The organism is Ideonella aquatica (genome assembly GCF_018069755.1).
Classification (GTDB): Bacteria; Pseudomonadota; Gammaproteobacteria; order Burkholderiales; family Burkholderiaceae_C; genus Ideonella; species Ideonella aquatica.
Genome location: NZ_JAGQDE010000017.1, coordinates 1 through 57,671, shown reverse-complemented (window position 1 = coordinate 57,671; position 57,671 = coordinate 1). Strand labels below are relative to the sequence as shown.

The 57,671-nt window shown below is 69.3% G+C and carries 47 protein-coding genes and 2 pseudogenes (1 of these 49 running past the window's edge); 32 read left to right on the top strand and 17 right to left on the bottom strand.

All coding sequences use genetic code 11. The features are described 5' to 3' along the window. The 3 genes in view from KAK06_RS17465 to KAK06_RS17455 are tightly spaced (at most 11 nt apart) and all read left to right on the top strand, a layout consistent with a single transcriptional unit that may run on beyond the window. Positions 1-1,360, top strand: the 3' portion of a protein-coding gene (locus KAK06_RS17465; RefSeq protein ID WP_210803456.1) for a gamma-glutamyltransferase family protein. Its footprint begins 212 nt before the window's first position; the window shows 1,360 of its 1,572 coding nt (coding positions 213-1,572); its start codon lies off the left edge, out of view; it ends in the stop codon at positions 1,358-1,360. Next, positions 1,361-2,281 (top strand): DMT family transporter, encoded by a 921-nt coding sequence (locus KAK06_RS17460; protein ID WP_210803425.1) that lies wholly within the window; start codon positions 1,361-1,363, stop codon positions 2,279-2,281. It begins immediately after the preceding gene. 11 nt (positions 2,282-2,292) lie between these two features. Next, positions 2,293-3,081 carry an SDR family oxidoreductase gene (locus tag KAK06_RS17455; protein ID WP_210803424.1) on the top strand — a complete coding sequence of 263 codons (789 nt, stop codon included), beginning with the start codon at positions 2,293-2,295 and terminating at the stop codon, positions 3,079-3,081. On the opposite strand, the gene KAK06_RS17450 is transcribed toward KAK06_RS17455, so the two are convergent. The 5 genes from KAK06_RS17450 to KAK06_RS17430 form a co-directional block, all read right to left on the bottom strand. Beyond that, positions 3,078-3,413 (bottom strand): YkgJ family cysteine cluster protein, encoded by a 336-nt coding sequence (locus KAK06_RS17450; protein ID WP_210803423.1) that lies wholly within the window; start codon positions 3,411-3,413, stop codon positions 3,078-3,080. The two genes, KAK06_RS17455 and KAK06_RS17450, sit on opposite strands and share 4 nt — an antisense overlap. Positions 3,414-3,416: 3 nt before the next feature. After that, positions 3,417-4,928 (bottom strand): bifunctional serine/threonine-protein kinase/universal stress protein, encoded by a 1,512-nt coding sequence (locus KAK06_RS17445; protein ID WP_210803422.1) that lies wholly within the window; start codon positions 4,926-4,928, stop codon positions 3,417-3,419. Continuing rightward, entirely contained in the window at positions 4,918-5,661 is a 744-nt protein-coding gene (locus KAK06_RS17440; RefSeq protein ID WP_210803421.1) for a metallophosphoesterase family protein, read from the bottom strand. The genes KAK06_RS17445 and KAK06_RS17440 overlap by 11 nt, the downstream gene beginning before the upstream one ends. A 244-nt stretch (positions 5,662-5,905) precedes the next feature. Then, on the bottom strand, positions 5,906-6,868 hold the full coding sequence (gene argF, locus KAK06_RS17435; RefSeq protein WP_210803420.1) for an ornithine carbamoyltransferase: 963 nt from the start codon (positions 6,866-6,868) through the stop codon (positions 5,906-5,908). After that, entirely contained in the window at positions 6,865-8,043 is a 1,179-nt protein-coding gene (locus tag KAK06_RS17430) for an aspartate aminotransferase family protein (RefSeq protein ID WP_375140900.1), read from the bottom strand. Before KAK06_RS17430 ends, argF begins: the two co-directional genes overlap by 4 nt. Positions 8,044-8,328: 285 nt before the next feature. Between KAK06_RS17430 and KAK06_RS17425 the strand changes: the two genes are divergently transcribed. Further along, the gene (locus KAK06_RS17425) at positions 8,329-8,652 is read left to right on the top strand and encodes a DUF3579 domain-containing protein (RefSeq protein WP_210803418.1); all 324 of its coding nucleotides are present in this window, start codon (positions 8,329-8,331) and stop codon (positions 8,650-8,652) included. A 105-nt stretch (positions 8,653-8,757) separates the two neighbouring features. Here KAK06_RS17425 and rpsT read toward each other — a convergent pair whose 3' ends face one another. After that, a complete protein-coding gene (rpsT, locus tag KAK06_RS17420) occupies positions 8,758-9,054 on the bottom strand; it encodes a 30S ribosomal protein S20 (protein ID WP_210803417.1) in 297 nt (98 codons plus the stop codon). Between the two features lie 142 nt (positions 9,055-9,196). On the opposite strand from rpsT, the gene murJ reads away from it, so the two are divergent. The 10 genes from murJ (at position 9,197) to KAK06_RS17370 (ending at position 18,383) form a co-directional block, all read left to right on the top strand. After that, positions 9,197-10,753: a murein biosynthesis integral membrane protein MurJ gene (gene murJ, locus KAK06_RS17415; protein WP_210803416.1), complete on the top strand. Its 1,557-nt coding sequence runs from the start codon at positions 9,197-9,199 to the stop codon at positions 10,751-10,753. A 5-nt stretch (positions 10,754-10,758) separates the two neighbouring features. Further along, positions 10,759-11,619, top strand: coding sequence for a SirB1 family protein (locus KAK06_RS17410; protein ID WP_210803415.1), 861 nt, complete (start codon positions 10,759-10,761; stop codon positions 11,617-11,619). Positions 11,620-11,770: 151 nt separating this feature from the next. Next, positions 11,771-12,832 carry an AI-2E family transporter gene (locus KAK06_RS17405; RefSeq protein WP_210803414.1) on the top strand — a complete coding sequence of 354 codons (1,062 nt, stop codon included), beginning with the start codon at positions 11,771-11,773 and terminating at the stop codon, positions 12,830-12,832. Further along, complete coding sequence (hda, locus tag KAK06_RS17400) at positions 12,829-13,503, top strand: DnaA regulatory inactivator Hda (protein WP_210803413.1); 675 nt, start codon at positions 12,829-12,831, stop codon at positions 13,501-13,503. The genes KAK06_RS17405 and hda overlap by 4 nt, the downstream gene beginning before the upstream one ends. Then, positions 13,500-14,174, top strand: a complete 675-nt coding sequence (locus tag KAK06_RS17395) for a histidinol-phosphatase (RefSeq protein WP_210803412.1) — start codon at positions 13,500-13,502, stop codon at positions 14,172-14,174. Before hda ends, KAK06_RS17395 begins: the two co-directional genes overlap by 4 nt. Further along, on the top strand, positions 14,171-15,757 hold the full coding sequence (gene pcnB, locus KAK06_RS17390; RefSeq protein ID WP_210803411.1) for a polynucleotide adenylyltransferase PcnB: 1,587 nt from the start codon (positions 14,171-14,173) through the stop codon (positions 15,755-15,757). Before KAK06_RS17395 ends, pcnB begins: the two co-directional genes overlap by 4 nt. A gap of 5 nt (positions 15,758-15,762) precedes the next feature. Beyond that, on the top strand, positions 15,763-16,236 hold the full coding sequence (gene folK, locus KAK06_RS17385) for a 2-amino-4-hydroxy-6-hydroxymethyldihydropteridine diphosphokinase (protein ID WP_210803410.1): 474 nt from the start codon (positions 15,763-15,765) through the stop codon (positions 16,234-16,236). Between the two features lie 10 nt (positions 16,237-16,246). Continuing rightward, positions 16,247-16,609, top strand: a complete 363-nt coding sequence (locus KAK06_RS17380; RefSeq protein ID WP_210803409.1) for a DMT family protein — start codon at positions 16,247-16,249, stop codon at positions 16,607-16,609. Between the two features lie 93 nt (positions 16,610-16,702). Beyond that, positions 16,703-17,350, top strand: a complete 648-nt coding sequence (locus tag KAK06_RS17375) for a DUF47 domain-containing protein (RefSeq protein ID WP_210803408.1) — start codon at positions 16,703-16,705, stop codon at positions 17,348-17,350. A gap of 22 nt (positions 17,351-17,372) precedes the next feature. Beyond that, positions 17,373-18,383, top strand: a complete 1,011-nt coding sequence (locus tag KAK06_RS17370) for an inorganic phosphate transporter (RefSeq protein WP_210803407.1) — start codon at positions 17,373-17,375, stop codon at positions 18,381-18,383. Positions 18,384-18,431: 48 nt separating this feature from the next. On the opposite strand, the gene KAK06_RS17365 is transcribed toward KAK06_RS17370, so the two are convergent. Continuing rightward, complete coding sequence (locus tag KAK06_RS17365) at positions 18,432-18,965, bottom strand: GNAT family N-acetyltransferase (RefSeq protein ID WP_210803406.1); 534 nt, start codon at positions 18,963-18,965, stop codon at positions 18,432-18,434. Positions 18,966-19,190: 225 nt separating this feature from the next. Between KAK06_RS17365 and rpsP the strand changes: the two genes are divergently transcribed. The 10 genes from rpsP (at position 19,191) to KAK06_RS17315 (ending at position 27,896) form a co-directional block, all read left to right on the top strand. After that, positions 19,191-19,451 (top strand): 30S ribosomal protein S16, encoded by a 261-nt coding sequence (gene rpsP, locus KAK06_RS17360; protein ID WP_210803405.1) that lies wholly within the window; start codon positions 19,191-19,193, stop codon positions 19,449-19,451. A 28-nt stretch (positions 19,452-19,479) separates the two neighbouring features. Further along, on the top strand, positions 19,480-20,085 hold the full coding sequence (gene rimM / locus KAK06_RS17355) for a ribosome maturation factor RimM (protein WP_210803404.1): 606 nt from the start codon (positions 19,480-19,482) through the stop codon (positions 20,083-20,085). Between the two features lie 15 nt (positions 20,086-20,100). Further along, positions 20,101-20,877 carry a tRNA (guanosine(37)-N1)-methyltransferase TrmD gene (gene trmD / locus KAK06_RS17350; RefSeq protein WP_210803403.1) on the top strand — a complete coding sequence of 259 codons (777 nt, stop codon included), beginning with the start codon at positions 20,101-20,103 and terminating at the stop codon, positions 20,875-20,877. Between the two features lie 99 nt (positions 20,878-20,976). Continuing rightward, on the top strand, positions 20,977-21,330 hold the full coding sequence (rplS, locus tag KAK06_RS17345) for a 50S ribosomal protein L19 (protein ID WP_210803402.1): 354 nt from the start codon (positions 20,977-20,979) through the stop codon (positions 21,328-21,330). 127 nt (positions 21,331-21,457) lie between these two features. Beyond that, the gene (locus KAK06_RS17340; RefSeq protein WP_210803401.1) at positions 21,458-22,705 is read left to right on the top strand and encodes an ammonium transporter; all 1,248 of its coding nucleotides are present in this window, start codon (positions 21,458-21,460) and stop codon (positions 22,703-22,705) included. A gap of 18 nt (positions 22,706-22,723) precedes the next feature. After that, complete coding sequence (locus KAK06_RS17335) at positions 22,724-23,011, top strand: hypothetical protein (protein WP_210803400.1); 288 nt, start codon at positions 22,724-22,726, stop codon at positions 23,009-23,011. A 28-nt stretch (positions 23,012-23,039) separates the two neighbouring features. Further along, positions 23,040-23,765, top strand: a complete 726-nt coding sequence (locus KAK06_RS17330; protein ID WP_210803399.1) for a CoA pyrophosphatase — start codon at positions 23,040-23,042, stop codon at positions 23,763-23,765. Positions 23,766-23,793: 28 nt separating this feature from the next. Beyond that, positions 23,794-24,783 (top strand): CobD/CbiB family protein, encoded by a 990-nt coding sequence (locus KAK06_RS17325; RefSeq protein ID WP_210803398.1) that lies wholly within the window; start codon positions 23,794-23,796, stop codon positions 24,781-24,783. Between the two features lie 46 nt (positions 24,784-24,829). Then, complete coding sequence (locus tag KAK06_RS17320; protein WP_310741115.1) at positions 24,830-27,523, top strand: cation-translocating P-type ATPase; 2,694 nt, start codon at positions 24,830-24,832, stop codon at positions 27,521-27,523. Positions 27,524-27,575: 52 nt separating this feature from the next. Then, complete coding sequence (locus KAK06_RS17315) at positions 27,576-27,896, top strand: hypothetical protein (RefSeq protein ID WP_210803396.1); 321 nt, start codon at positions 27,576-27,578, stop codon at positions 27,894-27,896. On the opposite strand, the gene rsgA is transcribed toward KAK06_RS17315, so the two are convergent. Both rsgA and KAK06_RS17305 read right to left on the bottom strand, forming a co-directional pair. Further along, positions 27,839-28,765, bottom strand: a complete 927-nt coding sequence (gene rsgA, locus KAK06_RS17310) for a ribosome small subunit-dependent GTPase A (RefSeq protein ID WP_210803395.1) — start codon at positions 28,763-28,765, stop codon at positions 27,839-27,841. The genes KAK06_RS17315 and rsgA overlap by 58 nt on opposite strands. After that, entirely contained in the window at positions 28,765-30,045 is a 1,281-nt protein-coding gene (locus KAK06_RS17305) for a M48 family metallopeptidase (RefSeq protein ID WP_210803394.1), read from the bottom strand. Before KAK06_RS17305 ends, rsgA begins: the two co-directional genes overlap by 1 nt. Positions 30,046-30,098: 53 nt before the next feature. On the opposite strand from KAK06_RS17305, the gene orn reads away from it, so the two are divergent. The 3 genes from orn to KAK06_RS17290 all read left to right on the top strand — a co-directional run bounded on the left by orn (position 30,099) and on the right by KAK06_RS17290 (position 34,236). Then, complete coding sequence (orn, locus tag KAK06_RS17300) at positions 30,099-30,665, top strand: oligoribonuclease (protein WP_210803393.1); 567 nt, start codon at positions 30,099-30,101, stop codon at positions 30,663-30,665. 73 nt (positions 30,666-30,738) lie between these two features. Beyond that, a complete protein-coding gene (locus KAK06_RS17295) occupies positions 30,739-31,806 on the top strand; it encodes a S1C family serine protease (RefSeq protein WP_210803392.1) in 1,068 nt (355 codons plus the stop codon). Positions 31,807-31,875: 69 nt separating this feature from the next. Beyond that, the gene (locus KAK06_RS17290; protein ID WP_210803391.1) at positions 31,876-34,236 is read left to right on the top strand and encodes a YncE family protein; all 2,361 of its coding nucleotides are present in this window, start codon (positions 31,876-31,878) and stop codon (positions 34,234-34,236) included. 112 nt (positions 34,237-34,348) lie between these two features. Here the strand turns inward: KAK06_RS17290 and KAK06_RS24265 are convergent, their stop codons facing one another. The 4 genes and pseudogenes from KAK06_RS24265 to KAK06_RS17275 form a co-directional block, all read right to left on the bottom strand. Then, positions 34,349-34,678, bottom strand: coding sequence for an FKBP-type peptidyl-prolyl cis-trans isomerase (locus KAK06_RS24265; RefSeq protein ID WP_247652951.1), 330 nt, complete (start codon positions 34,676-34,678; stop codon positions 34,349-34,351). 27 nt (positions 34,679-34,705) lie between these two features. Continuing rightward, positions 34,706-35,059, bottom strand: a pseudogene (locus KAK06_RS24260) (FKBP-type peptidyl-prolyl cis-trans isomerase); the annotation flags it as partial. 29 nt (positions 35,060-35,088) lie between these two features. Then, entirely contained in the window at positions 35,089-35,976 is an 888-nt protein-coding gene (gene gluQRS, locus KAK06_RS17280; RefSeq protein WP_210803389.1) for a tRNA glutamyl-Q(34) synthetase GluQRS, read from the bottom strand. After that, on the bottom strand, positions 35,973-36,962 hold the full coding sequence (locus KAK06_RS17275) for a LysR family transcriptional regulator (protein WP_210803388.1): 990 nt from the start codon (positions 36,960-36,962) through the stop codon (positions 35,973-35,975). The genes gluQRS and KAK06_RS17275 overlap by 4 nt, the downstream gene beginning before the upstream one ends. 97 nt (positions 36,963-37,059) lie before the next feature. Here KAK06_RS17275 and KAK06_RS17270 point away from each other — a divergent pair, with 97 nt between their 5' ends. The 5 genes from KAK06_RS17270 (at position 37,060) to KAK06_RS17250 (ending at position 52,240) form a co-directional block, all read left to right on the top strand. Next, positions 37,060-37,761 (top strand): pirin family protein, encoded by a 702-nt coding sequence (locus KAK06_RS17270; protein ID WP_210803387.1) that lies wholly within the window; start codon positions 37,060-37,062, stop codon positions 37,759-37,761. A 27-nt stretch (positions 37,762-37,788) separates the two neighbouring features. Next, complete coding sequence (locus KAK06_RS17265; protein ID WP_210803386.1) at positions 37,789-38,499, top strand: DUF599 domain-containing protein; 711 nt, start codon at positions 37,789-37,791, stop codon at positions 38,497-38,499. Positions 38,500-38,723: 224 nt separating this feature from the next. Further along, positions 38,724-49,760 carry a beta strand repeat-containing protein gene (locus tag KAK06_RS17260; protein WP_210803385.1) on the top strand — a complete coding sequence of 3,679 codons (11,037 nt, stop codon included), beginning with the start codon at positions 38,724-38,726 and terminating at the stop codon, positions 49,758-49,760. A gap of 100 nt (positions 49,761-49,860) precedes the next feature. Continuing rightward, positions 49,861-50,847 carry a hypothetical protein gene (locus KAK06_RS17255; RefSeq protein ID WP_210803384.1) on the top strand — a complete coding sequence of 329 codons (987 nt, stop codon included), beginning with the start codon at positions 49,861-49,863 and terminating at the stop codon, positions 50,845-50,847. 13 nt (positions 50,848-50,860) lie between these two features. After that, entirely contained in the window at positions 50,861-52,240 is a 1,380-nt protein-coding gene (locus KAK06_RS17250) for a hypothetical protein (protein WP_210803383.1), read from the top strand. A gap of 140 nt (positions 52,241-52,380) precedes the next feature. On the opposite strand, the gene KAK06_RS17245 is transcribed toward KAK06_RS17250, so the two are convergent. The 4 genes and pseudogenes from KAK06_RS17245 to KAK06_RS17230 all read right to left on the bottom strand — a co-directional run bounded on the left by KAK06_RS17245 (position 52,381) and on the right by KAK06_RS17230 (position 57,466). Continuing rightward, on the bottom strand, positions 52,381-52,863 hold the full coding sequence (locus KAK06_RS17245) for a hypothetical protein (protein ID WP_210803382.1): 483 nt from the start codon (positions 52,861-52,863) through the stop codon (positions 52,381-52,383). Between the two features lie 213 nt (positions 52,864-53,076). Continuing rightward, positions 53,077-54,039, bottom strand: a complete 963-nt coding sequence (locus KAK06_RS17240) for an IS5 family transposase (protein WP_210803381.1) — start codon at positions 54,037-54,039, stop codon at positions 53,077-53,079. A gap of 58 nt (positions 54,040-54,097) precedes the next feature. Further along, entirely contained in the window at positions 54,098-55,849 is a 1,752-nt protein-coding gene (locus KAK06_RS17235) for a hypothetical protein (RefSeq protein WP_210803380.1), read from the bottom strand. Positions 55,850-56,493: 644 nt separating this feature from the next. Next, positions 56,494-57,466 (bottom strand): annotated as a pseudogene (locus KAK06_RS17230) (IS5 family transposase). Positions 57,467-57,671: the final 205 nt, after the last annotated feature.

Sequence of the window (57,671 nt, the reverse complement as noted above, 5' to 3'; positions counted from 1 at the left end):
GACGCCGGCCTATTTCCGGCAGCGCCACGGCGAGGCGGTGGCGCCCCCAGCCCGTGGCTGGGACGCGGTGACCGTGCCCGGCATGGTGGCCGGCTGGATGGCGCTGCATCAGCGGCTGGGCCGGTTGCCGTTTGAGCGGCTGATGGCTCCGGCCATCGACATCGCCGAGCGCGGCTATGCGGTGCCGGTGGTGGTGCAGCAGAAATGGGCGGCGGCGGCGCAGGTCGAGTCGTTGGTGCGCCAGCCGGGCTTTGCCGACCTGTTCCTGCCCCGCGGACGCGCGCCGGACGTGGGCGAGCGCTTTGCGATGCCGGGCGCTGCGCGAACGCTGCGCGCGATCGCCCGCAGTGGTGGCGAGGCCTTCTACCGCGGCGAGGTGGCTGCCGCGCTGGCTGCCGCCTCGGCGGCGCAGGGCGGCTCGATGAGTACCGCCGACCTGGCCGGCATGGCGGCGCAGTGGGTCGAGCCGATCGCGGTCGACGCGCTGGGCCACCGCCTGCACGAGATCCCGCCCAACGGCCAGGGCATCACCGCGCTGATCGCGCTGGGCATCCTGCGCCGCTTTGACCTGGGCGCGCTGGACCCCGACGGCCCCGAGGCCGCGCACCTGCAGATCGAGGCGATCAAGCTGGCCTTTGCCGATGTCTACCGCTTCGTCGCCGAGCCCTCGGCCATGACGGTGGGTGTGCAGGACCTGCTGGACGAGGACTACCTGGCTGCGCGCGCGCGCCTGATCGACCCGCGCCGTGCGCAGGTCTTCCAGGCCGGCACGCCGGGCGACGTGCACCGCCGTGGCGGCACGATCTACCTCTGCGCGGCCGACGAGCAGGGCAGGATGGTCAGCTGGATCCAGAGCAACTACATGGGCTTCGGCTCGGGCGTGTGCCTGCCGGACTGGGGCATCAGCTTGCAGAACCGCGGCCATGGCTTCAGCCTGGTCGATGGCCATCCCAACCAGGTGGCGCCGGGCCACCGGCCCTTCCACACCATCATCCCCGGCTTCCTCACCGATGCCGATGGCGCGCCACGCATGGCCTTCGGCGTGATGGGCGCCAACATGCAGCCGCAGGGCCATGTGCAGACCCTGGTGCGCATGCTGGCGCACCGCCAGCAACCGCAGGCCGCCTGTGATGCGCCGCGCTGGCGCTTCAACCAGGGCCTGTCCATCAACACCGAGGCGCACTGGCCGGTGGCTACCGTGGCCGGCCTGGCCGAGCGCGGCCACCAGGTCGAGCCGATCAGCGACAGCTACCAGGACTTCGGCGCCGGCCAGTTCATCTGGCGCCTGGGCGATGCGGCGGTGGACGGCTACGTGGCGGCCAGCGACCCGCGACGCGACGGCGCCGCGGTGGGCTTCTGAATGAGCGGCAGCGCACGCATTTCGGCCTTTGCCTCGGCCCGCGGCGAGCAGCTGTGGCCGGGCATTGTGCTGGCGGCGGCGGGCGCGGTGGCCTTCTCGGGCAAGGCCATCCTGGCCAAGCTGATGTACCGCCATGGCGTGGATGCGGTGACCGTGGTGGCCTGGCGCATGGCGTTGGCGCTGCCGATGTTCCTGGCGCTGGCCTGGTGGGCCAGCCGGGGCCGCGCTGCGCTGACACGGCGTGATTGGGTGGCGGTGTGGGGCCTGGGCTTCTCGGGCTACTACGCCGCCAGCATGCTGGACTTCGCCGGTCTGCAGTACATCAGCGCCAGCCTGGAGCGGCTGATCCTGTACCTGGGCCCGACGATCGTGATGGTGATCTCGGTGCTGTGGTTCAAGCGGCATGTCAGCACGCGCCAGTGGCTGGCGGCCGCCATCAGCTACTCGGGCGCACTGGTGGTCTTCGGCCATGAGCTGACGCTGCAGGGTGGCGCGGTGGCGCTGGGTGCGGCGCTGGTCTTCGGCAGCGCGGTCAGCTACTCGGTCTACCTGGTGGCCAGCGGCGAGGTGGTGGGACGCCTGGGCTCGATGCGCCTGACCGGTCTGGCCAGCAGCGCCGCCTGCGTGCTGTGTCTGCTGCACTTCGCGCTGTTCAAGCCCTGGAGCGCCGCAGCGGTGCCCGCGCCGGTGATGGCCTTGTCGGCGCTGAACGCGGTGGCCTGCACCTTTGCGCCGGTGCTGATGGTGATGATGGCGATCGAGCGCATCGGCTCGGCCATGACCGCCCAGGTGGGCATGATCGGCCCGCTGTCGACGATCGCGATGGGCGTGCTGCTGCTGGACGAGCCCTTCACGCCCTGGCTGCTGGCCGGCACGGTGCTGGTGATGAGCGGGGTGTGGTTGCTCGCCCGTTGGCGATAGGAGAAACCGACATGGACATGGGACTTGCGGGCCGCTGGGCCCTGGTGTGTGCGGCCAGCAAGGGCCTGGGCAAGGGTTGCGCGCAGGCCCTGGCGGCTGAGGGTGTGCGTCTGGTGATCACCGCGCGTGGCACCCAGGCGCTGGAAGCCACCGCGGCCGAGCTGCGCGCCGCCCATCCGGCGATCGAGGTGCGCACGGTGGCCGGCGACATCACCACGCCGGAGGGCCGCGCCGCCGCGCTGGCCGCCTGCCCGCAGATCGACATCCTGGTCAACAACGCCGGCGGACCGCCGCCGGGCGATTTCCGCGACTGGGACCGCGCCGCCTGGATCGCCGCGCTGGACGCCAACATGCTCACGCCGATCGAGCTGATCAAGGCGGTGGTGGATGGCATGGCCGGGCGCGGCTTCGGGCGCATCGTCAACATCACCTCGGGTGCGGTGAAGGCGCCGATCGACATCCTGGGTCTGTCCAACGGCGCGCGCAGCGGCTTGACCGGCTTCGTCGCCGGCCTGTCGCGCCAGCCGCGTCTGGCCAGCCGCAACGTCACGATCAACAACCTGCTGCCCGGCGCCTTCGACACCGACCGCCTGCGCACCACGCTGCAAGGTGCGGCGGCCAAGACGGGGCAGCCGCTGGAGGTGGTGATGGCGCAGCGCAAGCAGGGCGCCCCGGCGCGGCGCTTTGGCACGCCCGAGGAGTTCGGGGCGCTGTGCGCCTTTGTCTGCAGCGCGCAGGCCGGTTTTCTCACCGGCCAGAACCTGCTGATCGACGGCGGCGCCTACCCGGGCAGCTTCTAGTCAAGGGGAGGCAGGCCATGCCGCGCCCGGGCGCGGCTGCAGGCCTCGTCGCCACGGCCCAGCGGTGCCAGCAGGCCGAACTCCCGGCAGGGCGAGGGGCGCCACTCGTAGATGCCGCAGTGGGCTTTCACGCCCACTGTGCCCACCAGGGCCGCGCAGCGCGGCTGGGCGTGGTCGGTGCCGCGCATGCGGCAGGTGCTGTCGGTGAGCTCGACCGTCAGGCCGTCGGGCACACGGCCAAAGCGGCTGTCCAGCTCCTCCACCGAGAAGTCCACCCGGAAGGCGGCGCAGCAGGCGCCGCAGCGGACGCAGGGGTTGTCGGCCTCGGCCACGTCTCAGAAGGGCACGTAGTCGTCGTCGGCCGGGGTCTCGGCGCGCACCACGGTGACGGTGCAGTCCGACTCGGCCACCACCTGCGAGGACACGCTGCCCAGGTAGCGCCGCAGTGCCGACTGGCCGCGCGCGCCCATGACGATGTGATCGACGTGGTTGCGCTTGGCGAAGTCGATGATGGCAGCGGCCGGGTCCGGCGCCTCGAGCACATGAAAGGTCAGCCGACCGTCGTCCAGGTTCAGCGACTTGCTGATCGGCCGCGCCCAGTGCTTGAGGTTGACCAGCTGCTTGACGTGCACGCTGTGGCCCTGCGCATCGACCAGCTCGTCCATGCCGATGCGCGCCGTCTTCATGACGCTGACGCAGGCCAGGCGCGCGCCGGGCTCGGTCAGCACGATGCGGCGCACGGTCTCGCGCAGTTGCTCCAGCAACTGGCTGGAGGCCGAGTCGATGTCGACCGCGGCCATGATGATCGGGCTCTTCTTGACCAGCTCGGCCGCGCTGACGGCGCGGTTGTCGGGCTCGCTGCCCAGCGCGAAGAACCAGCGCTTCATGCGCTTGAAGGCGCTGGACTGCTGCAGGCGCTCGGCGCGCCGCGTCAGCGCGATCTGCGTGGGATTTTGCAGGTCGAGTGAGAGCTGCGCGGCGCTCTGGTAGCGCTGCTCGGGCTTGACCTCCAGGCACTTCAGGATCAGCTCTTGCAGCCAGGGCGGGCAGTCGCTGCGCAGCGCGCGCGGCGGCACCGGGTCGATGTAGAGGCGCTTGCGCAGCCCACCCACGGACGTTGGCGCGCCGAAGGGCCGCTCGCCGGTGGTGAAGTGGTAGAGCATCACGCCCAGCGCGAAGATGTCGCTGCGCGGGTCATTGCGCACGAACTGCACCTGCTCGGGCGACATGTAGGGCCCGGTGCCCATCGGCAGCGTGAACTCCTCGTCCAGCAGGTCGGGCAGGTGGTCGTGGCGCGACAGGCCGAAGTCGACCAGCACCGCGGTGCCGTCCGGGCGGAACAGGATGTTGCTGGGCTTGATGTCCAGGTGCACCACGTTCTGCCGGTGCAGCTCGTGCAGCGCCTGCGCCACGCGCGAGCCGATCTCGACCACCTCGTCCAGCGCCAGCGGCGCCTGGTCCAGGCGCGGACGCAGGGTCTCGCCCGGGATGTGCTCCATGACGATGTGGGGCTGGCGCGTGAAGTCGCCCTTGGCGACGAACCTTGGCACGTGCGGGCCCGAGAGCATCGGCATGATCATGCGCTCGACCTCGAAGCCGACGATCGTGGCCGGGTCCTCGCCGCCCTTGATGCGTGGCACCTTCATGATCAGCGGCATCGGCGGGGTGTCGGCCAGCGGCCGGCCCTGGTCGTCGACGCGCTGCACGCGCCACAGCGTGGCCATGCCGCCCTGGTGCAGACGCTCTTCGAGGCGGAAGCCGTCGATCACCTCGCCCACCTGCAGCACCCGCTGGCCGGCATCCGGCGCCGGCCCCTTGCCGCCGGCAAAGCTGCTGCTACTGTCCATGGGCCAGGCGGTCGGCGAGTCGCTCGGGCAGGCCGGCGGCGCGGATCTTGGCGGCCGCCAGTTCGTGGTCGTAGGGCACGCGCTGGAAGCTCAGGGTCTGCTCGCGCAGATCGAACATCGCGTAGCAGGCGGCCGGGTTGCCATCACGCGGCTGGCCGGCCGAGCCGGGCACGATCAGCCATTGGCGGTGCGGCGGCACTGGAATCGGCACGCCGGGCGTGGGCACAAAATCGCCCGCCTTGCCGGTGCCCGACAGGTGGAACAGCTTGGGCTCGTGCATGTGGCCGCAGAAGGTGTAGTGGCAGGTCGTGGCGTGCAGGCTGCGCACCGCCTCGATCCGGCCCTGGATGTACTCCCACTCGGCCGGCGCAAAGGCGTTGGCGTGCACGAAGAGCATGTCGCCCTCGGTGTGCGACATCGGCCGCTCGGCCAGGAAGGCCAGCTGCTCGGGGTTCAGTTGCGCCCGCGTCCACTCCACCACCTGGCGTGCCTCGGGCCGCATGTTGGGCGAGATGTCCTGCACGCAGCCGGCATCGTGGTTGCCATTGACGGCGATCGCCCCGGCGGCCACGTACTCGCGCACGGTGTCGATCACCCAGCCGGGGTCGGCACCGTAGCCGACATAGTCACCGAGAAAGGCGTAGCGCTGCGCGCCCGCGGCCTTGGCATGGTCCAGCACCGCCTGCACCGCCTCTCGGTTGGCGTGCAGGTCGGTGATCAGGGCGAGTTTCATGGTCTTGTGACCCCTTGTTGTCTCCTGTCAAGCAGCTTGCGCCGGGCGCCTGACAGGACGCTGATCGGCAGCTTGTCTCAGGTCAAGGGTGGGCGACAGGCCTAGCCAATTCGGCCCAGCAAGAGGTACTCCATCAGCGCCTTCTGGACATGCATGCGATTTTGGCTACGGCTCACGTCCGCTGCGCGGACATGACCCTGCGCCGAAACAGGCTGCCGGCCCTGGCGGGCCGCCGGCCCGGCCTTCAGCCGATCCGGCCGAGCAGAAGGTACTCCATGAGTGCCTTCTGCACGTGCATCCTGTTCTCCGCTTCGTCCCAGACCACCGACTGCGGCCCGTCGATCACCTCGGCGGTGACCTCCTCGCCGCGGTGCGCCGGCAGGCAGTGCATGAACAGCGCGTCGGGCTGGGCCACGGCCATCATCTCGGCATCGACGCACCAGTCGGCAAAGGCCTTGATGCGGGCCTCGTTCTCCGCCTCGTAGCCCATGCTGGTCCAGACGTCGGTGGTCACCAGGTGGGCGCCGCGGCAGGCTTCGAGCGGGTTGTCGAAGACCTTGTAGCAGGCGCGGTCGCTGATGCCGGCCACGGCCGGATCCACCTCGTAGCCGCCGGGCGTGCTGACATGCACCGTGAAGCCCAGGATCTCGGCGGCCTGCAGCCAGGTGTTGGCCATGTTGTTGCCGTCACCCACCCAGGCCACCACCTTGCCCTGCAGGCAGCCCAGGTCGTAGCCGCGCGCGCCCACCGGGGCGCGGTGCTCCAGGTAGGTGAACAGGTCGGCCAGGATCTGGCAGGGGTGGAACTCGTTGGTCAGGCCGTTGATCACCGGCACCCGGCTGTGCGCGGCAAAGGTGTTGAGCTTGTCCTGGCCGAAGGTGCGGATCATCACGATGTCGACCATGCGGCTGATCACCCGTGCACTGTCCTCCACCGGCTCGGCGCGGCCCAGCTGGCTGTCGCCGGTGGTCAGGTGCACCACCGAGCCGCCCATCTGGTACATGCCGGCCTCGAAGCTGACGCGGGTGCGGGTGCTGGCCTTCTCGAAGATCATCGCCAGTGTGCGGTCGGCCAGCGGCTGGTATTTCTCGTAATTCTTGAAGCGGCTCTTGATGATGCGGGCGCGCTCGAACAGGTAGGCGTATTCCTCGGCCCGGAAATCCTTGAACTGCAGGTAGTGCTTCATCAGCGTGTCTCCGGGTTTCATGCGCTCTGCTCGGCCAGGAAGGTCTTGATCACCGGCACCAGCAGGCTGACGATCTCGTCGGCCTCGTCCTGCGTGAGGATCAGCGGCGGCACCAGGCGCACCACGGTGTCGGCGGTGACCGACAGCAGCAGGCCGGCTTCCATGGCACGGGTGAGGATCACACCGCAGGGGCGCGTCAGCTCGATGCCCAGCATCAGACCTTCACCGCGCACCTCCTTCACACCGGGCAGCCCGGACAGCTCGCGCTGCAGCGCGGCCTTCAGGTGGGCGCCCACGGCGGCGGCGTTGGCCATCACGCCGTCTTCTTCCATGATCTTCAGCGTGGCGATGCCGGCGCGCATCGACAGCGGGTTGCCGCCGAAGGTGGTGCCGTGGTTGCCGGGGCCGAAGACGTTCAGTGCCTTCGGGCCCACCACCACTGCGCCGATCGGCACGCCCGAGCCCAGGCCCTTGGCCAGCGGCATCACATCGGGGACGATGCCCGCCCACTGGTGGGCAAACCACTTGCCGGTGCGACCGATGCCGCACTGCACCTCGTCGAGCATCAGCAGCCAGCCATTGGCATCGCACAGCGCGCGCACCTCGCGCAGGTAGTCCCAGCGCGCCGGGTTGATGCCGCCCTCGCCCTGGATCGTCTCCAGGAAGACCGCGGTGATGTTGCGGTTGGCGCTGTGGGCGCGCAGCGCGGCGATGTCGTTGAAGGGCACGCGGATGAAACCCTCGACCAGCGGCCCGAAGCCTTCCTGCACCTTGGGGTTGCCGGTGGCGCTGAGGGTGGCGATCGAGCGGCCATGGAAGGCCTTCTCGAAGACGATCACCTCCGGGCGCTCGATGCCCTGGTCATGACCGAACTTGCGGGCGATCTTCAGCGCGGCCTCATTGGCTTCCAGGCCGGTGGAGCAGAAGAAAGCGGCCGACAGGCCCGAGAGCTCGGCCAGCTTGGCGCCCAGCGCCTCCTGCAGCGGGTTCTCGTAGTAGTTGCTGCAGTGGATGAGCTTGCCCATCTGGTCGGTCAGCTCGGCCAGCAGCTTGGGATGGGCATGGCCCAGGGTGTTGACGGCGATGCCGCCCAGGCCGTCCAGGTAGCGTCGGCCCTCGGTGTCCCAGACGCGGCAGCCTCGGCCGTGCGACAGCGCGATCGGCAGCCGGCCATAGGTGTTCATCACGTGGGGCATCGAGGCGGTCATTTCCGGGGGACTCCAGTCGATATGTGGGGGCACAAATAGAAAGGCCGGCAGCGCCTCATTTCACGCACCGGCCTGATGGGATTCTAAAGCCCGCACCTGAAACGGGCGACAAGGTCGAAAGACCGCACAGGAGTCGCCATGCATGCTGCGTTGCAACACGATCGGGGCACAATACGTGCTTCTCTTCCGCATCCTGAAAACAAACGGCACCTCGCGACAGCGCCGTGCCAGCTTGTTCCCGTACGCTCGCCGCTGCCGCCACATCCTGCGCCCATGTCCGTCACCAAGCCCCGCGAGTTCTTCATCCAAGGCATCACGCTGGAGGGCCGTACCTTCCGCCCCAGCGACTGGGCCGAGCGCCTGGCCGGCGCGATGTCCTGCTTCCGCCCCGGGGGCGGCGCGGGCGGCATTGGCGCCTTCATTGGCTACTCGCCCTACTGTGTGCCGCGGGTGATCAACGGCGTGAAGTGCGTGATCGTCAACGAGAAGCTGCGCGACCTTGAGCCCATGGCCTGGGACTTCGTGATGAACTTTGCCAAGGACAACCACCTGCAGGTGTCCGAGGCCTGCCTGCTGCCCGATCCCCCGTCCGCATGAGGCTTGCGCCGACAACGCCACATCCTGTGGCGTGGCCCGCCGTGGCGCGGACATGAAAAAGGCCCCGCAGTGCGGGGCCTTTTGTCTTCCACCTGGAGAGTGCTGTCAGGCAGCGAGCGCCTTGATCTTGGCGGACAGGCGGCTCTTGTGGCGAGCAGCCTTGTTCTTGTGGAAGATGCCCTTGTCGGCGATCGAGTCGATCACGCTCTGGGCAGTCTTGAACAGGTCGGTGGCCTGGCCCTTGTCACCAGCGGCGACGGCCTTGAGCACGTTCTTGATCGAGGTGCGGAACTTCGAACGCAGCGAGGTGTTGGCGGCGTTCAGGTTGACGTCCTGGCGGGCGCGCTTGCGGCCCGACGCGAGACGAACGGTCTTCTTCTTGGCTTTGGAGGAAGTGGCCATTGCTTGGAATTGGGTCCAGGTGGTAAAGACTGTCGAGTATAGCATTTTCGGAGTCAGCATGGCAAGCCAAAGCCGGGAGCCGTCCCTATAATCCCGCGGCTTTGCCCTGGCATGGCGGCCCGCACCCCGGGCGGCCCACCGCATGAACCTGCTCAAGGCGGCCACCACCGTCTCTCTCTGGACCCTGTTGTCGCGCGTCACCGGCCTGGTGCGCGAGCAACTGGTGGCGCACGCCTTCGGCGCCAGCGCCATGACCGACGCGTTCAACATCGCGTTTCGCATCCCCAATCTGCTGCGTCGGCTGTTTGCCGAGGGCGCGTTCTCGGCCGCCTTCGTGCCCATCCTGGCCGCCAGCCGCGAGACCGACGGCGACGAGGCCACGCGCCGCCTGATCGACGCCGTCGCCACCATGCTGGCCTGGGCGCTGCTGGCGACCTGCGTGATCGGTGTGGCCGGCGCGCCGCTGATTGTCTGGCTGTTCGGCGCCGGCCTCGAAGAGCTGGATCTGGCGGTCCTGATGACGCGCTGGATGTTCCCCTACATCGGCTTCATGTCGATGGTGGCGCTGGCGGCCGGCATCCTGAACACCTGGAAGCGCTTCGTCGTGCCGGCGGCCACGCCGGTGCTGCTGAACCTGTCGGTGATCGCTTGTGCCTGGGGCCTGACGCCACTGCTGGAGCGCCACGGCATCCGGCCGATCCATGCGCTGTCGGTGGGCGTGGTGCTGGGTGGCGTGCTGCAGCTGGCGGTGCAGGTGCCGGCGCTGGCGCGCATTGGCTGCCTGCCGCGCATCGGCCTGACGCCGGCGCGGCTGCGCAGCGCCTGGCACCACCCGGGCGTGCGCCGCGTGCTGTCGCAGATGGCGCCGGCGCTGCTGGGTGTGTCGGTGGCGCAGATCTCGCTGCTGATCAACAGCCAGATCGCCTCGCACCTGGGTGCGGGTGCGGTGTCCTGGCTGACCTACGCCGACCGGTTGATGGAGTTCCCCACGGCGCTGCTGGGTGTGGCGCTGGGCGTGGTGCTCACACCGGGCCTGTCGGCGCTGAAGGCGCGCGGCGACGCGCAGGGCTACTCGGGCCACCTCGACTGGGGCCTGCGGCTTGCGCTGATGCTGGCCTGGCCCTGTGCGCTGGCGATGCTGGTGTTCGGCCTGCCGCTGATGGCGGTGCTGTTCCACCACGGCGCCTTCGACGAGCGGGCGCTGCGCATGAGCACGCTGGCGGTGCAGGGCTACGGCGTGGGCCTGATCGGCCTGATCGGCGTCAAGGTGCTGGCGCCGGGCTTCTACGCCCAGCAGGACATCCGCACGCCGGTGCGCATCGCCATCGTGGTGCTGCTGGCCACCCAGGTCATGAACGCCGCCTTCGTGCCCTGGCTGGGCCATGCCGGCTTGGCGCTGGCGACGAGCCTGGGGGCCATGGTCAATGCCGGCTGGCTGCTGCGCGGTCTGCGCGAGCGCGGCATCTACATGCCCGAGCCCGGTTGGGGCGGCTTCATTGCGCGGGTGGTGGTGGCTTCGGCGGTGCTGGCCGGCTGGCTGGGCTGGGTGGCCTGGCGGCTGGATTGGGTCGCCTTGCAGGCCCAGTGGCTGCTGCGCGCCGGCCTGCTGTTCGGGGCACTGGCGGTGGCCGCGCTGCTGTACTTTGGTGTGCTGTGGGCGCTGGGCCTGAACCTGCGCCAGTTCGCGCGCCGGGGCTGAGCGGAATGGCCCAGACGCCGCGCTTCGCGCCGGCCCATCCGCTGGACTACTTCTCGTCGCTGGTGGCTGAGGGCAGCGAGATCGCGCTGCTTGAAGCCGCGATCCTGCTGGCCCAGGACGATCACCCGACGCTGGATGTGCAGGCCGTGCTCGACGAGATCGACCAGCTTGCCGACCGCCTGCGCCAGCGCCTGCCCGCCGATGCGCCGCCAGCCCACCGGCTGCGCATGCTCAACCGTTTCTTCTTCCGTGAGCTGGGCTTTGCCGGCAATGTCAACGACTACCACCATGCCGACAACAGCTACCTGCACCGGGTGCTGCAGACGAGGCGGGGCATCCCGATCTCGCTGGCGCTGCTGTACATCGAGATCGCCCAGCAGATCGGCCTGACCGCGCGCGGCATCTCGTTCCCGGGCCATTTCCTGGTCAAGCTGCGGCTGCCGGCCGGCGAGGTGGTGGTTGACCCTTTCACCGGCGAGTCGCTGTCGCGCGATCGCTTGGCGCAGCGTCTGGCGCCCTGGCGTCAGCAGCTGGGGCTGCCCGGCGACGACGAGCTGCCGCTGGGGCTGTTTCTGCAGACCGCCGAGCCGCGCGAGGTGCTGGCGCGCATGCTGCGCAACCTCAAGGCGGTGCATGAGCGCCAGGGCGACCTGGCGCGCCAGCTGGCGGTGCAGCAGCGTCTGGTGCGCCTGCTGCCGGGCGACTGGGACGAGCGCCGCGACCGCGGCCTGCTGCTGGCCGAACTGGGCAGCCCAGGGGAGGCCCTGGTCGACCTGCAGACCTGTCTGGACCAGCGCCCCGAGGGCCCGCAGGCCGAGCTGCTGCGCCAGCGCATGGCCGAGCTGCGCGGGCGGCCCCGGCCCTGATCGACATGGGCGCGCGCCGTACAATCGTGTTGCTTCCTGCCGGTCGCCCTGACTGGGCCACGCGGGCCACCGGCCCCGAGACCGTGACCCGCACAGCCCCGCCGCCGCCAGTGTCCCCGCCGGGACAGGCGTGCCGTCGATCCGTGTACCGATGAACCTATCCCCTGCCCAGAGACAGTCGCTGAGCTGGCTGCTGATCGCCGCAGTCGTGCTGGCGTTGCTGTGGCTGCTCGCGCCGGTGCTGACGCCTTTTCTGATCGCCGCGGTGCTGGCCTATGCGCTGCAGCCGCTGGCCGAGGCGCTGGTGCGGCGCGGCTGGCCGCGTTCGGTGGCGGCCACGCTGGCGGTGCTGCTGGCGGGTGTGTCGGTGCTGGCGATGGCGTTGCTGGTAGTGCCCATCATCGCCCGCGAACTGCCCATCTTGCGCGAGCAGATCCCGCGCGGCGCCGAATGGGCCAACCAGGTGCTGGCGCCGGCGCTGGCCAGGCTGGGCCTGGAGGTGCGTCTGGACGTGGCCGGCATCAAGGACATGGTGCTCAAGGGCCTGGGTGGCAACCTCGAGGACGGCCTGGCGGCGCTGCTCAGCTCGGCCCGCCTGGGCGGCAGCGTGGTGCTCACCGTGCTGGGCAACCTGGTGCTGGTGCCGCTGGTGCTGTTTTACCTGCTGCTGGACTGGCCGCAGATGATGGAGCGGCTGCGCCAGTTGGTGCCGCCGCGCATGCGCACCTCGGTCGACAGCTTTCTGGGCGAGTGCGACGAGCTGCTGGGCCAGTACCTGCGCGGCCAGTTGATGGTGATGTTGGTGCTGTCCGTCTGGTATGCCGGCGCGCTGGCGCTGGCGGGTTTCGAGCTGGCGCTGCCGGTGGGCGTGTTCACCGGCATGCTGGTCTTCATCCCCTATCTGGGCTTTGGCCTGGGCCTGGTGCTGGCGCTGCTGAGCGCGGTGCTGCAGTTCGGCAGCTGGTACGGGCTGGGCGCGGTGGCCGTGGTCTACGGCCTGGGCCAGTTGCTGGAGAGTTTCGTGCTGACGCCCCGCCTGGTGGGCGAGCGCATTGGCCTGAACCCGCTGGCGGTGATCTTCGCGCTGATGGCCTTTGGCCAGCTGTTCGGCTTCGTCGGCGTGCTGGCGGCGCTGCCGCTGTCGGCGGTGGCCCTGGTGGCGGCGCGGCGCGTGCTGGCTGCCTACCTGCAAAGCGAGCTGTACCGCGGATGAAGCAGATCCCGCTGGCCATCGGACTGGGTCCCGAGCCCGGCTTCGACAACTTCGTCACCGGCCCCAATGGCGTGGCCCTGCACGCGCTCACGCAGTGGCGCCAGCCGGGACCGCCGGTGTTCCTGCACGGGCGGGCCGGCACCGGCAAGTCGCACCTGCTGGCGGCCTGGGCGGCGCGGGTGCGGGGGCAGGGCGGTCAGGTGGCCTGGTTCCACGCCACGACACCGCTGCCCTGGCAGTTTGACGAGGCCTGGAGCCTGGTCATCATCGACGACGCCCAGGACCTGGACGAGGCGCGCCAGCATGCCGCCTTCACGCTCTTCGTCGAGGCGGCCACCCATGGCACGCAAATGGCTGCTGCCGCCCGCCTGCCGCCGGTGGACCTGCCGCTGCGCGAGGACCTGCGCACCCGCTTCGGCTGGGGCCCGGTGTTCGAGCTGCAGCCGCTGGACGAAGCCGCCACCCGCGCCGTGCTGCGCCGCGAGGCCGACGCGCGCGGCCTGATGCTGTCCGACGAGGTGATGGACTACCTGCTGACCCGCTTCGAGCGCGACCTGGGCTCGCTGAAAAGCCTGCTGCACCGGCTCGACCGCTTCTCGCTGGCCGAGCGCCGCGCCGTCACCGTGCCCCTGCTCAAGAAAATGCTCACCGAAGGCGAGGTGGCCGCATGAAGCTGGCCCTGTTCGACCTGGACGGCACCCTGCTGCCCACCGATTCCGACCACGCCTTTGGCGAGTTCATGTGCGCCATCGGCTGGACCGATGGCCAGGCCTGGCGCGCGCGCAACCAGCAGTTCTTCGAGCAGTACCAGGCCGGCACGCTGGTGCTGGCCGACTACGTGGACTTCGCCACCTCGGCCTGGCGCCATCGCCCGCTGGCCGACGCCGAGGCCGCGCGCGAGCGCTTCATGCAGGAGGTGATCAGCCCCGCGCTGCGCTTCGAGGCGATCGAGCTGGTGCGCGCCCACCAGCGGAGCGGCGACCAGGTGGCGGTGGTCACCGCCACCAACGAGTTCGTCACCCGGCCGATCGCCACCGCCTTTGGCGTCGAGACCCTGCTGGCGGTGGAGCTGGAGCGCGGCGCCGACGGCCGCGCCACCGGCGCCATCCGCGGCACCCCCACCTTCCGCGAAGGCAAGGTGGCGCGCGTCCAGGCCTGGCTGCACAGCCAGGGCCAGTCCTTCGCTGACTTTGACGACGTGCTGTTCTACAGCGACTCCACCAACGACCTTCCGCTGCTCGAGGCGGTGCCCACCCCGGTGGCCACCAACCCGACGCCAGCCCTGCGTCAGATCGCGCTCGAGCGCGGCTGGCGCGTCATCGACCTCTTCGACGCGACATGATCCGCAAATTCATCGACAAGCTGCTGGGCAAGCCCGCAGCGACACAGCCCGCCGCCGTTCCGCTGGGCAAGCGCCTGGAGATTCCGGCCGCCGAGCATGGCATCGACGCCTCTTTGCTGGATGAGCGCGCAGTGCGCGTGGTCACCACGCTGCAAGACGCCGGTTTCGAGGCCTACATCGTCGGCGGCGCGGTGCGCGACCTGCTGGTGGGCCGCCGGCCCAAGGATTTCGACGTCGCCACCAACGCCACGCCGGAGCAGGTCAAGGGCCTGTTCCGCCGTGCCTTCATCATCGGCCGGCGCTTTCGCATCGTCCACGTGATCCACGGCCGCGGCCGCGACCACGAGGTGATCGAGGTCTCCACCTTCCGGGCCTACATGGACGCCAGCGCCGCCGAGCAGGTGGCCGGCAACGAGAAGACCTCCAAGAAAGAGATCGAGAACAAGAGCCACGTGGTCGATGCCGACGGCCGCGTGCTGCGCGACAACGTCTGGGGCCCGCAGATCGAGGACGCTGCGCGCCGCGACTTCACGATCAACGCGATGTACTACGACCCGCGGCGCCAGCTGGTGGTGGACTACCACCATGGCTTCAAGGACGTGCGGGCGCAGACGCTGCGCATGATTGGCGATCCGGCCACCCGCTACCGCGAAGACCCGGTGCGCATCCTGCGCGTGGTGCGCTTTGCCGCCAAGCTGGGCTTCAAGATCGAGCCCAAGACGCACAAGGCGATCGCCGCCGCCATCCCGCTGCTCGCCAATGTGCCGGCCTCGCGCATGTTCGACGAGATGATCAAGCTGCTGCAGACCGGCCATGCGCTGGCCAGCCTGGAGCAGATCCAGGCCCAGGGCCTGGGCCGCGGCGTCTTCCCCATTCTCGACGCCGCGCTGCTCAACGCCCCGTCCGGCAGCGCGCGCCAGAAGTTCATCAAGCTGGCACTGGCTGACACCGATCGCCGCGTGGGCGAGGGCAAGGCGGTGGCGCCCAGCTTCATGCTGGCCTGCATGCTGTGGCACGACGTGCAGGCCGGTTGGGCCGAGCGCCGCGCCGCTGGCGAGCACCCGTCGCCCGCACTGCAGCAGGCGATCGACGCGGTCTTCGATGCCCGCATCGGCGACATCTCCGGCCGCGGCAAGCTGGCCGCCGACATGCGCGACATCTGGATGATGCAGCCGCGCTTCGAGCGCCGCACGCCCAATGGCGCCTTCGGCCTGGTCGAGCAGCCGCGCTTTCGCGCCGGCTTTGACTTCCTGCGCCTGCGCGCCGATGTGGGCGAGATCCCGGCGGAGCTGGCCGAGTGGTGGGAGGATTTCTCGCTGGGCAGCCCTGAGGACCGCGAGGCCCTGCTCGAGGCGGTGCGCGAAAGCCAGCACAAGCCGCGGCGTGCGCCCAAGCCGGCCCGGCCGGCGCCAGCGGCCACTGAGGCGCCCCGCGAGGCCGAGGCCGACGACGAGGGCGATGAGTCCGACCCGGCCGATGGGCCGCAGGAGGGCGCAGACGCCACCCCGGCCCGCAAGCGCCGCCGTCGCCGTCGTCGCAAGCCCTCGGGTGGTGGCGATGGCGCGCCGCCGGCCGCCGCCTGATCACCATGGCCGAGCTCGCCTACATCGGCCTGGGCGCCAACCTGGGCGACGCCCGGGACACGCTGCTGCAGTCCTGGCGGGCGCTGACGGGCAGGGCCGGTGTGCAGGCCGATGGCTTGTCCGGCCTGTGGCGCAGCGCCCCGGTCGATGCCGGCGGCCCCGACTACATCAACGCCGTCGGCCGCGTGCGCACCACATTGGGCGCCTACGAGCTGCTGGCCGTGCTGCAGGACATCGAGCTGCACCACGGCCGCGAGCGTCCCTACCGCAACGCGCCGCGCACGCTGGACCTGGACCTGCTGCTGTACGGCCAGCGGTCCCAGGACGACCCGGTGCTGACGCTGCCGCACCCGCGCATGCACCAGCGCGCCTTTGTGCTGCACCCATTGGCCCAGCTGGCGCCGACGCTGGTGCTGCCACAGGGCGACTGGCCCACGCTGCTGGCGGCCGTGGCCGACCAGCGTCTCGAACCCCTGTAAGGGCCCTGGCATGACCTGGCTGACCAGCCTGCCGCTGTGGGTGCAGACCTTTGGCCTGCTCACCCTGTCCAACCTGTTCATGACCATGGCCTGGTATGGCCACCTGCGCCACCAGTCCACCCAGGCCTGGTATGTGGCAGCCTTGGTCAGCTGGGGCATTGCGCTGTTCGAGTACCTGCTGCAGGTGCCCGCCAACCGCATCGGCTACGCCGGCGGTTACAGCCTGGCCCAGCTGAAGATCGCCCAGGAGGTGATCACCCTGGCGGTCTTCGTGCCCTTCGCGGTGTTCTACATGGGGCAGCCGCTGAAGCTGGATTACCTGTGGGCCGGCCTGTGCCTGTTGGGCGCGGTCTACTTCATCTTCCGGTCCTGACGGGCCGCTAGAATGCGCCCATGACAGGGCGATGACTGTTGTGTGACAGTCACCGCCCCTTTTTGCGCCCGTACCGGGCCGGAGGAGAACCGGATGTTTTTCGGCAAGCTGTTGCCCAAAGAGGGCAACTTTTTCGAACTCTTCAACGAGCACGGCAAGTACATCGCCGAAGGGGCCCGTTCCTTCACCTCGATGATCCAGTACTACAGCACGGCCGATCTGCGTGAAAAGTACGCCGCCGAGGTGGACAACGCCGAGCGCGCCGCCGACAAGGTCACCGCCGAGGTCAACCGCCTGCTGCACCGCAGCTTCATCACGCCGATCGACCGCGAACAGATCCACGGCCTGATCAATGCCATGGACGACATCCTGGACCTGCTGCAGGACTCCTCCGAGGTGATGGCGCTGTACAACGTGCAAAACGTCAACGAGGACGTGATCCGCCTGGGCGACATCTCGCTCAAATGCTGCGAGCGCGTGCAGCACGCGGTGTCGCTGCTGCCCAAGCTGTCGCAGCCCGAGGTGGCCGAGGCCGCGCTCAAGACCTGCGAGGAGATCGATCGTCTGGAAAGCGACGCCGACCGCGTGATGCGCAGCGCCATGTCCAAGCTCTTCCGAGACGACATCGACGTCAAGGAGCTGATCAAGCTGAAGGCCATCTACGAGCACATGGAGTCGATCTCCGACCGCTGTGAGGATGTGGCCAACCTGATCGAGGGCGTCGTCCTCGAAAATTCCTGAGCCGCTGCGGCCCCGACTTCTCATGGAAGCAGCCCAGATCGCGTTCTGGTTCGTCGTCCTGCTGGTGGCGCTGGCCCTGGCATTCGACTTCATGAACGGTTTCCACGACGCGGCCAACTCGATCGCCACCGTCGTCTCCACCGGCGTGCTCAAGCCGCAGCAGGCGGTGCTGTTCGCCGCCTTCTTCAATGTCATTGCCATCTCGGTCTTCCACCTCAGTGTGGCCAAGACGATTGGCAAGGGCATCGTCGAGCCCGGCGTGGTGGACCACCACGTGGTGTTCGGTGCGCTGATCGGCGCCATCACCTGGAACGTCATCACCTGGTGGTATGGCATTCCCTCGTCCAGCTCGCACGCGCTGATCGGCGGCATCATCGGCGCGGTGATCACCAAGGCCGGCCTGTCCAAGCTGATTGGTGCGGGCATCGCCAAGACGGTGGTCTTCATCTTCGTCTCGCCGTTCCTGGGCTTCGTGCTGGGCTCGCTGATGATGGTGGGTGTGTCCTGGGTGTTCAGGCGCACCGCGCCGATGCGGGTGGACCGCTGGTTCCGGCGCTTCCAGCTGGTCTCTGCCGGCCTGTACTCGCTGGGCCACGGCGGCAATGACGCGCAAAAGACCATCGGCATCATCTGGATGCTGCTGGTGGCCTCGGGCTATGTGGCGATCGATGCCAAGGCGCCGCCCGACTGGGTGATCTGGTCCTGCTACATGGCGATCGGCCTGGGCACCATGTTTGGCGGCTGGCGCATCGTCAAGACCATGGGTCAGCGCCTGACCAAGCTCAAGCCGGTGGGCGGCTTCTGTGCCGAAACCGGCGGCGCACTGACGCTGTTCCTGGCCACCTCGATGGGCATTCCGGTGTCCACCACCCACACCATCACCGGCGCCATCCTGGGCGTGGGCTCGGTGCGCAACCCGTCGGCGGTGCGCTGGGGCCTGGCCGGCAACATCGTCTGGGCCTGGATCTTCACGATCCCGGCGGCGGCCTTCGTGGCCGGGGTGTTCTACTGGATCAGCACGATGCTGTTCTGAGCACCGGCCAGCGCCACCCCGAAGGGCCCTGCGGGGCCCTTCGTCGTCTCAGTCGGTGGCGGGCAGGCTGTCCCCCACGCCCAGCGCGCGCTGCATCAGCACCACGTCCAGCCAGCGGCCGAACTTCCAGCCCGAGGCCTTGAGCACCCCGGTGTGCTCGAAACCCAGTCGCCGGTGCACGCCGATCGAGCCGGCATTGGCGCTGTCGCCGATCACCGCCAGCATCTGCCGCGCGCCACGGGCTTCGCACTGCCCGATCAGTTCAGCCAGCAGCGCGGTGCCGACACCGCGGCCCTGGGCCGCGGGCGCCAGGTAGATCGAGTCTTCCAGGCAGAAGCGGTAGGCCAGGCGCGGCCGGAAGTGGTTGGCGTAGGCATAGCCCAGCACCGCGCCGTCGCTGCCCTGCGCCACCAGCCAGGGCAGTTGCTTGCCCAGCACGTCGGCGCGGCGGCGGGCCATCTCGGCCAGGTCGGGCGGCTCCAGCTCGAAGGTGCCGGTGCCGTGCAGCACGGCCTGGCCGTAGATCGCGGTGATGGCCGGCAGGTCGGCGTCGGTGCTGGGGCGGATGAGCAACTCGGGCATCGCGGTTTGTCTGATTCGCTGCAGAGCCCCTATAATCCCACGTTTTCCAGCGTCGGCCTGACGGTGCGTGCCCAGCGTGGGCACCGAGCAGGCGTATCTACGGGGCTGGATCAGCGTTCAGGCCCGTGACTTCCATGACATGGGGCCTGGACAACCGGATCAGCCAATCCCGGCAGTGTCTCCCAGGCGCGGCGGTCCACACGAACTGAACTCAAGGAACGACAAATGGTCGTGATTCGTCTGGCCCGTGGTGGCTCCAAGAAGCGCCCCTTCTACAACATCGTCGTCGCCGATTCGCGCGAGCGCCGTGATGGCCGCTTCATCGAGAAGCTCGGCTTCTACAACCCGGTGGCCTCCGAGGGCGAAGAAGCCCTGCGCGTGGCCCAGGACCGCGTGACCTACTGGATCGGCGTCGGTGCCCAGCCGTCGGACACCGTCTCGCGCCTGATCGGCCAGGCCAAGGCCAAGGTCGCTCCGGCCGCCTGACCGGCCCGGCCGGCCCGCCCATCCGCGCATGACGTCGCCTGATGCGGTGAGCTGGCCCGAGGACGCGGTCGAAGTCGGCCGCATCCTCGACGCCTGGGGCATCAAGGGCGGATTCAAGGTCCAGCCTTTTTCCGCCGATCCCCAGGCCCTGTTTTCCTCCCGCCGCTGGTATCTCAAGCCGGCGGACGCGCTGCCCGGCAAAGGGGCAGCCGCAGTGCGTGCCGCCAAGCCGGCGCCGCTGCCACCGCTGCTGAAGATCACCAGCGCCAAGGAACACGGCGAGGTCGTGGTTGCGACCGCCCAGGACGTGGCCGACCGCACTGCCGCCGAGTCCCTCAAGGGCGCGCGCGTGTTCATCTCGCGCCAGAGCTTTCCCACCGCCGACCCCGACGAGTTCTACTGGGTCGATCTGATCGGCCTGAGCGTGTTCAACCGCGATGGCGCGCTGCTGGGCACGGTGACCGACCTGCTCGAGACGGGCGCTCACTGCGTGCTGCGGGTGCGCCGCCCGGATGCGGCGGCCGATGCCACGCCCGACGAGGCCGAACGCCTGATCCCCTTCGTGAACGCCTATGTCGACGAGGTCGACCTGCCAGGCAAGCGCCTGCTTGTCGACTGGGGCCTGGACTACTGACGACCGGGCCGCGCCATGCGCTTTGACGTCGTCACGCTGTTCCCTGAGCTGTTCACGCCCTTTCTGACCCAGGGCGTGACGCGCCGCGCCTTTGAATCCGGCCAGGTGGATGTGCGCTGCTGGCCGCTGCGCGACTTCGCCGACGACAACTACCGTCGTGTCGACGACCGCCCCTACGGCGGTGGCCCCGGCATGGTGATGCTGGCCGAGCCGCTGGAGCGCGCGCTGGCCGCGGTGCGCGCTGACCGCGCCGCCGCCGCACCCGTCATCCACTTCAGCCCCACAGGACAGCGCATCGACCAGGCCCTGTTGCGCGAGATGGCTGGCGGCCCGGGCGCTGTGCTGCTGTGCGGCCGCTACGAGGGGATTGATCAGCGCCTGCTGGATCGCCATGTGGACCTGGAGCTGAGCCTGGGCGACTTCGTGCTGTCCGGCGGCGAACTGCCGGCGCTGGCCTTGCTGGACGGCATTGCCCGGCTGCAGGACGGCGTGCTGGCCGATGCACGCTCGCACCAGCAGGACAGCTTCGAGGACGGCCTGCTTGACTGCCCGCACTTCAGCCGCCCCGAGCAGTGGACGCCAGCGCCGGGCGAGCCGGTGCAGCCGGTGCCGCCGGTGCTGCTGTCGGGCCACCACGCGCAGATTGAGCGCTGGCGCCGCGAACGCTCACTGGAACTCACGGCCCGCCGGCGCCCGGACCTGATCGCCGCCGCCCGCGCGGCGGGTCGCCTCAGCCCCGCCGACGAGCGCTTCCTGGCCGCGCTTGGCGCACAGGGCGACGCCGCGCTATAATCAGCGGCTTTTCGATCCTCTGCCGAGGGACGCATCCATGCACCGCCAGGGATGCACCATCTTTCAACCAGCCCCGGCACGATCACTTCGGAGAAGTCAGTGAACCTGATCCAGACCCTCGAGCAGGAAGAAATTGCTCGTCTTGGCAAGACCATTCCGGCCTTTGCCCCCGGCGACACCGTGATCGTCAGCGTCAACGTCGTTGAAGGCACCCGCAAGCGCGTGCAGGCCTACGAAGGCGTCGTGATCGCCAAGCGCAACCGCGGCCTGAACAGCAGCTTCATCGTGCGCAAGATCTCCAGCGGCGAAGGCGTCGAGCGGACCTTCCAGCTCTACAGCCCGCTGATCGCCTCGATCGAAGTCAAGCGCCGCGGTGACGTCCGCCGCGCCAAGCTGTACTACCTGCGCCAGCGCTCGGGCAAGTCGGCGCGCATCAAGGAAAAGCTGTCCTGATCGCCGGCCTCGCGCCTGCCCCCAAGAAAGCCGCCCCAACCGGGGCGGTTTTTTTTCGTCCCGGCCTGGCGCTGCTGGGCAGGGTTCTTGCTGAGTCCAGGGGGCAGTACAGAACAAGAGGACGTCGATGGCCACCCCTTTGCCAGCTCTGGTGCCGATCGCGCAGCTCAGCGCCGGCGACACCGCCTGGATGATCAGCGCCACCACACTGGTGCTGCTGATGAGCCTGCCTGGCCTGGCGCTGTTCTATGCCGGCATGGTGCGGCGCAAGAACGTGCTGGGCACACTGGCGCAGGTGCTGGCCATCGCCGCCCTGGTGAGCCTGCTGTGGTTCGCGATCGGCTATGGCCTGGCCTTCGGCCCCGGTGATGGCTGGATCGGCGACTGGCGCCACCCCTGGATGGCCGGCCTGCGCGTGGACAAGCCGCAGGGCCTGGCCAGCGTGCACCCGCTGATGCCCACGGTGCCCGAGGCGGTGTTCGCGATGTTCCAGCTCAGCTTCGCCATCATCACGCCCGCACTGATCGTGGGCGCGGTGGCCGAACGCATGCGCTTTGCCGCCCTGTTGTGGTTCAGCGCGCTGTGGTCGCTGGGCGTGTATGCGCCGCTGGCCCACTGGGTCTGGTCGCCCGAGGGCTGGCTGGCGCAGCGCGGCGCGCTCGACTTTGCCGGTGGCACCGTGGTGCATCTCAATGCCGGCGTGGCTGGCCTGGTGGCGGCCTGGTGGCTGGGTCCGCGCCAGGGCTGGGGTCGCGAGGCGCTGACCCCGTCGCACCTGGGTCACACGATGACTGGCGCGGCGCTGCTGTGGGTGGGCTGGATCGGCTTCAATGCCGGCTCGGCCGGGGCCGCCGATGCGCGCGCCGCGATGGCCATGCTGGCCACCCAGCTGGCTGGCGCTGCTGGCGCGCTGGGCTGGATGCTGGCCGAGTGGACGCTGCGCCGCACACCCACGCTGCTGGGCCTGTGCAGCGGCGTGGTGGCGGGGCTGGTGGCGGTGACGCCGGCTTCGGGCTTTGTGGGCCCCGGCAACGCGGTGCTGATCGGCGCCATTGCTGGCGTGGCGGGTCTGTGGGGCGCCACCGGCCTGAAGCGCCTGCTGGGCGTGGACGACTCGCTGGACGTGTTTGGTGTGCATGGCATTGGCGGTCTGGTGGGAGCGTTGCTGACCGGACTGCTGGCCGAGCCGCTGGTGGGCGGCGTCGCCGGCTCGCTGCCAGCCCAGGCCCTGGCTGCTGCTGCCACCGTGCTGTTCAGCGGTCTGGGCACGGCCTTGCTGCTGTGGCTGGTCGACGCGCTGGTGGGCCTGCGCCTCAGCCCGGATCAGGAGCGCCTGGGCCTGGACCTGGCGCAGCACGGTGAACGCATTGAGTGACCCAAGGAGCAAACCACCATGCTGGAGAGTGAGAAGCTGGCCCTGGCCGCGCATCTGCACGTGCTGCTGCGACGCCATGTCGGCCGCGTCACCGACGTCGAGTGGCTGATCAAGGATCCGGCCTACGCGCGCGAGATCATCGGCGTGGCACGCGCCAGCGGCCAGCGCGACTGCATCGCGCGCGCCGACCGGCTGGCCGAGGCGCTGTTCCCGGCACCGCCCGCGCCGCCGCCGGCCCTGGCACCGGCCTCGCCCGCCGCCACGCTGGGCTCGGCGATGCGGCGCTACGTGGGCAGCCTGCGCTGAGCGGGCGCGGCGCCTATCATGGCCGAGCATGAACGCGCCGCCACCCCGTCCCAGCCGCCTGATCCGCGATCCCCGCGCCATCCCGGTCATCGCCACCGACGCCCATCTGCCGGCGATTCCTGCCCAGGCGCTGCAGCCCGAGCGCATTCGCCGCCAACTGGCTGAGGCCCACGTCCGCACCGCCCCGATCGCCGGTGACGGCAACCGCCACGACCTGCACTTCGACCGCGAGCCCACGCCCGCCGCGGTGCTGGTGCCGCTGGTACAGCGGCCCGGCGGCCTGTCGGTGCTGCTGACCGAGCGCACCGCCCACCTGCACGACCACGCCGGCCAGATCAGCTTTCCTGGCGGCCGCACCGACCCCGAGGACGCCGACGCGGTGGCCACCGCGCTGCGCGAGGCCCACGAGGAAGTGGGCCTGGCCGCCGACCGCATCGAGGTCATCGCCCGCCTGCCCAGCTACACCACCGTCACCCGCTATGTCGTGACGCCGGTGGTCGGCCTGGTCGACCCGCAGCACACGCTGGCGCTGGACAGCTTCGAGGTGGCCGAGGCCTTCGAGGTGCCGCTGGCCTTTCTGATGGACCCGGCGCACCACCGGCGCCACCGCTTCGAGGCGGCGCCAGGCGTCTGGCGCGAGTTCCTCTCCATGCCCTGGTCACCCGACCCGGCGGGCCAGCCCGACCGCTTCTTCATCTGGGGCGCCACAGCCGCGATGCTGCGCAATCTCTACCACCTGCTGGCCGACGATTGAGCCGCCAACGCTGGGTATCATCACCAGCGTGAGTTTCTTCGCCGTCCTCTTCGCGCTGGTGCTTGAGCAGATCAAGCCGCTGCCGCGCGACAACTGGGTCCATGACACGCTGGCCGACTGGGTCGGCTGGACTGGCCGCAACTTTGACGCCGGCCAGCCCCAGCATGCGCGCATCGTCTGGGTGGTGACGGTCATCGTGCCGGCCCTGCTGGCCTGGGCGCTGCACTGGGTGCTGGCCACCTACATCAGCTTCTTCCTGGCGCTGGCCATCGATGTGCTGGTGATCTACCTGACCTTGGGTTTTCGCCAGTTCAGCCACTACTTCACCGACATCCGCGAGGCGCTGGAGAAAGGCGACGAGGACGGCGCCCGCCGCCTGCTGGCCGAGTGGCGCCACCTGGACGCGTCGGAGCTGCCGCGTACCGAGTTGCTGCGCCACGTGCTGGAACACGCGCTGCTGGCTGCACACCGCCATGTCTTCGGCGTCTTCTTCTGCTATGTGGTGCTGGCGGCGCTGGGCCTGGGCCCGGCCGGCGCGGTGCTCTACCGCATGGCCGAGTTCGCCAGCCGCTACTGGGCTTTCAAGAGCCACCACTTGGGCGTGCCGGTCAATGACAACCTGCGCGCGCTGTCACAGCGCGCTTTCAACCTGATTGACCACGTGCCTGCGCGCCTCACCGCCTTTGGCTTTGCGGTGGTGGGCAATTTCGAGGACGCGGTGGCCGGCTGGCGCCGCGATGCGGGTCTGTGGAAGCATGCCAACGAGGGCATCATCCTGGCCGCCGCCGCCGGCGCGGTGGGGGTGCAGCTGGGCGGCGCCGCCGCCCCGGGCGTGACGCCCGACCGCAGCCGCACCTTTGCCAGTGGCGACGCCGAGGCCACCGACGCCACCGGCTCCACCCCCGGCCTGCCCCCGGAGCTGGGCCATCTGGGCAGCGTGGTGGGCCTGGTCTGGCGCTCGGTGGTGCTGTGGATGCTGCTGCTGGCGCTGCTGAAGCTGGCCAACCTGCTGGGATGACCGCGCGGCAGGGCCCCCCCGGCTGAGCGTCACCGGACCACGCGTGGTGTCCACCCAGCCCGCCACGGCCATCGACTGGCACGCGCTGCCGCCTGGTGAGGCACTGCGCCGCCTGAACACTGATGCCCTGTGCGGCCTGCCGGCGGGCGAGGCCGCCCGTCGCCTGGCGCAGCACGGCCCCAACGCCTTGCCCGAGCCGCCCTCGCGGCCTCTGTGGTCGATCTTTCTGCACCAGTTGCGCAGCCCGCTGATTGCGATCCTGGGCGTGGCCGCCGGGCTGGCGCTGGCCATGGGGCACCTGGGCGACGCGGCGGTGATCGTCGTCGTGGTGCTGGTCAACGGGGTGCTGGGCAGCTTGCAGGAGGGCCGCGCCGAGCGGTCGATGGCGGCGCTGCGCCAGCTCTCGGCTGTGCAGGTGCGGGTCTGGCGCGATGGTGCCGAACAACGGGTGTCGGCCCACACGCTGGTCCCGGGCGACCTGCTGCTGCTGGCCGCCGGCGATGCGGTGGTTGCCGACGCCCGGCTGCTGGAAGCCGTGCGCCTGCAGGTGGCCGAGGCCGCGTTGACCGGCGAATCGGTGCCGGTGACCAAGACCGTGGCCGCGGTGCCCGAGGCCAGCGCGCTGGCCGACAGGCACTGCCTGCTGCACGCTGGCACCCTGGTCACCGCCGGCCGCGCGCGCGCGGTGGTGGTGGCCACCGGACGGCACACCGAGATCGGCCGCATCGCCGGCCTGACCGAACGCGCCCAGGAGCCGCCCACGCCGCTCGAACAGCGCCTGGAACGCTTCGGCCGCACGCTGACGCTGGCGGCGCTGGGTCTGTTCGCGCTGGTGATGGCGCTGGGCCTGTGGCGCGGCATGCCGCTGGCCGAGGTGCTGATGGTGGCGATCAGCCAGATGGTCTCGATGGTGCCCGAGGGTCTGCCGGTGGCCATGACCATTGCGCTGGCGGTGGGCATGCAGCGCATGGCGGCGCGCGGGGCCATCATCTGCCGGCTGGCAGCGGTGGAGACGCTGGGCTCGACCACCGTGATCTGCAGCGACAAGACCGGCACCTTGACGCGCAATGAGATGACGGTGGTGGCCCTGTGGCTGCCTGGCGACGGCGGTGGCCATCGCCTGGACGTGCAGGGCAGCGGCTACGCACCGCTGGGCGCACTGCAGCATGCCGATGGCCGCGCGGCGGCGCCCGACCTGGCGGGCCTGCAGGCGCTGGCCCGAGCCGCCGTGCTGTGCAACGACGCCCAGCTGCTGCCCCCCGCCGACGGCGGCGCCTGGCAGATGGTGGGCGATCCCACCGAGGGCGCGCTGCTGACGCTGGCGGCCAAGCTTGGCCTGGACCTGGACGCCACCCGCGCCGCGGCTCCCCGGCTGGCCGAACAGCCCTTTGATGCCGACACCCAGCGCATGGCCACGCTGCACCGCTGCGCGCACAGCCGTGCTCAGTGGTTGGTGAAGGGCTCGCCCGAGGCCGTGCTGCGTCTGTGCGGTGCCGAGCAGCCCGACACGCTGCAAGCCGCACGGTCGCAGGCCGAGGCACTGGCCGCGCAGGCGCTGCGGGTGCTGGCATTGGCGGTGGTGGACGGCGTCGATCCCGCGTCAGCGCCTGCCCCCGACGATCCGACGCTGGCCGCCCGCGGCCGCCTGCTGGGTCTGGTCGGTCAGATCGATCCGCCGCGCGAGGCGGCCGCTGCCGCGGTGGCCGCCTGCCAGGCCGCGGGTATCCGACCGGTGATGGTCACCGGCGACCACAAGCTCACCGGCCTGGCCATTGCCCGCCAACTGGGGATCGCCGGGGCCGACGACCGCGCGGTGGATGGCCCCGAGCTGGAGCGCATGGGCGAGGCTGAGCTGCTGGACGCCTTGCCCGGCATCGCCGTCTTTGCCCGCGTCCAGCCAGCGCAGAAACTGCGCATCGTCGAGGCGCTGCAATCGCGTGGCGAGGTGGTGGCGATGACCGGCGACGGTGTCAATGACGCGCCTGCACTGGCCCGCGCCGACGTTGGCGTGGCCATGGGCCGCAGCGGCACCGAGGTGGCCAAGAGCGCTGCGCGCATCGTCATCACCGACGACGACTTCGCCACGCTGGTGCATGCGGTGGAGCAGGGCCGCGTGGTCTATGCCAACCTGAAGAAGGTCATCCTCTACCTGTTCGCCACCTCGGTCGATGAGGTCATCCTGCTGCTGCTGTGCCTGCTGGCTGGCCTGCCGCTGCCGCTGCTGGCGGTGCAGATCCTGTGGATCAACATCGTCACCGAAGGCACGCTGACCGTGAACCTGGTGATGGACCCGGCCGATGGCGACGAGATGCGCCGCCAACCCACCGCGCGCAACGAGGCCCTGTTCGACCGAACGATGCTGCTGCGCGCCGCGCTGATGGCGCTCAGCGCCGCGGCCGTGGCCTTCGTCTGGTTCCAATGGCGCCTGCAATCGGGCGTGGCGCTGGACCAGGCCCGCACCGAGGTCTTCACGCTGGTGGCACTGACCCAGTGGTTCAACATGCTGAACTGCCGCAGCGCCACGACCAGCGTCTTTCAACGCCGCAGCCTGCGCAACCGCTGGCTGGTCGGGGGGCTGGTCGTCAGCGTGCTGCTGCAGGCGGCGGTGCTGTACTGGCCCGCCATGAACGCCTTGTTCCACACAGTCCCGCTGGACGGCCGCACGCTGCTGGTGCTGATGGCGCTGGCTGCGGTGGTGCTGGCGGTGGAAGAGCTGCGCAAGCATGGGATGCGCGCCTGACCATCCCGCGGGGGCGGCGTCGACAAGGGCATCGCCGCACCAGGGCGTCAGCGTGTCGACCCCGGTCGCCGCTGAGGCCAGCGAGTCCGCCACCGAGGGCATGCAGGCCAGCGCACCCGCCAGCCCGGTCACCGTGCGCACCGTGCGCACCGTGCGCTTGGACCTGCACGACTTCATGCACGCGCTGGTCCAGGCTGCGCGCAACGCCTATGCCGCCATGACCGCCAGCCGCCCGGCCGGCGACGACACGGCCGCGGCCGGTTCGCCCACGCCCGCTCCGGGCGCGGGCCTGGCGATCGGCCTGACGGTCTTCGCCTACCCCTTGCGCTGCCCCGCTTCCAACTCGTCCCACAGCCCGGCATACAGCCGGTAGCGGTTGGCCGAGATCTCGCCGCGCTCGGCGGCGTCGCGCACGCCGCAGCCCGGCTCGTGCCGGTGGGTGCAGTTGTAGAAACGGCACGCGCCCAGGTGCTGGCGCAGGTCGGGCATCAGCTCGGCCAGGCGCTGCGGCGTGAGGTGCATCAGGCCGAACTCCTGGAAGCCGGGCGAATCAAGGATGGCCCCGCGGCCGTCCAGGCCTGATGCGCTGTCGTCGAGCCAGTACCAGCGCGTGGTGGTGGTGGTGTGCTTGCCCGAGTTCAGCGCCTGCGAGACCTCCTGCGTCTCGGCCTGCGCGCTGGGCACCACCAGGTTGATCAGCGTGCTCTTGCCCATGCCGCTGGCGCCCAGCACCAGCGTGGCGCGGCCGGCCAGCAGTGGCGCCAGCGTGGCGCGGGCCTCGTCGGGGCGGGTCTTCAGCGCGGTCTCGTGCAGCGCGTAGCCCATCGCGGCATAGGGACGCAGGCGCTCGCGGGCAGCGGCAGCCTGCGGCACGTCCACCTTGTTGAGCAGCAGCGTGGCGGGGATGCCGGCGTCCTCGGTGGCGATCAGCGCGCGGGTGAGCTGGCTCTCGCTGAACATCGGCTCGCCGGCCAGCACCACCAGCAGCTGGTCGATGTTGGCGGCGAAGCTCTTGTGGCGCCACTCGTCCTGGCGCATCAGCAGGTTGCGGCGCGGCTCGATCGCCTCGATCACGCCCTCATCGCCGGCAATCTGCCAGCGCACCCGGTCGCCCACCACGCACTGGCTTTTCTTGCCGCGCGGATGGGCCAGCAGGCGCCGGCCCTCGGGCGTCTCGATCATCACGTGGCGGCCGTGGCTGCCCACCACCAACGCCAGGTCCAGCTCGGGCCGGGCCGCCATCAGGCCTGGGCTTTCATCGCGGCCAGGCGCTCGCTGGCGGGCGGGTGCGAGTAGTGGAAGCGCACGTACAGCGGATCGGGCGTCAGCGTGCTGGCGTTGTCCTGGTAGAGCTTGAGCAGCGCCGAAGACAGCTCGCGCGCGCTGGTCTGCCGACAGGCGTAGGCGTCGGCCTGGAACTCGGCGCCGCGCGAATGGACCGCCATCAGCGGCCCGATGAAGAAGCTGAAGCAGGGCGAGGCCAGCAGGAACAGCAGCAGCGCCAGCGCATCATTGGGCGCGGCCAGGTTGGGCTGCACGCCCAGGCCGACGTAGAACCCGGTCTGGCCGGCCAGCCAGCCCAGCAGCGCCAGCGCCATGAAGGACAGGCCGAACAGCATGAACATGCGCTGCTGGATGTGGCGGTGGTGGAAGTGTCCCAGCTCATGGGCCAGCACCGCCTCGATCTCGTCGGTGTTCAGGCGCGCCAGCAGCGTGTCATAAAAGACCACGCGCTTGGACTTGCCCAGGCCGCCGAAATAGGCGTTGCCATGCGCGCTGCGCCGGCTGCCGTCCATCACGAAAAAGCCCTTGCTCTGGAAGCCGCAGCGCTGCATCAGCGACTGCACGCGCTCGGCCAGGCCGGTGTCGTCCAGCGGCTTGAACTGGTTGAACAGCGGCGCGATCCAGATCGGGTAGATCACCTGCATCAGCAGCGCAAAGCCGGTCCACAGGCACCAGGCCCACAGCCACCACCAGCCGCCCGAGGCGCCCATCACCCACAGCACCGCAGCCAGCAGCGGGCCGCCGATCAGCACGCCCACCAGCACCCCCTTGGCCTGGTCGGCCAGCCACAGGCCCAGGCTGCTGCGGTTGAAGCCAAAGCGCTGCTCCAGCCGGAAGGTTCGCCACCAGGCCAGCGGCAGGTCCAGCAGGCCGCCGATCAGGCTGAAACCGGCGAACAGGGCCAACTGGTAGGCCAGGTCGCCCCAGCGCGGCTGCACCGCGTCGCGCACCAGGGTGTTCAAGGCGTCCAGCCCGCCCAGCAGCGTCCAGCCCAGCAGCACCACGCCGCCGAAGCCATCCACCAGCAGGCTGAAGCGGGCCTTGGCGATGGTGTAGTCGGCGGCCTTCTGGTGGGCCTCGGGCGTGATGCGCCCGGCAAAGGCCTCGGGCACGCGGTCGCGGTGCGTGGCCACGTGGCGGATCTGCCGCGTGGTCAGCCAGAAACCCACGCTGAGCGAGGCGAGCAGGAAGGCGCAGAACAGTGCGGTGACGGTGCCGGCGTGCAGAGACAGGGTCATCCCGGCAGTGTATGTTGTCGGACAATGACGGGCATCGTTGCCACGAGATGACCATGACCGACACCGCCGCCGTGCTTGCCAAGAGCGAGCAGAACCTGATCTGGATCGACCTGGAAATGACCGGCCTGAAGCCGGAATCCGACCGCATCATCGAGATCGCGGTGGTCGTCACCGACCCCAGCCTGAGCATCCGTGTCGAGGGCCCGGTGTTCGCCATCCACCAGAGCGATGCCGTGCTCGACGGCATGGACGCCTGGAACAAGGGCACCCACGGCAAGAGCGGCCTGATCGACCGCGTCAAGGCCAGCGAGGTCTCCGAGGCCGACGCCGAGGCCCGCGTGATCGAGTTCCTGGCCCAGTACGTGCCCGCCGGCAAGAGCCCGATGTGCGGCAACAGCATCTGCCAGGACCGCCGTTTCCTGGCCAAGGACATGAAGGGCCTGGAGGCCTACTTCCACTACCGCAACCTGGATGTCTCCACGCTCAAGGAGCTGGCCAAGCGCTGGAACCCGGCGGCGCTGGAGGGCCTGGTCAAGGCCAACAAGCACACCGCGCTGGCCGACATCCACGAATCCATCGACGAGCTGGCGCACTACCGCAGCACCTTCCTGAAGGTCTGAACAAGGGGGCAGCCCCTTGAAACCGCGCCGGGCTGCCACGATCTGCCGGGGTCTGCTGCTACCCGACCTTGCCATGAACCCTCGCTCGCTGGTGCCTCTGCTGACCGCCGGACTGCTGGCCCTGACCCCCGCCTGGGCCCGCGAGCCCGCCGCGCCGCGCGCCGTCAGCCCGCGCGGGCCGCTGCTGGCGCAGGAGCAGCAGGTGGTCAACCTGTTCGAGTCCACCGCGCCCTCGGTGGCCTACATCACCACCGAGGTGGTGCAGATGAACGGCTTCTTCCTGCGGCCCGAGGTCAGCCAGGGTGCGGGCAGCGGCTTCGTCTGGGACGCCAGCGGCCATGTGGTGACCAACAACCATGTGGTCGAGGATGCGCGCCGGGTCTTCGTGCAGCTGGATGCCGGCAACCCGATCGAGGCCACGCTGGTCGGCCGCTCGCCCGAGTACGACCTGGCGGTGGTCAAGCTCAGCCGCGTGCCCAAGGACCTGCGGCCGATCCCGCTGGGCAGCTCGCGCGAGTTGCGCCCGGGCCAGACGGTCTACGCGATCGGCAATCCCTTCGGCCTGCAGCGCACGCTGACGCAAGGCCTGATCAGCGCGCTCGACCGCGAACTGCCCACCACCGACTACCGCGAGGTGGCCGGCGTGATCCAGACCGATGCGGCCATCAACCCCGGCAACTCCGGCGGCCCGCTGCTCGACAGCGCCGGCCGGCTGATCGGCGTGAACACCGCGATCCGCTCGGCCTCGGGCTCGTCGGCGGGCATCGGCTTTGCCATCCCGGCCGACCTGGTCAACCGCGTGGTGCCGGCGCTGATCAGCCGCGGCCGCGCGCCGCTGCCCAGCATCGGCATCGCGCCGGTGCGGCCCGATCTGGTGGCGCGCGCCGGCCTGAGCGGGGTGGTGATCGCCGACGTGGTGCGCGGCAGTCCCGCGCACGAGGCTGGCCTCAAGGGGCTGGATCGCCGCACCGGCGAGGTGGGCGACATCATCGTCGCAGTCAACGGCAAGCGGATCACCTCGCTGTCAGGGTTTGTGGCAGAACTCGACAAGTCGGGCGTGGATAACATCGCTGAAATATCGGTGCTTCGCGGCGAACAAGAGCGCAAGCTCAAGGTCAAGGTGGTGGACGGCGTTCGGTGACTGGCTCACCCGCCGACTCGCCTGCCCGGTCGTCCAGCACCCCGTCGACCGCAATCAGGGGGAAATGTCATGTGGAGGATCACAAGCGCCTGCGCGCTGGGCTTGCTTGCGCTTGTCGTGGGCGGCTGTGGCGGCGGCGGTGGCGGCGGCACGCCCGACAATCCCCCCGATGGCGGCACCCAGAATGGCTACCCCGTTCTGGTCACCACGGCCGATTTCCAGCTGCCGGCGGCGGTGTCGCCGCCATCGCGCGCACCCATGGCCGGGCACCAAATGGGTCAGGTGCGCGCCAACGCGTCGGCCACGGTGGGCGCCGGTGTGCTGGTCGAGTTGCTGGACGCCCGCAATCCCGCCGCGCCGGTGGTGCTGGGCAGTGCCCGTACTGGGGCCGACGGCCGCTTCGATATCGCCGCTGACGGCTCGAGCGTGCCGGCCCCGTCGCGCTGGCTGCGCGCCCAGCTGAGCAGTGGCGATGTGATCCGGGCCTTCGCGGCGGGCTGGACCGACCTCACGCCGGCAAGCGAATCCGCGCTCAGCGAGGTGGCGCGCCTGCGTCTGGCCGGTGCCTTCACCGCGCACACCCTGACCCGCGATGAGCTGGGGGGCCTGCAGGACCAGGTCGGCCTGCTGTGGGAGTCGCGCTTCGGCAGTCTGGCGCCCGCGGCGGCCCGCAGCAGCCTGCTCAGCTTCCTGCGCTACCACGAGCCCTGGAACAGCCAGTTGGACAATCTGGCCTTGGCCAAGCCCGAGGCAGGCACCGGCGACATCAGCGGCCTGTTTCCGCGCAACCCGACCAACGGCCAGGCCACGGCCGTTCTGGACGGCCGCAACCTGGTCGGCCAGATCACCCATGATTGCCACGACCGCCTCCAGCCCGGAAGCAGGTCCTGTGGGGTGGGCAACACGGCCAATGCCGCGTTCAGCGATTCGCTGCAGCGCTACCAGGATGGTCTGCGGCTGACCAACGGGGAGGGCACTGACGATCCGATCGATGCACTCGTCACCCAGATAGGCGAGCTGCCCCTGGTGGACTTCCCGCTGACGGTGGGCACCAAGGTGCTGTTCGAAAACGCCAAGATCAACCTGACCACCCTGCCCCAGTACCATGCCAGTGCCAAGGTCACGCGGCGGGTCTATCCGTCGGCGGCGGTGACGGCACTGTCGAAGACGGTCCGGGCTGTCCAGGTCGACCTCGACTACGAACTGGCGGTCCTCGACACCAGCACGGGTGTGCAGACCGACGTGCTGGCCCGCGAGCGCCGCTGGTTTGCACCCAGCGGCGGGCGGGTGCGCAGCGAATTGCTGGGCCTCGTGCGCAGCGGCGGCAAGATCGTCCGCTCCGAGGGCTTTTTGCGCGCTGACAGCCTGAGCGGTGACATCTTCAAGCCCCAGGGGCTGCCCTTTGCTGGTGTGATCGACGTGGTGTCGCTGCCGCTGCGCCACCGCCATGCGGTGGGCTCGGCGGCGCGCAACCGCGTGTACGTGGCGGTGGACAGCGACGGCAACAAGCTGCTCGAGATGAACCCCGATTCGCTGGCGATCAGCCGGCAACTGGCGCTGGCGGCCGCCCCGACCCGGCTGGCCGTGAGCCAGGACGGCACGCGCCTGTATGCCGGCCTGGCCAATAGCACGCTGGTCGAGGTCAACCTCGGCACGATGACGGTGTTGCGCACGACCACGCTGATCCGGGATCGCAACAACGATGCCTACGAGGTCTACGACCTGGCCGTCGACCCCTTCGACAACGACCGGGTCCTGGTGCGGGCCGGTGATCCCACAAGCTTTGGTGCACCCGGCCCGGTGCTGATCTACCGCGCAGGGGTGCTGGAGATGCGCGACGGGCCGAACAATCCCACTTCCTTGCACTATGGCTGGGACGCCTACAGCACCGACCGGATCCTCTGGACCAGCACCCGGGATGAGTTCATGCTGAAGACCGCCACCTCACCCGAGAACATGTACCGGATGGGCCTGGGCGCCACGTCGGTCGTCGAGCGGGCGGCACTGGAGCGCGTGGATGACGTGGGCTTCGAGGAGCAGGATGGCCTGGTGCTGACCGATCGTGGCCGCCTCCTGAGCGCCGCCACGCTGGTGTCTCAGGGTCAGCTCGACATCAGCCCCTGGTCGCTGCAGGGCTGCCGGCGCCAGGGCAGCACCGGGGTGTTCTGCGAGCTGTTCTCCGGTCTGAGCTACGAGCCGCCGTATTACGTGCACCTGAACCTGACCGACGGCGCCTACCTGGGCGCCTACCGGCCGGTGATCAAACAGGCCGTCAATGGCTGCAGCGGCACAGACAGCGATGCACTCGGCCTGAATGACCTGCGCCTGGAGGCCATGGACCGCGCACGCAGCGTGGGCAGCGCGATCGCGACCAGCAGCGGCGGCTACTGCGCGCTGCACGTCTGGACGCTGCACGGCGTGGCTCGCTGATCGGGCCCACTTATCGGGCCCGCTGCGTCGCTCACCAGTCGTCGCAGGGCGGCCCCAGGACGACTTGACCCCCTCTGAGGGCGGGCAGGGCGCAGCCCGGCCCAGGGAGCCCTCAGACGCCCAGCAGCTGCACCTCGAAGACCAGCGTGGCGTTGGGCGGGATCACGCCGCCGGCGCCGCGCGGGCCATAGCCCAGGTGCGGCGGGATCACCAGCACGCGGGTGCCGCCCACCTTCATGCCCTGCACGCCGTCGTCCCAGCCGCGGATCACCCGGCCGCCGCCCAGCGGGAAGCGGAAGGGGTCGTTGCGGTCCTTGCTGGAGTCGAACTTGCGGCCGCGGTTGTCGGGAGCGCTTTCATCGAACAGCCAGCCGGTGTAGTGCACCGTGACCTGGCGGCCGGCGGTGGCCTCGGCGCCGTCGCCCACCGTCACGTCGATCATCTGCAGCGGTGCCAGCACCGGCTGCGGCAGCAGCTCCACCTCGAACACCAGCGTGGCGTTGGGCGGGATCACGCCGCCGGCGCCGCGCGCGCCGTAGCCCAGCTCGGGCGGGATCGTCAGGATGCGCTGGCCGCCCACCTTCATGCCCTGCACGCCTTCGTCCCAGCCGCGGATCACCATGCCGGCACCCAGGTCGAACTCGAAGGCCTCGTCGCGGTCCTTGCTGGAGTCGAACTTCTGGCCGCGCTTGTCGGGCGCGTTCTCGTCGTACAGCCAGCCGGTGTAGTGCACGGTGACGCTCTGGCCGGCGGTGGCCTCGGCGCCGTCGCCGATCTTGACGTCATCGATCTGCAGGCCGCTCGGGGTGGTGCTCATGGACATCCTTGGAATGGTTCAGGCAAAGGCAGTGATCATGCCACCGAAGCACGCCACGGCCAGGCGGCCACGGCGCTGGCCAGCCAGTCGGGCAGGGCGCTGCCGGGCAGCGGCGGCAGCCCCAGCACCGAGGCCGCCGCGCGCAGCGCCGCCAGCGGGTCGCTCAGGTCCAGCGGCGCGGCGCCGTTCTGCTTGCTGAGCTTGCAGCCATCGGCCGCCAGCACCAGCGGTGTGTGCAGGTAGGCGGGCGTGGGCACGCCCAGCGCGCGCTGCAGCAGGATCTGGCGCGGCGTGTTGTCGGCCAGGTCCTCGCCGCGCACGACGTGGGTTATGCCTTGGGCGGCATCGTCCACCACCACCGCCAGCTGGTAGGCCCACAGGCCGTCGGCGCGGCGCAGCACGACGTCGCCCACGGCACTGGCCACGTCCTGCTGCTGGGCGCCCAGGCGGCGGTCGGTCCAGTCGATGCGGGCCGCGTCCCCGGTATGCAGCCGCCAGGCGCGGCCAGGGCGACCGGCCAGGCCACCGCGCTCCGGGCGGCAGGTGCCGGGGTAGGGCAGCTCGGCATGGCGCTCGCGCAGCAGGCCGGCGGCGGCCTGCGCGGCCTCGATGTCCTTGCGGCTGCAGGCACAGGGGTAGGCGCGGCCGGCAGCGGCCAGCGCGTCCAGCGCCTGCTGGTAGTGGGCGGCGCGCGCCGATTGCCAGACCGGCGGCTCGTCAGCGTGCAGCCCACAGACAGCCAGCTGGCGCAGGATCTCGTGGTCGGCACCGGGCACGCAGCGGGGCGTGTCGACATCCTCGATGCGCAGCAGCCAGACGCCGCCATGGGCGCGCGCGTCCAGCCAGCTGGCCAGCGCCGCCACCAGCGAGCCGGCGTGCAGCACGCCGGTGGGCGAGGGGGCGAAGCGGCCGCGGTAGCTCAATCGACGTCGGAGGGCAGGCCGCAGTGGCGCTCCAGCAGAGCCCGGCGCGTGGCCGGACTCTCCAGCTGCTGCAGCCACCACTGCAGCGCCAGGCCCTGCGGCGCCTGGCGCCGGCTGCCCACCGCACCGGCGCGCCAGGCATAGCCCAGGCGCACCTGGCGGCGCTGGCGCTGCACCGTCTTGGCCACCAGGCGGCCGCCGCGCAGGTGGTCGCGCACCAGCGGCTCGGGCACGAAGCCGCAGCCCAGGCAGCGCAGCTGGGCCTCGATCTTGGCCTGCATGCTGGAGACGGTCAGCACGTCCTGGCCCGGCAGCAGGTTCACGGTGATCGGCGACAGGCGCTGCGCCGAGTCGGCCACCGCCACCGCGCGGTGGCGCAGGATGGCGTCATCGGGCAGCGGCTCGGGCAGGGCGGCCAGCGGGTGGTGCGGCGCCACCGCAAAGACGAAGGGCAGGTCGCCCAGCGGCGCGATCTCGATGCCTGGCGCGGCCGATTCCAGCGGCACGCCCAGCGCGAGGTCGGCCTGGCCCGAGACCAGCGCCTCCCAGGTGCCGGCCAGCACCTCGGTGCGCAGGCGCAGCCGCGTGCCGGGGCCCTGCTCGGCCTCGTCCGGGCGCAGCGCGTAGAAGGCCTCGCACAGCTCCAGCAGCGTGAGGCGCGAGAGCACGCCATCGGCCGCCACGGTCAGCTGGGTTTCCCAGCCGGTGGCCACGCGGCGCACGCGGTTGGCCACCGCGTCCATCTCGGCCAGCAGGCGCCGGCCCTCCGCCAGCAACTCCTCGCCGGCCGCGGTGGGCTTGGCCTGGCGCGAGCGGCGGTCAAAGAGCAGCACGTCCAGCGCGTCTTCCAGCTGGCGCACGCTGTAGGTCAGCGCCGAGGGCACCTTGCCCAGCTCGCGCGCCGCGGCGGCAAAGCTGCCGGTGCGGGCGATCGCGTCCATCATCAGCAGCGCGTCGGGGGTCAGGGCGGTGCGGCGGTCGGGCATGGGTTCATCTTATTTGAAAGATCCCTCCAACACGGCACACCCCGCCGCACGGCCCCGCGCCCTACAGTGGAGTCCACTGCACGAAAGGAGTCCCGAGATGATCACCCTGCGCCGCTCCGAAGACCGAGGCTACGCCGACCACGGCTGGCTCAAGAGCCACCACAGCTTCTCGTTTGCCGACTACCTGGACCCGGCCCACATGGGCGTGGGCAACCTGCGGGTGATCAACGAGGACCGCATCGCCGCGGGCACCGGCTTCGGCACCCATGGCCACCGCGACATGGAGATCGTCAGCGTGGTGCTTTCGGGCGAGCTGGCCCACCGCGACAGCATGGGCAACGAGAGCGCCATCCGCCCTGGCGAGATCCAGCGCATGACCGCCGGCACGGGGGTGCGCCACTCCGAGTTCAACCATGCCCAGGGCCAGACCACGCACTTCCTGCAGATCTGGCTGCTGCCCGAGGCCACCGGCCTGGCGCCCGGCTACGAGCAAAAGGCCTTCGACCCGGCCGAGCAGCGCGGCCGGCTGCAGCGCGTGGCCGCGCCCGATGCGCAGGACGGTGCGATCCGCCTGAACGCCGACGCCGCGCTGTCGCTGGGCCGCTTCGACGGCGCCGAGTCGGCCACCGTGGCGCTGAACCCGCGCCGGCTGGGCTATGTCTTCGTGGCCGAGGGCTCGGTGCAGGTCAATGGCCAGCGCCTGGCCCAAGGCGATGCCGCCACGCTGGACGGCGAGCCCGAGCTGCGCCTGGACGGCGGTGAGAACGCGCTGGTGCTGGTCTTCGACCTGGCCCGCTGATCCGCTCAAGCCGCGACAATCGGGCCGATGCGCATCTTCAGTGTCGACGCCCTGTCCCTGCTGCCGCTGGCCGACTGGCTGGCGCTGGCGCTGTTCTTCGTCGGCTGGGTCGGTTACGCCGCCTTCGCACGGCGGCGCGCCGCCACACGGCCGTCGATCCTGGGTCTGACCAACCGCGCCCGCCACGCCTGGATGCTGCGCGCCACCGCGCGCGACAACCGGGTGTTTGATGGCGTGGTCACGCAGAACCTGTCGTCCAGCCCGGCCTTCTTCGCCTCCACCACCATCCTGATCATCGGCGGCCTGCTGGCGGTGCTGGGCACCGCCGACAAGGCGGCCGAGCTGGCGCGCGAACTCCCGTTTGCCGCGCGCACCTCGGCGCTGGTCTTTGACCTCAAGGTGGTGCTGCTGACCGGCGTGTTCGTCTTCGCCTTTTTCCGCTTCACCTGGAGCATCCGCCAGTACAGCTTTGGCGCGCTGCTGCTGGCCGCCGCGCCGCAGCGCGACGAGGCCTGGACCGAGCCCGAGCGCCAGGCCTTTGCCGACCGCGCTGGCGGCGTCATGGGCCTGGCTGCCGAGAGCTTCAACGACGGCCTGCGCGCCTACTACATGGCCTTTGCCGCCGTGGCCTGGTTCATCGCGCCCTGGGCCTTCATGGCCGCCACGGCCGCGATCGTCGCGCTGCTCTACCGGCGCGAGTTCCACTCCGACGTGCTGCGGCTGCTCGCCCAGCCGTGAAAAACGCACTCCACATTCCGTGATGTGAGAGTGGGGCCGGGGGCGTCCGGCCGTCCTGTGGCGTTCGTCACCGAAGAGCAGGACAAATCCGGCCAGTTCTGGAAAACGCTTAACTCCATGCAGCCCCGAGCCGAAACCACGAGCGACGGGGACCCTCGGGCCGGGCTGCATGACCATTGTGCGCACCGATCCAGGGGTTCCAACCCAACACCCTGGAGTGCTCGATGGCCACCTACATCCCGAACCTGACGACGGCCCAGATTGCTGCCCTGTCGACCGCGACGATCGCGCGTCTGACCACTGAAGACTGGGCCGCCTTCTCGACCGCGCAGATCGTGGCGCTGACGACGGCGCAGATCGCGGCCATCCCGGCGGCCCGCCTGTCCGGCCTGTCGACCACCCAGATCGCGGCGATGGAAACCGCCGACGTGCGGGCCATCACCACCGCCGGCATCGCCGCGCTGACCACGGCGCAGCTCAATGCCATGACCGATGCCCAGATGGCTGCACTCAGCAATCTGCAATTGGGCAAGCTCAGCACCGCCCAGGTTGCCGCGCTGGACACCGGCAACCTCAACGCCCTGAGCACGGCGCAGTTTGCCGCGCTCAGCTCGGCCCAGATCGCCGCGCTGGGCACCGCCCAGGCCGCCGCGCTGCAGTCGGCTGACGCGGCCGCCATCGGCACGGCCGCGCTGCGCAGCCTGTCGACCGCTGCCCTGGCCGCGCTGTCGACCGATGCGATCCAGGCCATGACCACCGCGCAGTACCTGGCGCTGACCACCCGGCAGATCGCGGCCTTGGCCACCGACCAGATCGCCGCGATGCAGACCGCTGACCTGCGCACCCTGACCACCGCCCAGATGGCGGCGCTGGGCACCGCCGCCGTGGAAGCACTGACCACGGCCCAGGTGCAGGCCCTGAGCACGGCCCAGATCTATGCCCTGTCCACCGCCCAGGCACGTGCGCTGAGCACGGACCAGATGGCAGCCCTGGGCACCGCCCAGCTCAATGCCCTGAAGACCGCCGCGCTGGCCGCGCTGACCTCCGACCAGCTCGACGCGCTGACCAGCAGCCAATGGGCGGCGCTGAAGACCGCCAATCTGAATGCGCTGACCACCGCCCAGGTGGCGGCGCTCAGCACCGACGACCTGCGTGCGCTGAGCACCACCCAGTACGCTGCGATGAGCGCCAGCCGCATCACCGCCATGACCACCGCCCAGGTGGCGGCGCTGGAGACGGCTGACCTGCGCGCCATCACCACCCGCAACATGCTGTCCATGGGCAGCGCCCAGCTCAATGCGCTGACCACGGCCCAGGTCGCCGCACTGAGCACCGGCCAGGTCGCTGCACTGAGCACCGGCCAGTTCGCCAACCTCGGCAGCACCCAGCTGAACGCTCTGGGCTCGGCCCAGATCCAGGCGCTGACCACCGCCCAGGCCGCCGCGCTGACCACGGCCCAGGCTGCGGCCATGGAAACCGCCGACATCGCCGCACTGGGCACCGGCGCGCTGCGTGCCATCAGCACCGCGGCGATGGTGGCCATGGGCACCGAGGGCCTCAGCGCCCTGAGCACCGCCCAGCTGCGCCAGCTCACCACCGCCCAGACGGCGGCGCTGACCACCGACCAGGTGGCCGCCCTGTCGACCGCCCAGGTGGCCTCGCTGCAGACGGCCCAGGTCCGCGCCCTGGCCACCGACCGCATCGCCGCGCTGGAGACCGCCGACGTCGCAGCCCTGACCACCGCCCAGGTGCGCGCCCTGACCAACGCCCAGGTCGCCGCACTCACCAGCGACCAGGTGGCCGCCATGGAGGCCGCTGATGTGGCCGCCCTCAGCACCTCACAGGTGCTGGCCCTGGGCTCGGCCCAGCTCAATGCGCTGGGCACCGCCCAGCTGGTGGCCATGACCAGCGAGCAGGTGCAAAAGCTCAGCACCGCCCAGCTCTCGGCCCTGAGCACCGACAACCTGAACGCCCTGACCACCACCCAGTTCAGCTGGCTCAGCGCCACCCAGGCGGCGGCACTGACCACCGACCAGGTCGCGGCCCTGCAGACCGCCGACGTGGCTGCGCTGGCCACCGCCGCGTTTGCCGCCCTGACCACCGCCCAAATCGCCGCGCTGGGCACCGACCAATTGGCCGCGATCACCCTGGCCCAGGCCGCCGCCCTGACCACCGCCCAGGCCGCCGCGCTGGGCAGCGACCAGATGGCCGGCCTGCAGACCGCCGACCTGGCGCGCCTGAGCACCGCTGCCATCCGTGCGCTGGCCGCTGAGACCGTGGCCGCGCTCGATACCGCCCAGGTCGCGGCACTCGGCAGTGCCCAGGTGGCCGCGCTGGGCACCGCTCAGGTCGCCGCACTCACCACTGACCAGATCGCTGCCCTGGAGACCGCCGACCTGGTGGCCCTGGGCAGTGCCGCCATCCGCACACTCGACAGCAGCCAGATCGACGCCCTGACCACGGCCCAGGCCGCCGCGTTGACCACCGCCCAGATCGCCGCCTTGTCGACCGACCAGGTGGCGGCCTTGGCCACCGACGACCTGCAGGCCCTGGGCACCGCCCAATACGCCGCGCTCAGCACCGCCCAGGTGGCTGCGCTGGGCACCGAGCAGATCGCCGCGCTGCAGACCGCCGACCTGGTCAGCCTCAGCACCGCGCAGATTGCGGCGCTGGGCACCGACCAGCTCAATGCGCTCGACACCGCCCAGTGGCAGGCCCTGCGCACCGCGCAGATCGCCGCGCTGGGCACCGCCCAGGTGGCCGGTCTGTCGACCACTCAGGTCGAGGCCCTGACCACCGCCCAGGTGGCCGCGCTGCGTGCCAGCCAGGTGGCGGCGCTCGACACCGACCAGCTCGCCGCCCTGGAGACCGGCGACATCGCCCACCTCGGCACCGCCGCGATCGCCGGCCTGGGCACGGCCCAGGTGGCCGCGCTGGGCACCGACCAGCTCGCCGCCTTCACCACCGACCAGGCCCTGGCCCTGACCGCCACCCAGGCCGCTGCGCTGACCACCGACCAGGTGGCCGGCTTCGAGACCGCCGACTTGGCCGCGCTGAGCACCGCCGCCGTCGCCGCGCTGAGCACCGAGGTGGCCGCCGCCCTGGACACCGCGCAGATCGCCGGCCTGAGCAGCCTGCAGGTGGCCGCCCTGACCACCGCCCAGATCGCCGCGCTGACCACCGACCAGGTGGCCGCCATCCAGACCGCCGACCTGCGCGCCCTGGGCACCGCCCAGATGGCCGCGCTGGGCACCGACCAGGTCGCCGCACTGACCACCGACCAGGCCCTGGCGCTCAGCGTCACGCAGCTGCGCGCGCTGGACACCGACCAGATCGGTGCGCTGTCCACCGACAACCTGCGCGCCCTCAGCACCACCCAGATCGCCGGCCTGTCGACCACCCAGATCGCCGCGCTGGGCACCGAGCAGGTGGCCGCGCTGGAAACCGCTGACCTCGCCGCGCTGGCCACCACCCAGGTGGTGGCGCTGGGCAGCGACCAGCTCAATGCCCTGGGCAGCGCCCAGGTGGCCGCGCTGTCCACCGTGCAGGTGGCCGCGCTCACCACCGCGCAGATCGCCGGCCTGAGCAGCGACACCCTCAACGCCCTGGGCACCGAGCAGGTGGCCACCCTCAGCGCCACCCAGGCCGCGGCACTCACCACCGACCAGATCGCTGCCCTCGAAACCGCCGACGTCGCCGCGCTGAAGGTGGCCACGCTGCGAGCGCTGGACACCGACCAGATCGCTGCGCTGTCGACCGACGCCATCCAGGCCCTGACCACCGCCCAGGCCGCCCAGCTCACCACCGCCCAGGTGGCCGCGCTGACCACCGAGCAAGTGGCCGCGCTGGAAACCGCCGACCTGGCGGTGCTCAGCACCCAGCAGATCGTGCGCCTGGGCAGCGACCAGCTCAATGCCCTGGACAGCGCCCAGCTGGCCGCGCTCAGCACCGTGCAAACCGCCGCGCTGACCACCGCCCAGCTGGCCGCCATGGACACCGCGCAGATCAATGCGCTGACCACCACCCAGTTCGCCGCGCTGAGCGCGCTGCAGGCCGCCGCCCTCACCACCGACCAGATCGCCGCCCTGGAAACCGCTGACGTCGCTGCGCTGGGCACCGCCGCGCTGCGCCAGCTCAGCACCGCCCAGATCGCCGCGCTGACCACCGACGCCATCGCCGTCCTGACCAATGGCCAGGCCGCCGCGCTGTCGGCCACGCAGTCGGCGGCGCTGAGCAGCGACCAGGTGGCCGCGCTGACCACCGCCGCCGCCTCCCGCCTGAGCACGGCCGCGCTGGCCGCGCTGCAGACCGAGGCCCTGGCCGCCCTGGGCACCGCCCAGGTGGCCGCGCTGGGCTCGGCCCAGGTGGCTTCGCTGACCAGCGCCCAGATCGCCGGCCTGACCACCGACCAGATCCAGGCCCTTGAAACCGCCGACCTGCTGGCCCTGGGCAATGCCGCCATCGGCGCACTGACCACCGACCAGATCGCCGCCCTGGGTGACGCCCAGGTCAGCGCGCTGGCCACGCAGCAACTGGCCCACCTGTCCACCGACCAGATCCAGGCCCTGGGCACCAGCCACATCGTCGCCCTGGGCACCGCCCAGGCCCTGGCTTTGACCACCGCCCAGCTGGCCGCGCTGACCACCGACCAGGTGGCCGCGCTGGAAACCGCCGACCTGCGCGCCATCGGCCGCACCGGCCTGGTGGCGCTGGACACCGACCAGATCAACGCGCTGTCCACCGACCAGATCGCTGCACTGACGACGGCCCAGGTGGCCGGCCTGACCACCGCGCAGATCGCCGCGCTGGACACCAGCCTGCTCAACGCCCTGACCACCGCCCAGGTGGGCGCGCTGGGCTCGGCCCAGGTGGCTGCGATGGGCACCGACCAGGTGGCCGCCTTTGAGACCGAAGACCTGGCCCTGCTGAGCACCACGGCCCTGCGCGGCCTGGACGCCAGCCAGGTGGCCGCCCTCACCACCGAGCAGGTGGCGGCCCTCACCACCGCCCATGCCGCCGCCCTGACCACTGCCCAGGCCGCCGCCCTGACCAGCGACCAGGTCGCCGGTCTGGAAACCGCTGACCTGGTGCAACTGGGCACGGCGCAGGTCGCCGCGCTGGAAACCGCTGCGCTGGCCGCCTTGGGCACCGACCAGGTGGCCGCCCTCACCACCGCCCAGGCCGCTGCGCTGACCACCGCCCAGGTGGCCGCACTGGGCACCGACCAGGTCCAGGCGCTGGAAACCGCCGACCTGCGGGCCCTGGGCAGTGCCGCGCTGCAAAGCCTGTCGACCGACCAGGTGAGCGCGCTGGGCACCGACCAGGTGGCCGCGCTCAGCACCGCCCAACTGCGCTTCCTGGGCACCGACCAGGTGGCCGCGCTGGGCACCGACCAGATCGCCGCCCTGACCACCGCACAGGCCGCCGCCCTGACCACCGCGCAGATCGCCGCGCTGGGCACCGAGCAGGCCGCCGCGCTGGAAACCGCCGACCTGGTGGCGCTGACCACCACCCAGGTGGCGGCGCTGGGCACCGCCCAGCTCAACGCCCTGGCCACCGACCAGATGGCCGCGCTGCTGGCCAGCCAGGTCGCCGCCATGGGCACCGCACAGATCGCCGGCCTGAGCACCGACAACCTGGTGGCCCTGGGCACCGCCCAGTTCGCCGCCCTGGGCAGCGCCCAGGTGGCCGCGCTGGGCACCGACCACGCCGCCGCGCTGGAGACCGCTGACCTGGCCGCGCTGACCACCGCCGCCCTGCGTGGCCTGGGCACCGCCCAGCTGGCTGCGCTGGGCACCGACCAGATCGCTGCCCTCACCACCGCCCAGGTGGCCGCCCTGGCCACGGCCCAGGCCGCCGCACTGGCCAGCGACCAGATGGCCGGGCTGAGCACCGCCCAGGTGGCCGCGCTGGGCACCGCCCAGGTGGCGGCCCTGGCCACCGACGCCCTGGCCGCGCTGGACACCGCCCAGGTGGCCGCGCTGGGCACCGCCCAGGTGGCGGCCCTGACCACCGACCAGGTCGCCGCCCTGACGACCGACCAGGTCGCCGCGCTGGAAACCGCCGACCTGCGCGCCCTGGGCACCGCCGCGCTGCAGGCCCTGAGCACCGACCAGGTGGTCGAGCTCACCGCCGCGCAGGTGGAAGCCCTCACCACCACCCAGGTGGCCGCGCTCACCACCGACCAGGCCACCGCGCTGACCAGCGACCAGATCGTGGCGCTGACCACCGCCCAGGCCGCGGTGCTGACCTCGGCCCAGGCCGCCGCGCTGACCAGCGACCAGCTCGCTGCGTTCGAGACCGCTGACCTGGTCCATCTGGGTACCGCCCAGGTGGCCGCACTGGCCACCGACGCGCTCAACGCGCTGGGCTCTGACCAGATCGCCGTGCTCACCGCCGCCCAAGTGCGCGCGCTGGGCACCGACCAGGTGGCTGCGCTGGGCACCGATGCGCTCAATGCGCTGACCACCGCCCAGTTCGCCCAGATCAGCTCGGCCCAGCTGGCCGCGCTGGACACCGACCAGGTGAGTGCGCTGGAAGCCGCCGATGTGGCGGCACTGAGCACCGCCGCGCTGCGCGGCCTGGGCACCGACCAGGTGGCCGCCCTGTCCACCGACGCCATGGCCGCGTTGACCTCGGCCCAGGCCGCGTCGCTGAGCGCCACGCAGTCGGCCGCCCTCGGCAGCACCCAGATCGACAGCCTGAGCACCGGCGCCCTGGCCGCACTGACCACCGCCGCCCTGGCCGCACTGACCACCGACACGCTGGCCGCGCTGACCACCGCCCAGGTGGCGGCCTTGGGCGCCGCTCAGGTCGCCGCCCTGACCACCGCGCAGGTGGCTGCGCTCACCACCGACCAGATCCAGGCGTTGGAAACCGCCGACCTGCGCCAACTGGGCTCGGCCGCGCTGGCCGCGCTGGGCACCGACCAGGTCGCTGCCCTGACCACGCTGCAAGCCGCTGCGCTGTCCACCGCGCAACTGGTGCGCCTGTCCACCGACCAGGTGGCCGCGCTCAGCACCGACGCCATCGCTGCCCTGGGCTCGGCCCAGGTGATGGCCCTGGGCACCGCCCAGGTGGCCGCGCTGACCAGCGACCAACTGCCCGCCCTGGAGACCGATGACCTGCGCGCCATGAGCAATGTGCAGATCAACGCCCTGGGCACCGACCAGCTCAATGCCCTGGGCACCGAGCAGATCGCCGCGCTGACCGTGACCCAGGTGGCCGCGCTGACCACCGCCCAGGTGGCCGGCCTGGACACCACCCAGCTCAATGCGCTGGGCACCGCCCAGTTCGCCGCGCTGACCACCGCCCAGGCTGCCGCGCTCAGCACCACCCAGCTGGCCGCGCTGGAGACCGCCGATGTGGCGGCCCTCAGCACCGCCGCCGTGCGTGGCCTGGGCACCGACCAGGTGGCCGCCCTGAGCACCGACCACGTGGTGGCCCTGACCACCGCCCAGGCCGGCGCGCTGAGCGCCACCCAGGTGGCCGCGCTGACCACCGACCAGGTGGCCGCGCTGGAAACCGCCGACCTGCAGCGCCTGGGCGCCACCCAGATCGCTGCCATGGGCAGCGAGCAGCTCAACGCGCTGGGCACCGCCCAGGTCGCGGCGCTGACCACCACCCAGTCGGCCGCCCTGACCACCGCGCAGATCGCCGCCCTCAGCACCGACGTGCTGACCGCGCTGACCACCGCGCACTACGCGCTGCTCAGCTCGGCGCAGGCCGCCGCCCTGGGCTCTGACCAGGCCGCCGCGCTGGAGACCGCCGACCTGGCCGCGCTCAGCACGCTGGCGCTGCGCAGCCTGGTCACCGATGCGGTGGCCGCGCTGACCTCCGACCAGATCATCGCGCTGACCACCGCCCAGGCCGCCGCGCTGTCGACCGACCAGCTCGCCGCGCTCAGCACCGACCAGGTGGCGGCGCTGGAAACCGCCGACCTGCGCGCGCTGAGCGTGGCCTCGCTGCGCACGCTGTCCACCGACCAGCTCAACGCCCTGGGCAGCGCCCAGGTGGCCGCGCTGACCACCACCCAGGTGGCCGGCCTGACCACGGCCCAGATGGCCGGTCTGGACACCGCCCAGCTGGCCGCGCTGACCACCGCGCAGTTTGCCGCGCTGACCAGCAGCCAGGCCGCAGCGCTGGACACCGCGCAAGCGGCGGCCCTGGAGGCTGCTGACGTGGCCGCGCTCAGCAGCGCCACGCTCAACGCGCTGGGCACCGCCAACCTGGCCGCGCTGTCCACCGATGCGATCGCTGCCATGGGCACCTCGCAGTGGCTGACGCTGACCACCACCAACCTGGCCGCGCTGGGCTCGGACCAGGTGGCCGCGATCGAGACCGCCGACCTGCGCGCCTTGTCGGTCACCTCGCTGCGAGCGCTGGGCACCGACCAGCTCAACGCGCTGACCACCGACCAGTGGGCTGCACTCAGCACCACCCAGGTCGCCGGCCTGGGCACCGCCCAGATCGCCGCGCTGGCCACCGACGCCCTGAACGCGCTGACCACCACCCAGTTCGCCGCGCTGACCGCCGCCCAGGTGGGGGCGCTCGACTCAGCCCAGGCCGCCGCGCTGGACACCGCTGACCTGGCGTCCATCGGCAGCACCGCGCTGCGCTCGCTGGGCACAGCGGCCTTTGCTGCGCTGACCACCGAGCAGATCACCGCGCTGACCAGCGACCAGGCCTCGGCCCTGACCAGCGCCCAACTGGCCGCGCTGACCAGCGACCAGGTGGCCGGCCTGGAGACCGCTGACCTGGCGCTGATCGCCACCGCCTCGCTGGCCGCGCTGGGCACCGAGGCCCTGGCCGAGCTGTCCACCGCCCAGGTGGTGGCGCTCACCACGGCCCAGGTGGCCGGCCTGACAACGTCGCAGACCGCTGCGCTGACCACCACCCAGATCCAGGCCCTGCAAACGGCAGACCTGCGCTCGATGACCACCGCGCAGATCAGCACCCTGGGCACCGACCAGGTTGAGGCGCTGACCACCACCCAGGTGGCCGCGCTCAGCACCGCGCAGCTGCGCAGCCTGACCACCGGCCAGATCGCCGCCATGGACACTGACGACGTGGTGGCCCTGTCCACCGCCCACGTCGCCGCGCTGACCACCGCCCAGGTGGCCGCGCTGACCACCACGCAAATGGCGGTCATCGAGACCGTGGACCTGGCCGCGCTCAGCACCAGCCAGTGGCAGGCCCTGGGCACCGACCAGCTCAACGCCATGGGCACCGCCCAGCTGGCTGCGGTGAGCACCGCGCAGGCCGCGGCCATGAGCACAGCCCAGCTGTCGGCGCTGACCACCGACCTGCTCAATGCCCTCGGCACGGCCGCCTTTGCCAGCCTCAGCGCCACCCAGGCCGCCGCCCTGACCACCGACCAGGTGGCGGCGCTGGAGACCGCCGACCTGCACGCCCTGGGCAGCACCGCGCTGCGGGCCCTGACCACCGACCAGATCGGCGCGCTCAGCACCGAACAGGTCGCTGCCCTGGGCACCGCCCAGGTGGCCGCGCTGACCACCACCCAGGTGGCCGCGCTGGACACCGACCAGTGGGTGGCCCTGGGCTCGGCCCAGGTGGCCGCGCTGACCTCGGCCCAGGCCGCGGCGCTGACCACCGAGCAGATCGCCGCCTTTGACACCGCTGATCTGCCGTCGCTGGCCACCGCCTCGCTGCGCGCCCTCAGCACCACCCAGCTGGCCGCCCTCGCCACCGAGGCCGTGCAGGCGCTGACCACCGCCCAGGTGGCCGCGCTCAGCACCGCCCAGGTGGCCGGTCTGGACACCGCCCAGATCGCCGCGCTGGAAACCGCCGACATGGCCGCGCTGGGCACCGTCAACCTGCGCGCCCTGACCACCGACCAGGTGGCGGCCCTGACCACCGCCCAGGTCGATGCGCTGAGCGCCACCCAGGTGGGTGCGCTGACCACCGCCCAGGTGGACGCGCTGACCACCGAGCAGATCGTGGCCCTGGGCACCGCCGACATCGTGGCCCTGGCCACCGCCGGCCTGCGTGCCCTGGACACCGCGGCCATCGAGGCCCTGGAGACCCAGGACATCGTGGCGCTGACCGCTGTCCAGGCGGCTGCCCTCACGGCCACCCAGGCCGCCGCCCTCACCACCGCCCAGGTGGCGGTGATGGAGTCGGCTGACCTGCGCGCCCTGAGCAGTGCCGCCCTGCAGGCCCTGGGCACCGCGCAGATCGAGGCGCTGACCACCACCCAGTTCGCCGAGCTGGGCACCCAGCAACTGGCCCGCCTGACCACCGACCAGATCGCCGCCATCGCCACCGAGGACCTGCAGGCCATCGGCGCCAGCCAGTTCTCGGCGCTGACCACCGCCCAGGTGGCTGCGCTGAGCACCACGCAGTTCGCCGCCCTGTCCACCGCCGAGGTGGTGGCTCTGACGACGGCCCAGGTGCGGGCACTGACCACCGACCAGGTGGCGGCCTTCACCACCGACCAGATCGTTGCGCTGCAGACCGCCGACATCGCCGCGATGACCTCCGACCAGGTCGGCGCCTTCGAGGCCGAGGACGTGGCCGTGATGAGCGCCGAGCAACTGGACGCGCTCTACCTGGTCACCCCGATGGTGCTGGACCTGGACGGCAACGGCATCCAGACCGTGTCTGCGGCCCAGGGCGTGAACTTCGACCTGGCCGGCACCGGCACCACCCACCAGGTGGGCTGGGTGGGCGGCAACGACGGCCTGCTGGTGATGGACCGCAACGGTGACGGCCGCATCAACGACGGCACCGAGCTGTTCGGCACCGGCACCCGCGACGCCAACGGCCACCACGTGGGCAACGGCTACCAGGCCATGGCCCTGGAAGACAGCAACCACGACGGCGTGCTGAACGCGGCCGATGCGCACTGGAGCAAGCTGCAGGTCTGGGTGGACGGCAACCACGACGGCGTCACCGACGCCGGCGAGCTGCGCAGCCTGGACAGCCTGGGCATCGCCAGCCTGGACCTGGCCGCGCAGAAGGGCAGCGACGTCGACAACGGCAACCTGCTGGGCCTGGTGTCGAGCTACACCAGCACCGACGGCCAGACCCACGCCATGGCCGACGTCTGGTTCGCCAAGCAGCAGCCCGCGGCTGACAGCACCCCGCCCAGCCTGGGCGAGCTGCTGGTGGCGCCCAGCCAGGCCCTGCCGGCGGCGCTGACCGAGCACGCCGCGGCCACCGCGTCGCAGCCGGCCCTGCTGGCCGCCGTCTTCCGCCCGGAGAACGACGACCTGCAGCGCCACACGCCGCTGCTCTGATCCGGCGCTGAACCGGAGAGGGCCCGCTGGCGGACAGAAGTCCGCCAGCGGGCCCTTTTTCATGGCTTCAGCCGCGCCGGGCGCTGCCTAGACTGCCCGGATGAAAGTCCACGTTCTGTGCCCGGCCTCCTCGGTCACCGGCGGCCCCGAGGCGCTGCATCAACTGGTCTACGCCGGGCAGCGCCTGGGCTACGACATGGCCATGCTCTACCTGCCCGAGGACGACCCGGACCCCACGCCGGCCGTCTTTCGCATGTACCAGCCGCGCGTGGTCAAGGAGATCGTCGACAGCCCCGACAGCGTGGTGGTGGTGCCCGAGACCGGCACCCTGCAGCTGCTGGAGCTGAAGCACGCCACCCGCGCGCTGTGGTGGCTGAGCGTGGAGCACTACTTTTCGCGCGCCGAAGCCCTGCGACGCGGCGCCGCGCGCAGCCCGCTGGACTTCGTCTTCGACCCCCGCTTCGAGATCGTCCACCTGGCGCAAAGCGAATACGCCCGCCAGTGGGTGGCCGCCCGCGGCCCCAGCGCGCTGATGCTGACTGACTTCATCCGCGACGAGATCCTGGACCGCAGCCGCGCGCTGCGCGGCGGTGCGCGCCAGAACATCGTGGCCTACAACCCCAAGAAGGGCCTGGCCTTCACCCAGCAGCTGATGGCGGCCTCACCGCCCGAGGTGCAGTGGGTGGCGATTGAAAACATGAGCCCCGCCGAGGTGGCCCAGTTGCTGGGCCGCGCCAAGGTGTATGTGGACTTCGGCCCCCACCCCGGCCGCGACCGCATCCCGCGCGAGGCCGCGCTGTGCGGCTGCGTGGTCATCACCAACACCCAGGGCAGCGCCGGCAACGCGGTGGACGTGCCCCTGCCCGAAGGCTACAAGTTCGACGAGCGCCACCCGCTGACCGTGCCGCTGGTGATGCAGCGAATCGCCGAAGCCATGGCCGACCACGCCACCCACGCCCAGCGCCTGGCGCCCTACGTGCAGTGGATCGAGGACCAGCGCCGCCTGTTCACCGAGGAGGTGTTCACCTTCCTGGCCACGGTGGAGGCCCGCCAGCGCGCGCGCCTGCGCGACGGTCTTCCTGCCTGAGCGAGGCCCGAGCATGAGCCAAGACACCACCCCCGCCGTCCACCTGTGCGTGACCGCCCCCGCCGGCGCCTGGGCCGGCCTGCACGACCTGGAACTGGCCCTGGCCCTGCGCGACGACCTGCGCGCCCTGGGCCTGGCACCCACGCTGGCCCGCCGCCGCCTGCAGCCCGGCGCCATCAACTACGTGATCGGCGTGGAACACGGCTTTGATGCCGCTGCCGCGCAAGGCCACGCCTGCGTGCTGGTGCGCGGCACCGGCGAGGCCAGCGCCCTGTCCACCCAGGCCCGCCGCCTGCTCAAGCGCTGGCCCGTGCTGGACGCCGACCCCGCCGCCGTGACCGCCTACCGCGCCGACGCGCCCGAGGCGCCGCCCTACGCGCTGTGGCAGCCCGCCCCCGACCCCGCCACCCCCTTTCAGCCCACCCCCCAACGCCCGCTGGGCCTGGTGGTCGAAGGCCCGCTGAACGACCGCCAGCACGCCGTGCTGGCCGGCCTGCAACGCCTGGGCCTGCCCGTGCACCGCATCGACGTCCCCCTGGCCGGCCCCGAGCGCCGCGCCCTGCTCAGCCAGGCCCAGGCCTGGCTGGCCCTGCTGCCGCGCGACGACGCCACGCCCGACCTGATGGCCCTGCGCCTGGCCCAGCGCCACGGCGTGCCCGTGCTGGCTGAGGTCAGCAACCGTGTCGCACTGCCCAACGATGCCGCCCACGCGCACATCCGCTGGTTCGAGGCGCGGGCGGATGACCTGTTGCGTGCCTTGGCCGACGGCCTGGGCGGGCCGGAGTTCGCCGGCATCGCCGAGCGCGACTGGCGCAGCCGCTTGTCCGACGACCGGCTGGACGGTGCACGCGCCGCGTGGCAACTGGGCCAACAGGTGCGGGCGGCTGCACAGCAGGCCGGCAGCGCGCCACCGTTGCCCGATCGACTGCACCTGGACGACGGCCGCTCAGGCTACCGGCCGGGCTGGTTCAACGTGGGGGAGGGCGGTGATGCTGTCGGCCCTCTGGATACCGCTGCGCTGCCGCGAGGCGATGGGCAGTGGACCGTGATCGATGTGGGCGAGCGCCGGCTGGATGATCCTGCCACCGCGCCGCTGCTGGACAGCGCGCTGCGGCTGCTGGCGCCGGAGGGGCGCTTGGTGATGCAACTGGGCGCGGGCGATGCGCCCAACTGGGCCGAACGGCTGGCACCGTGGGTGGAGCGATTCTGGGAGCGCGGGACGCTGCAGCAGCGGTTGGCGCTGGAGCATGCTGGGGAGTTGGATGACGGCGGGATGCCTGGTGCCCTCGCCGGATTAGGCCGCGTACGATTAGTGTTCTCTCGGGCAGATACGTCTCTTGCCGAGCGAAGCCTTACGAGGGTCATGCTGGACGGCTTTGGCATTGACCGATAAGCGCGTCCCAGAAAATCGCAAGATTGCAGACTGAATGCAACTGATAAAGGACGCAGAGCCCAAGGCTGCCGTCACTTAGTGGTCATCGGAAAACCATCGACTGGTGCAACTTGACCATACGATTGAGATCTCTCCTCCCGTCAGTTGTCTCCACACTTTAGAATTTTCCCAAGACTTACCAGTCTATCGCGCTCTGATGAGACCTGCGACCTTGCGTTCGCTAAATCTGCTTTAACTTCATCGAGCAAAGATATTGAGGCATGATCTTGTGCACTAGCATTTTTCTTGCTATCGCCCTGATTTCGTAGAATATTGTCTCGACGCCATTCTAGTTCAGAAATCCTTCTTTCAAGAGCCTCCAACCTTAGTCTGGATTCTCTTATAGAGCGATTGGTTTCGTTTCTATCTTCCTCTTTGATCTCATTGCCCTTGTCCACTTTTTTCTTTAGGGTGGCAATCTCGACTTCCCTTATTTCTAGTTCTCTGTCTTTCCTCGCGCCGTCATCCTTCATTTGTATGAACTGCGTCACGTTCAAAATTAAGGAGCTAATGAGGGCAATACCCGCACCTAGAGTCTTATAGTCAAATTTGGAAAAAAATCCTATTAAATCTTGTGCTTTCATTTGAGCCAATTTCCTGAATTGCAATCGACCCTCGTATCTTCTGCCAGACCCAACGGTACGATTAGGGAAGGTCTGCACAACACACCGAGCGGCGTGCTGATGCGCTGAACTGATCGGCATGTGATGCTGCCGGTCCCGAATTCACCCGCTCTCGCAGGCCATCAGCCCCGAATGAAGCACCGGCATGGCTGTCTTCGCGAACTGCGGACGCACTCATGCCATCGCTCCGAGGAGTTTGCGACGCACCAGCCACAGGTTGGCCAACGCGAACAGCGTGTGCAGTTGCGCCGTGTTCTTGGCCAGGCCGCGGTAGCGCACCCTGGCATGTCCGAACTGGCGTTTGACCACCCGGAAGGGATGTTCAACCCGAGCCCGGATTCCGGCCTTGACCCGCTCCAGTTGCTCGACCAGACGATCCATCGGATAGCTGAGGTCCAGCGTCTTGCGCAAGCCCGGCCGCATAGCGATGTGCCAGGTCACGTCGTCGCGGGCGTCGTGCCGTTTGCCTGCGCCTTGGTATCCAGCGTCTGCAAAGACTTCGTGGTCGCTGCTGCGCACCAGGCTGTTGGCCTCGATCACATCGTTGACCGCGCCGCTGGTGCCCTTGACTGTGTGGACCAAGCCCGACTCGATGTCCACGCCGATGTGGCACTTCATGCCGAAGTACCACTGCTGGCCCTTGCGGCTTTGCTTCATCTCCGGGTCGCGCTCACCGCTGCTGTTCTTGGTCGAGCTGGGTGCAGCGATCAAGGTGGCGTCCACCACGGTGCCGCTCTTGAGCATCACGCCCTTGACGCTGAGCAGGTCGTTGACGGTCTGCAGGATCTGGGCAGCCAGCTTATGCTTCTCCAGCACATGCCGGAAGCGCAGGATTGTGCTCTCGTCGGGCAGCCGCTCGTCCCAGCCTTCCAGGCCTGCGAACTCGCGAAACACCGGCATGTCGTGCAGCGCTTCTTCCATCGCCGGGTCGCTCAGCGCGAACCACTGCTGCATGAAGTGAATACGCAGCATGGTCTCGGGCGAGAACGGCGGACGGCCGCGCTTGCCCTCCGGCAGGTACGGCGACACCAATGCCACCAGATCAGCCCAGGGCACGACCTTCTCCATCTCGTCCAGGAACTCCCGGTGCCGCGTTAGCTTGGCCGTCTGTCCCAGGCCCAGGCTGTGCTGCTTCATGGACCCTACCCTATCGTCTCAGGGCTTCACGTTGCCGCCAAGCATTGCATAGCGCGACTTATGCAAACCTTCCTTGACGGACTTTCATCCGACGCCCGGTACGACGTCTCTTGATATTTTGAAAAGAATCAATCAATCGATAAAATAACCAAAGCCGTCTAAACGGGGAAATGTCGACATAGCCTATCATTTTAATTAGATCAAAGCACTCATTCAAAAGAATAGTCAAGTCAAAGTCCTTTATCTGGGGCTCCTCCCTTTTTACATTTGCTATGATTTTCAGGATCACATCCTGAAAGGTGTTGTACCTAGACAAATACTTGTCTGGCTTAGAAATGCGATCTGCAGAAGAGGTGCGAGATGTCCACGCTTGCTCCCACTTCCATACTCTGTCCGGCATAAATTCCATTTGAGACTTTGCAGGATCTAGCATACGAATAGCGAGGTTCAGTCTAAGTCTTGTAATATCATAAAACGCGGGCCAGTTGCCAAACCTCGCGGAATCAATGAACTTAATTTGTGCCCCGCCCCCTGATGGGCAAACCATAATATTTCTGGCGTGGAAGTCGCCATGCTGTTCATATGCGGCTACACCCTCCGGAAAACACGTGTCGCAAAAATCACTCCAATTTCTTAAGGCGGTGCAGAGTTCCTCAAGTTTGCCCTGGGATATCTCGCCCACCAATGGAGAGTGTCCGACATGCTTAACGAAAACCTTATGGAGGCCATGGAGGTCCGCTGCGTTCGAGCAGCATCTTTCAACTTGCTCTTCTGATACACCTAGAATGCGGCTTGCTGGTAGTCGTCTGGAATCTCTTATGCCGGATCTGGATATTCGGTTGAGCATAAGATTTAGTTCGGCTAACGATGTCTTGAAATCGTTGTCTGACGCATCGAGGAAGGAGTGTTCAAGAGTGGTGCCCTTTAAATATATCTGATGCATTCCATAAACCGTTCTGCCTCCTAATGGCAATCGGTATGGTCCCTTGATGGACTGAAAGGCGTAGTCGAACTTTCCGGCAGCGTTAATGGCCTCAGCAGCGGCGGAAGCCTCCTTCTCGAGCGCAGAACGCGACTCCGAAAGCTTGAGTGCGATCTCCCGCACTCCCTTATCTGTGCTAAAGAAGATCAGAAGTACAGCCGCTCCTGAAAATCCTCCATTTGAAATAAAAATATGTGGAGGCTGATTGGCTTCAAACTTCTCACTTATGTAACTTGCAATCTCGTCAATTGCATGCATACCGAAGCGGGCACGAAACACCGTCAGACTAATGTTGTCCGAATCAACTGGAGCGCACGGTAGGAGTGGTAGTGTAGACTTTCTTCCCGTGCGTCGACTCCAGCTTTGGCAGGCCGAACGTATTGATGTCCAAAACCTATGAGAACCGTAGGGTCCTTCCTCCTTGGGGTCAATATCAGTGAGATCTCTCTTTGCTAGAAGCCCATCAACCTTGTCCTCAAGCTTGTCGGTGGCGGCGTCTGCTGAATTGGATACCACGAGAATAACGTATTGGTCCAGAAAATCGACGCTCTTTCGAATCTCCTCTATCCCAAGTAAAGGATTACCCTCTTCATTCAGCGCTAGATCGAGTATGAGCACCGTCATGAATGCTGTAGGGTCCCATCCTTTCTGCTGGAGCTCCGCAAGGGTATGCATTACATTCATCCAACGCGCATTGCGAAGGGTAGTTATTTGCGAGCCATCTGGCCAAATATTATCGTGCTCTACCCCTCCGTGGATAAGGTAGTTTCGATACTTGTGGATAACGGCAACCTCATCCTCAAGAATTATGAATCTGACTGTCTTCATCTGCTTCTCCGTTTGGCGATGGAAATCATTTCCTTGCGGCTATGCGCATCGGCGTAGGGTGCTGCGATTGGCATAGGCTATAGATTTTCATTTGGGCTGCTTTATAGGCTGAGAAATTCCGTAACGACCGATACAGGTAGATAACATTTGGTTCGCTTGAAGTCATTGTCTATAGAAAAATTTTCTAGGCGAGTTGCTATCATTATGAACGCGCCCGAAAGAAAACCAAAGCTCCCATGCGTAAGGCTGATTTTCTAGTGATGAGATATATAATTTGGGATCGCTGCCTGTTTAAGGTTGGCAAATAGAATAGAAACTGAAAAATAATCAATCTTGAAGTTCTGGTTTCGCAAGCTCTCAGGTGCTCTTGTTCCACCAACAAGGGTCCAGCACATCTGTCATCTGAGTACAAGCGGTTATGTTCTGTACGAGGAGGGGACGAGACTGCGCATTTCATCCGGGCTCAGGACCACTGTGGCAAGTTCGACTCGAACTGATGAAAGGTGGGGCATGAAGTTCGCCGATGTATTGCGCATACGTCCAAAATTGGCTGACATTAGACACCTAAGGAAGGTTTTCACAACACACCAAAGAGCGTGCTGATGCCCTGATCTGATCGGAGTGCGACGCTGCCGATCCCGAATTCACCCGCTATCGCAGGTCATCAGCCCCGAATGAAGCATCGGCTTGGCTCCTTTCGCGAAAAGCGGAAGCACACATGCAATCGCCCCGATGAGATTGCGCCGAGCCAGCCACAGATTGGCCAGGACGAACAGCGTGTGCAGTTGCGCCGTGTTCTTGATCAGACTTCAGCAGCGTTCCTTGGCTTCGCCGAAATAGCGTTTGACCCACCCGGAGCGGGTGTTCCACCCGAGCCCAGATCGTGGCTCTGAGCCGCTTCAGTTGCTCGACCAGTCGATCCATCGGATCGCTGGGGTCCAGCGTCGTGTGTAAGTCCAGTCGCACGGGGATGTGCCAGGTTGCGACGTCGCGGGCGTCCGCCCGTTTGCCGGCCGTTGGTATCCCGCGACTTAGAAGACTTCGCCGTCGCTGCTGCGCACTGTTGGCCGCAATCATGTCGTTGACCGAGCCATTGGTACCCTTTACCGTGTGGACCAGATCCGGCCCGATGTCCAACCCGATGTGGCACTTCATGCCTAAGTACCACTGCTGGAATTTGCAGCTTTGCTTCATCTCCGGGTCGAGCTCACCGCTGCTGTTCTTGGTCGAGCTGGGCGCAGCGATCAGGGTGGCGTCCACGACCGTGCCGCCCCTGAGCATCAGGCGCTCGGCTTTCAGCGGGTCGTTGACGGTCTGAAGGATCTTGGCGGCCAGCTGGTGGATCTTCAGCTCATGCTGGAAGCGCAGGATCGCGCGCTCGTCAGGCAGTGGCTCGTCACAGCCTTGCAAGCCTACGAACTGTCGAAACACTGGCATATCGTTCAACGCATCTTCCACCGCCGGGCCTCTCAGCGCGAAACACTGTCGCATAAAATCGACGCACAGTATGGCCTCGGGCGAGAACAGCAGGCGACCGCACTAGGCTTCAGGGAGGTACGGCGACAGCAACGCCAACAGATAGGCCAACGCCAAAACGTTCTCCACCTCCACCAGAATTTACCCACACCACGCTCGCTTGGCCTTCACACCCAGGCCCAGGCTCCGCTGCTACATGGTCCCTATCGCCCCAGGGACTATTGATCCGGCATTGAAATGTTGAACTTTTCCGGACGCGTAGAGTCTGACCCTGCATGGACAAGATCGACTCTCGAACGCTGCCGCTGGAGGCCCTCAACGAGCGCAGGCGCCGGGCGGTGAAGAT

Coding starts and splice junctions, on each gene's coding strand:
- KAK06_RS17460 (WP_210803425.1), top strand. CDS start 1,361: ATGAGCGGCAGCGCACGCATTTCGGCCTTTGCCTCGGCCCGCGGCGAG.
- KAK06_RS17455 (WP_210803424.1), top strand. CDS start 2,293: ATGGACATGGGACTTGCGGGCCGCTGGGCCCTGGTGTGTGCGGCCAGC.
- KAK06_RS17445 (WP_210803422.1), bottom strand. CDS start 4,928: ATGGACAGTAGCAGCAGCTTTGCCGGCGGCAAGGGGCCGGCGCCGGAT.
- KAK06_RS17440 (WP_210803421.1), bottom strand. CDS start 5,661: ATGAAACTCGCCCTGATCACCGACCTGCACGCCAACCGAGAGGCGGTG.
- argF (WP_210803420.1), bottom strand. CDS start 6,868: ATGAAACCCGGAGACACGCTGATGAAGCACTACCTGCAGTTCAAGGAT.
- KAK06_RS17430 (WP_375140900.1), bottom strand. CDS start 8,043: ATGCCCCACGTGATGAACACCTATGGCCGGCTGCCGATCGCGCTGTCG.
- KAK06_RS17425 (WP_210803418.1), top strand. CDS start 8,329: ATGTCCGTCACCAAGCCCCGCGAGTTCTTCATCCAAGGCATCACGCTG.
- rpsT (WP_210803417.1), bottom strand. CDS start 9,054: ATGGCCACTTCCTCCAAAGCCAAGAAGAAGACCGTTCGTCTCGCGTCG.
- murJ (WP_210803416.1), top strand. CDS start 9,197: ATGAACCTGCTCAAGGCGGCCACCACCGTCTCTCTCTGGACCCTGTTG.
- KAK06_RS17410 (WP_210803415.1), top strand. CDS start 10,759: ATGGCCCAGACGCCGCGCTTCGCGCCGGCCCATCCGCTGGACTACTTC.
- KAK06_RS17405 (WP_210803414.1), top strand. CDS start 11,771: ATGAACCTATCCCCTGCCCAGAGACAGTCGCTGAGCTGGCTGCTGATC.
- hda (WP_210803413.1), top strand. CDS start 12,829: ATGAAGCAGATCCCGCTGGCCATCGGACTGGGTCCCGAGCCCGGCTTC.
- KAK06_RS17395 (WP_210803412.1), top strand. CDS start 13,500: ATGAAGCTGGCCCTGTTCGACCTGGACGGCACCCTGCTGCCCACCGAT.
- pcnB (WP_210803411.1), top strand. CDS start 14,171: ATGATCCGCAAATTCATCGACAAGCTGCTGGGCAAGCCCGCAGCGACA.
- folK (WP_210803410.1), top strand. CDS start 15,763: ATGGCCGAGCTCGCCTACATCGGCCTGGGCGCCAACCTGGGCGACGCC.
- KAK06_RS17380 (WP_210803409.1), top strand. CDS start 16,247: ATGACCTGGCTGACCAGCCTGCCGCTGTGGGTGCAGACCTTTGGCCTG.
- KAK06_RS17375 (WP_210803408.1), top strand. CDS start 16,703: ATGTTTTTCGGCAAGCTGTTGCCCAAAGAGGGCAACTTTTTCGAACTC.
- KAK06_RS17370 (WP_210803407.1), top strand. CDS start 17,373: ATGGAAGCAGCCCAGATCGCGTTCTGGTTCGTCGTCCTGCTGGTGGCG.
- KAK06_RS17365 (WP_210803406.1), bottom strand. CDS start 18,965: ATGCCCGAGTTGCTCATCCGCCCCAGCACCGACGCCGACCTGCCGGCC.
- rpsP (WP_210803405.1), top strand. CDS start 19,191: ATGGTCGTGATTCGTCTGGCCCGTGGTGGCTCCAAGAAGCGCCCCTTC.
- rimM (WP_210803404.1), top strand. CDS start 19,480: ATGACGTCGCCTGATGCGGTGAGCTGGCCCGAGGACGCGGTCGAAGTC.
- trmD (WP_210803403.1), top strand. CDS start 20,101: ATGCGCTTTGACGTCGTCACGCTGTTCCCTGAGCTGTTCACGCCCTTT.
- KAK06_RS17340 (WP_210803401.1), top strand. CDS start 21,458: ATGGCCACCCCTTTGCCAGCTCTGGTGCCGATCGCGCAGCTCAGCGCC.
- KAK06_RS17335 (WP_210803400.1), top strand. CDS start 22,724: ATGCTGGAGAGTGAGAAGCTGGCCCTGGCCGCGCATCTGCACGTGCTG.
- KAK06_RS17330 (WP_210803399.1), top strand. CDS start 23,040: ATGAACGCGCCGCCACCCCGTCCCAGCCGCCTGATCCGCGATCCCCGC.
- rsgA (WP_210803395.1), bottom strand. CDS start 28,765: ATGGCGGCCCGGCCCGAGCTGGACCTGGCGTTGGTGGTGGGCAGCCAC.
- KAK06_RS17305 (WP_210803394.1), bottom strand. CDS start 30,045: ATGACCCTGTCTCTGCACGCCGGCACCGTCACCGCACTGTTCTGCGCC.
- orn (WP_210803393.1), top strand. CDS start 30,099: ATGACCGACACCGCCGCCGTGCTTGCCAAGAGCGAGCAGAACCTGATC.
- KAK06_RS17295 (WP_210803392.1), top strand. CDS start 30,739: ATGAACCCTCGCTCGCTGGTGCCTCTGCTGACCGCCGGACTGCTGGCC.
- KAK06_RS17290 (WP_210803391.1), top strand. CDS start 31,876: ATGTGGAGGATCACAAGCGCCTGCGCGCTGGGCTTGCTTGCGCTTGTC.
- KAK06_RS24265 (WP_247652951.1), bottom strand. CDS start 34,678: ATGATCGACGTGACGGTGGGCGACGGCGCCGAGGCCACCGCCGGCCGC.
- KAK06_RS17275 (WP_210803388.1), bottom strand. CDS start 36,962: ATGCCCGACCGCCGCACCGCCCTGACCCCCGACGCGCTGCTGATGATG.
- KAK06_RS17270 (WP_210803387.1), top strand. CDS start 37,060: ATGATCACCCTGCGCCGCTCCGAAGACCGAGGCTACGCCGACCACGGC.
- KAK06_RS17265 (WP_210803386.1), top strand. CDS start 37,789: ATGCGCATCTTCAGTGTCGACGCCCTGTCCCTGCTGCCGCTGGCCGAC.
- KAK06_RS17260 (WP_210803385.1), top strand. CDS start 38,724: ATGGCCACCTACATCCCGAACCTGACGACGGCCCAGATTGCTGCCCTG.
- KAK06_RS17255 (WP_210803384.1), top strand. CDS start 49,861: ATGAAAGTCCACGTTCTGTGCCCGGCCTCCTCGGTCACCGGCGGCCCC.
- KAK06_RS17250 (WP_210803383.1), top strand. CDS start 50,861: ATGAGCCAAGACACCACCCCCGCCGTCCACCTGTGCGTGACCGCCCCC.
- KAK06_RS17245 (WP_210803382.1), bottom strand. CDS start 52,863: ATGAAAGCACAAGATTTAATAGGATTTTTTTCCAAATTTGACTATAAG.
- KAK06_RS17240 (WP_210803381.1), bottom strand. CDS start 54,039: ATGAAGCAGCACAGCCTGGGCCTGGGACAGACGGCCAAGCTAACGCGG.
- KAK06_RS17235 (WP_210803380.1), bottom strand. CDS start 55,849: ATGAAGACAGTCAGATTCATAATTCTTGAGGATGAGGTTGCCGTTATC.